The organism is Pyrodictium occultum (assembly GCF_001462395.1).
Classification (GTDB): domain Archaea; phylum Thermoproteota; class Thermoprotei_A; order Sulfolobales; family Pyrodictiaceae; genus Pyrodictium; species Pyrodictium occultum.
This window is the reverse complement of the sequence record NZ_LNTB01000001.1, coordinates 111,888-165,827: the sequence shown is the minus strand read 5'-3', so window position 1 is coordinate 165,827 and position 53,940 is coordinate 111,888. Positions and strand designations below refer to the sequence as shown.

71 protein-coding genes and 3 tRNA genes (2 of these 74 running past the window's edge) are annotated in these 53,940 nt (G+C 62.7%); 20 read left to right on the top strand and 54 right to left on the bottom strand.

From position 1 onward, the window contains the following. Positions 1–238, top strand: the 3' portion of a protein-coding gene (locus CF15_RS00965; RefSeq protein WP_058370128.1) for a cation-translocating P-type ATPase. 2,441 nt of this gene lie to the left of the window's left edge; the window shows 238 of its 2,679 coding nt (coding positions 2,442–2,679); its start codon lies off the left edge, out of view; its stop codon occupies positions 236–238. Here the strand turns inward: CF15_RS00965 and CF15_RS00960 are convergent. Beyond that, positions 235–537, bottom strand: a complete 303-nt coding sequence (locus CF15_RS00960) for a hypothetical protein (protein WP_058370127.1) — start codon at positions 535–537, stop codon at positions 235–237. The two genes, CF15_RS00965 and CF15_RS00960, sit on opposite strands and share 4 nt — an antisense overlap. Before the next feature lie 65 nt (positions 538–602). On the opposite strand from CF15_RS00960, the gene CF15_RS08720 reads away from it, so the two are divergent. Both CF15_RS08720 and CF15_RS00955 read left to right on the top strand, forming a co-directional pair. After that, positions 603–743: a hypothetical protein gene (locus CF15_RS08720; RefSeq protein ID WP_168371191.1), complete on the top strand. Its 141-nt coding sequence runs from the start codon at positions 603–605 to the stop codon at positions 741–743. A 57-nt stretch (positions 744–800) separates the two neighbouring features. Continuing rightward, entirely contained in the window at positions 801–1,469 is a 669-nt protein-coding gene (locus tag CF15_RS00955) for a TIGR00266 family protein (protein ID WP_058370126.1), read from the top strand. On the opposite strand, the gene CF15_RS00950 is transcribed toward CF15_RS00955, so the two are convergent. Beyond that, complete coding sequence (locus CF15_RS00950; protein WP_236698075.1) at positions 1,452–2,414, bottom strand: DNA glycosylase family protein; 963 nt, start codon at positions 2,412–2,414, stop codon at positions 1,452–1,454. The genes CF15_RS00955 and CF15_RS00950 overlap by 18 nt on opposite strands. Before the next feature lie 96 nt (positions 2,415–2,510). Between CF15_RS00950 and CF15_RS00945 the strand changes: the two genes are divergently transcribed. After that, positions 2,511–2,975, top strand: a complete 465-nt coding sequence (locus CF15_RS00945; protein WP_058370125.1) for a small multi-drug export protein — start codon at positions 2,511–2,513, stop codon at positions 2,973–2,975. A 29-nt stretch (positions 2,976–3,004) separates the two neighbouring features. Continuing rightward, a complete protein-coding gene (locus tag CF15_RS00940; RefSeq protein WP_236698074.1) occupies positions 3,005–4,204 on the top strand; it encodes a class I SAM-dependent rRNA methyltransferase in 1,200 nt (399 codons plus the stop codon). On the opposite strand, the gene CF15_RS08715 is transcribed toward CF15_RS00940, so the two are convergent. Beyond that, the gene (locus CF15_RS08715; RefSeq protein ID WP_168371190.1) at positions 4,201–4,341 is read right to left on the bottom strand and encodes a hypothetical protein; all 141 of its coding nucleotides are present in this window, start codon (positions 4,339–4,341) and stop codon (positions 4,201–4,203) included. The genes CF15_RS00940 and CF15_RS08715 overlap by 4 nt on opposite strands. A 125-nt stretch (positions 4,342–4,466) precedes the next feature. Here CF15_RS08715 and CF15_RS00935 point away from each other — a divergent pair, with 125 nt between their 5' ends. Then, the gene (locus CF15_RS00935; protein WP_058370124.1) at positions 4,467–6,029 is read left to right on the top strand and encodes an ATP-binding protein; all 1,563 of its coding nucleotides are present in this window, start codon (positions 4,467–4,469) and stop codon (positions 6,027–6,029) included. On the opposite strand, the gene CF15_RS00930 is transcribed toward CF15_RS00935, so the two are convergent. Then, on the bottom strand, positions 6,026–7,246 hold the full coding sequence (locus CF15_RS00930) for a DNA double-strand break repair nuclease NurA (RefSeq protein ID WP_058370123.1): 1,221 nt from the start codon (positions 7,244–7,246) through the stop codon (positions 6,026–6,028). The genes CF15_RS00935 and CF15_RS00930 overlap by 4 nt on opposite strands. A gap of 107 nt (positions 7,247–7,353) precedes the next feature. Between CF15_RS00930 and CF15_RS00925 the strand changes: the two genes are divergently transcribed. Then, positions 7,354–8,466 (top strand): hypothetical protein, encoded by a 1,113-nt coding sequence (locus tag CF15_RS00925; protein WP_058370122.1) that lies wholly within the window; start codon positions 7,354–7,356, stop codon positions 8,464–8,466. 24 nt (positions 8,467–8,490) lie between these two features. Next, positions 8,491–8,664: a 50S ribosomal protein L40e gene (locus tag CF15_RS00920; RefSeq protein ID WP_058370121.1), complete on the top strand. Its 174-nt coding sequence runs from the start codon at positions 8,491–8,493 to the stop codon at positions 8,662–8,664. Here the strand turns inward: CF15_RS00920 and CF15_RS00915 are convergent. From CF15_RS00915 to psmA, 13 genes are all read right to left on the bottom strand, one after another. Further along, positions 8,661–8,870: a hypothetical protein gene (locus CF15_RS00915; protein WP_058370120.1), complete on the bottom strand. Its 210-nt coding sequence runs from the start codon at positions 8,868–8,870 to the stop codon at positions 8,661–8,663. The genes CF15_RS00920 and CF15_RS00915 overlap by 4 nt on opposite strands. After that, on the bottom strand, positions 8,848–9,075 hold the full coding sequence (locus CF15_RS00910) for a hypothetical protein (RefSeq protein WP_058370119.1): 228 nt from the start codon (positions 9,073–9,075) through the stop codon (positions 8,848–8,850). Before CF15_RS00910 ends, CF15_RS00915 begins: the two co-directional genes overlap by 23 nt. Positions 9,076–9,090: 15 nt before the next feature. Further along, on the bottom strand, positions 9,091–10,158 hold the full coding sequence (locus CF15_RS00905; protein WP_058370118.1) for a DHH family phosphoesterase: 1,068 nt from the start codon (positions 10,156–10,158) through the stop codon (positions 9,091–9,093). Beyond that, the gene (locus tag CF15_RS00900; RefSeq protein WP_058370117.1) at positions 10,073–10,414 is read right to left on the bottom strand and encodes a hypothetical protein; all 342 of its coding nucleotides are present in this window, start codon (positions 10,412–10,414) and stop codon (positions 10,073–10,075) included. The genes CF15_RS00905 and CF15_RS00900 overlap by 86 nt, the downstream gene beginning before the upstream one ends. Positions 10,415–10,549: 135 nt before the next feature. Next, on the bottom strand, positions 10,550–10,927 hold the full coding sequence (locus CF15_RS00895) for a prefoldin subunit beta (RefSeq protein ID WP_058370116.1): 378 nt from the start codon (positions 10,925–10,927) through the stop codon (positions 10,550–10,552). A 2-nt stretch (positions 10,928–10,929) separates the two neighbouring features. After that, the gene (locus tag CF15_RS00890; RefSeq protein ID WP_058370115.1) at positions 10,930–11,175 is read right to left on the bottom strand and encodes a KEOPS complex subunit Pcc1; all 246 of its coding nucleotides are present in this window, start codon (positions 11,173–11,175) and stop codon (positions 10,930–10,932) included. Continuing rightward, complete coding sequence (locus CF15_RS00885; protein ID WP_236698072.1) at positions 11,117–11,770, bottom strand: Brix domain-containing protein; 654 nt, start codon at positions 11,768–11,770, stop codon at positions 11,117–11,119. The genes CF15_RS00890 and CF15_RS00885 overlap by 59 nt, the downstream gene beginning before the upstream one ends. Positions 11,771–11,885: 115 nt before the next feature. Continuing rightward, the gene (locus CF15_RS00880) at positions 11,886–12,152 is read right to left on the bottom strand and encodes a 50S ribosomal protein L37ae (protein WP_058371313.1); all 267 of its coding nucleotides are present in this window, start codon (positions 12,150–12,152) and stop codon (positions 11,886–11,888) included. 74 nt (positions 12,153–12,226) lie between these two features. Then, positions 12,227–13,174, bottom strand: coding sequence for an exosome complex protein Rrp42 (gene rrp42, locus CF15_RS00875; protein ID WP_236698071.1), 948 nt, complete (start codon positions 13,172–13,174; stop codon positions 12,227–12,229). A 23-nt stretch (positions 13,175–13,197) separates the two neighbouring features. Then, positions 13,198–13,968 (bottom strand): exosome complex exonuclease Rrp41, encoded by a 771-nt coding sequence (gene rrp41, locus CF15_RS00870; protein ID WP_058370113.1) that lies wholly within the window; start codon positions 13,966–13,968, stop codon positions 13,198–13,200. Between the two features lie 3 nt (positions 13,969–13,971). Beyond that, complete coding sequence (gene rrp4 / locus CF15_RS00865; protein WP_236698070.1) at positions 13,972–14,658, bottom strand: exosome complex RNA-binding protein Rrp4; 687 nt, start codon at positions 14,656–14,658, stop codon at positions 13,972–13,974. 37 nt (positions 14,659–14,695) lie between these two features. Further along, entirely contained in the window at positions 14,696–15,412 is a 717-nt protein-coding gene (locus tag CF15_RS00860) for a ribosome assembly factor SBDS (protein ID WP_058370111.1), read from the bottom strand. A 5-nt stretch (positions 15,413–15,417) separates the two neighbouring features. Continuing rightward, positions 15,418–16,149, bottom strand: a complete 732-nt coding sequence (gene psmA / locus CF15_RS00855) for an archaeal proteasome endopeptidase complex subunit alpha (protein WP_058370110.1) — start codon at positions 16,147–16,149, stop codon at positions 15,418–15,420. Positions 16,150–16,626: 477 nt separating this feature from the next. Here psmA and CF15_RS08710 point away from each other — a divergent pair, with 477 nt between their 5' ends. After that, positions 16,627–17,259 carry a helix-turn-helix domain-containing protein gene (locus CF15_RS08710; protein WP_168371189.1) on the top strand — a complete coding sequence of 211 codons (633 nt, stop codon included), beginning with the start codon at positions 16,627–16,629 and terminating at the stop codon, positions 17,257–17,259. On the opposite strand, the gene CF15_RS00845 is transcribed toward CF15_RS08710, so the two are convergent. Together CF15_RS00845 and CF15_RS00840 are read right to left on the bottom strand one after the other, a co-directional pair. Beyond that, the gene (locus CF15_RS00845; RefSeq protein ID WP_058370108.1) at positions 17,228–18,394 is read right to left on the bottom strand and encodes a tRNA sulfurtransferase; all 1,167 of its coding nucleotides are present in this window, start codon (positions 18,392–18,394) and stop codon (positions 17,228–17,230) included. The two genes, CF15_RS08710 and CF15_RS00845, sit on opposite strands and share 32 nt — an antisense overlap. Positions 18,395–18,481: 87 nt before the next feature. Continuing rightward, positions 18,482–19,225: a HesA/MoeB/ThiF family protein gene (locus CF15_RS00840; protein WP_236698068.1), complete on the bottom strand. Its 744-nt coding sequence runs from the start codon at positions 19,223–19,225 to the stop codon at positions 18,482–18,484. Between the two features lie 254 nt (positions 19,226–19,479). Here CF15_RS00840 and CF15_RS00835 point away from each other — a divergent pair, with 254 nt between their 5' ends. After that, positions 19,480–20,172 carry a creatininase family protein gene (locus tag CF15_RS00835; protein WP_058370107.1) on the top strand — a complete coding sequence of 231 codons (693 nt, stop codon included), beginning with the start codon at positions 19,480–19,482 and terminating at the stop codon, positions 20,170–20,172. Here CF15_RS00835 and CF15_RS00830 read toward each other — a convergent pair. The 12 genes from CF15_RS00830 to ndk all read right to left on the bottom strand — a co-directional run bounded on the left by CF15_RS00830 (position 20,108) and on the right by ndk (position 28,964). Further along, positions 20,108–21,274, bottom strand: coding sequence for an amidohydrolase family protein (locus tag CF15_RS00830; protein ID WP_083494394.1), 1,167 nt, complete (start codon positions 21,272–21,274; stop codon positions 20,108–20,110). The genes CF15_RS00835 and CF15_RS00830 overlap by 65 nt on opposite strands. Further along, positions 21,234–21,701: a 6,7-dimethyl-8-ribityllumazine synthase gene (gene ribH, locus CF15_RS00825; RefSeq protein ID WP_083494577.1), complete on the bottom strand. Its 468-nt coding sequence runs from the start codon at positions 21,699–21,701 to the stop codon at positions 21,234–21,236. Before ribH ends, CF15_RS00830 begins: the two co-directional genes overlap by 41 nt. Before the next feature lie 59 nt (positions 21,702–21,760). After that, positions 21,761–22,228 carry a riboflavin synthase gene (gene ribC, locus CF15_RS00820; protein ID WP_058370105.1) on the bottom strand — a complete coding sequence of 156 codons (468 nt, stop codon included), beginning with the start codon at positions 22,226–22,228 and terminating at the stop codon, positions 21,761–21,763. Further along, complete coding sequence (locus tag CF15_RS00815; protein WP_168371187.1) at positions 22,185–22,898, bottom strand: 3,4-dihydroxy-2-butanone-4-phosphate synthase; 714 nt, start codon at positions 22,896–22,898, stop codon at positions 22,185–22,187. The genes ribC and CF15_RS00815 overlap by 44 nt, the downstream gene beginning before the upstream one ends. Before the next feature lie 53 nt (positions 22,899–22,951). After that, entirely contained in the window at positions 22,952–23,689 is a 738-nt protein-coding gene (locus CF15_RS00810) for a GTP cyclohydrolase IIa (protein ID WP_058370104.1), read from the bottom strand. Positions 23,690–23,695: 6 nt separating this feature from the next. Continuing rightward, positions 23,696–24,469, bottom strand: coding sequence for a dihydrofolate reductase family protein (locus tag CF15_RS00805; RefSeq protein ID WP_058370103.1), 774 nt, complete (start codon positions 24,467–24,469; stop codon positions 23,696–23,698). Beyond that, positions 24,466–25,017 carry an Rpp14/Pop5 family protein gene (locus tag CF15_RS00800; RefSeq protein ID WP_058370102.1) on the bottom strand — a complete coding sequence of 184 codons (552 nt, stop codon included), beginning with the start codon at positions 25,015–25,017 and terminating at the stop codon, positions 24,466–24,468. The genes CF15_RS00805 and CF15_RS00800 overlap by 4 nt, the downstream gene beginning before the upstream one ends. Before the next feature lie 3 nt (positions 25,018–25,020). Next, positions 25,021–25,686 (bottom strand): RNase P subunit p30 family protein, encoded by a 666-nt coding sequence (locus tag CF15_RS00795; protein WP_058370101.1) that lies wholly within the window; start codon positions 25,684–25,686, stop codon positions 25,021–25,023. Further along, a complete protein-coding gene (locus CF15_RS00790; protein ID WP_070807796.1) occupies positions 25,683–26,132 on the bottom strand; it encodes an RNA-binding domain-containing protein in 450 nt (149 codons plus the stop codon). The genes CF15_RS00795 and CF15_RS00790 overlap by 4 nt, the downstream gene beginning before the upstream one ends. Positions 26,133–26,319: 187 nt before the next feature. Next, positions 26,320–27,000, bottom strand: coding sequence for a 50S ribosomal protein L15e (locus CF15_RS00785; RefSeq protein ID WP_058370099.1), 681 nt, complete (start codon positions 26,998–27,000; stop codon positions 26,320–26,322). A gap of 171 nt (positions 27,001–27,171) precedes the next feature. Beyond that, positions 27,172–28,401, bottom strand: coding sequence for a redox-regulated ATPase YchF (locus tag CF15_RS00780; RefSeq protein WP_058370098.1), 1,230 nt, complete (start codon positions 28,399–28,401; stop codon positions 27,172–27,174). Between the two features lie 134 nt (positions 28,402–28,535). Continuing rightward, positions 28,536–28,964, bottom strand: a complete 429-nt coding sequence (gene ndk / locus CF15_RS00775; RefSeq protein WP_058370097.1) for a nucleoside-diphosphate kinase — start codon at positions 28,962–28,964, stop codon at positions 28,536–28,538. Between the two features lie 110 nt (positions 28,965–29,074). Between ndk and CF15_RS00770 the strand changes: the two genes are divergently transcribed. Both CF15_RS00770 and CF15_RS00765 read left to right on the top strand, forming a co-directional pair. Then, a complete protein-coding gene (locus CF15_RS00770; protein WP_168371186.1) occupies positions 29,075–29,956 on the top strand; it encodes an NAD(P)-dependent oxidoreductase in 882 nt (293 codons plus the stop codon). Between the two features lie 48 nt (positions 29,957–30,004). Continuing rightward, positions 30,005–30,874 carry an EamA family transporter gene (locus CF15_RS00765; RefSeq protein WP_058370095.1) on the top strand — a complete coding sequence of 290 codons (870 nt, stop codon included), beginning with the start codon at positions 30,005–30,007 and terminating at the stop codon, positions 30,872–30,874. Positions 30,875–30,922: 48 nt separating this feature from the next. Here the strand turns inward: CF15_RS00765 and CF15_RS00760 are convergent, their stop codons facing one another. Then, complete coding sequence (locus CF15_RS00760; protein ID WP_058370094.1) at positions 30,923–31,108, bottom strand: 50S ribosomal protein L24e; 186 nt, start codon at positions 31,106–31,108, stop codon at positions 30,923–30,925. Positions 31,109–31,161: 53 nt separating this feature from the next. Further along, complete coding sequence (locus CF15_RS00755; RefSeq protein ID WP_058370093.1) at positions 31,162–31,416, bottom strand: 30S ribosomal protein S28e; 255 nt, start codon at positions 31,414–31,416, stop codon at positions 31,162–31,164. A 52-nt stretch (positions 31,417–31,468) separates the two neighbouring features. Between CF15_RS00755 and CF15_RS00750 the strand changes: the two genes are divergently transcribed. Then, positions 31,469–32,254, top strand: a complete 786-nt coding sequence (locus CF15_RS00750) for a hypothetical protein (RefSeq protein WP_058370092.1) — start codon at positions 31,469–31,471, stop codon at positions 32,252–32,254. A gap of 86 nt (positions 32,255–32,340) precedes the next feature. Here the strand turns inward: CF15_RS00750 and rpl7ae are convergent, their stop codons facing one another. The 18 genes from rpl7ae to CF15_RS00660 form a co-directional block, all read right to left on the bottom strand. After that, positions 32,341–32,721 (bottom strand): 50S ribosomal protein L7Ae, encoded by a 381-nt coding sequence (gene rpl7ae / locus CF15_RS00745; RefSeq protein ID WP_058370091.1) that lies wholly within the window; start codon positions 32,719–32,721, stop codon positions 32,341–32,343. Positions 32,722–32,818: 97 nt separating this feature from the next. Then, positions 32,819–34,594, bottom strand: coding sequence for a glutamate--tRNA ligase (locus CF15_RS00740; RefSeq protein WP_236698066.1), 1,776 nt, complete (start codon positions 34,592–34,594; stop codon positions 32,819–32,821). Continuing rightward, positions 34,578–35,090: a DUF2118 domain-containing protein gene (locus CF15_RS00735; RefSeq protein ID WP_058370090.1), complete on the bottom strand. Its 513-nt coding sequence runs from the start codon at positions 35,088–35,090 to the stop codon at positions 34,578–34,580. The genes CF15_RS00740 and CF15_RS00735 overlap by 17 nt, the downstream gene beginning before the upstream one ends. A gap of 7 nt (positions 35,091–35,097) precedes the next feature. Next, positions 35,098–36,102, bottom strand: coding sequence for a polyprenyl synthetase family protein (locus CF15_RS00730; protein WP_058370089.1), 1,005 nt, complete (start codon positions 36,100–36,102; stop codon positions 35,098–35,100). Positions 36,103–36,152: 50 nt separating this feature from the next. Then, entirely contained in the window at positions 36,153–37,289 is a 1,137-nt protein-coding gene (gene fni / locus CF15_RS00725; RefSeq protein WP_058370088.1) for a type 2 isopentenyl-diphosphate Delta-isomerase, read from the bottom strand. A gap of 53 nt (positions 37,290–37,342) precedes the next feature. Continuing rightward, a complete protein-coding gene (locus CF15_RS00720; protein WP_083494392.1) occupies positions 37,343–38,125 on the bottom strand; it encodes an isopentenyl phosphate kinase in 783 nt (260 codons plus the stop codon). After that, on the bottom strand, positions 38,077–38,880 hold the full coding sequence (locus CF15_RS00715) for a hypothetical protein (protein ID WP_058370086.1): 804 nt from the start codon (positions 38,878–38,880) through the stop codon (positions 38,077–38,079). Before CF15_RS00715 ends, CF15_RS00720 begins: the two co-directional genes overlap by 49 nt. Before the next feature lie 60 nt (positions 38,881–38,940). Beyond that, positions 38,941–39,819: an AmmeMemoRadiSam system protein B gene (amrB, locus tag CF15_RS00710; protein WP_058370085.1), complete on the bottom strand. Its 879-nt coding sequence runs from the start codon at positions 39,817–39,819 to the stop codon at positions 38,941–38,943. Positions 39,820–39,980: 161 nt separating this feature from the next. Then, a complete protein-coding gene (gene rpsB, locus CF15_RS00705) occupies positions 39,981–40,625 on the bottom strand; it encodes a 30S ribosomal protein S2 (RefSeq protein WP_058370084.1) in 645 nt (214 codons plus the stop codon). Between the two features lie 69 nt (positions 40,626–40,694). Next, positions 40,695–40,895: a DNA-directed RNA polymerase subunit N gene (locus CF15_RS00700; protein ID WP_058370083.1), complete on the bottom strand. Its 201-nt coding sequence runs from the start codon at positions 40,893–40,895 to the stop codon at positions 40,695–40,697. A gap of 6 nt (positions 40,896–40,901) precedes the next feature. Continuing rightward, positions 40,902–41,321: a 30S ribosomal protein S9 gene (locus CF15_RS00695; RefSeq protein ID WP_058371308.1), complete on the bottom strand. Its 420-nt coding sequence runs from the start codon at positions 41,319–41,321 to the stop codon at positions 40,902–40,904. Between the two features lie 38 nt (positions 41,322–41,359). Continuing rightward, on the bottom strand, positions 41,360–41,842 hold the full coding sequence (locus CF15_RS00690) for a 50S ribosomal protein L13 (protein ID WP_058370082.1): 483 nt from the start codon (positions 41,840–41,842) through the stop codon (positions 41,360–41,362). Between the two features lie 47 nt (positions 41,843–41,889). Next, positions 41,890–42,252 carry a 50S ribosomal protein L18e gene (locus CF15_RS00685; protein ID WP_058371307.1) on the bottom strand — a complete coding sequence of 121 codons (363 nt, stop codon included), beginning with the start codon at positions 42,250–42,252 and terminating at the stop codon, positions 41,890–41,892. Between the two features lie 24 nt (positions 42,253–42,276). Next, positions 42,277–43,116, bottom strand: coding sequence for a DNA-directed RNA polymerase subunit D (locus CF15_RS00680; RefSeq protein WP_058370081.1), 840 nt, complete (start codon positions 43,114–43,116; stop codon positions 42,277–42,279). Positions 43,117–43,260: 144 nt separating this feature from the next. Continuing rightward, positions 43,261–43,662 carry a 30S ribosomal protein S11 gene (locus CF15_RS00675; RefSeq protein ID WP_058370080.1) on the bottom strand — a complete coding sequence of 134 codons (402 nt, stop codon included), beginning with the start codon at positions 43,660–43,662 and terminating at the stop codon, positions 43,261–43,263. A gap of 39 nt (positions 43,663–43,701) precedes the next feature. After that, positions 43,702–44,238, bottom strand: coding sequence for a 30S ribosomal protein S4 (locus CF15_RS00670; protein ID WP_058370079.1), 537 nt, complete (start codon positions 44,236–44,238; stop codon positions 43,702–43,704). 22 nt (positions 44,239–44,260) lie between these two features. Continuing rightward, positions 44,261–44,710: a 30S ribosomal protein S13 gene (locus CF15_RS00665; protein ID WP_058370078.1), complete on the bottom strand. Its 450-nt coding sequence runs from the start codon at positions 44,708–44,710 to the stop codon at positions 44,261–44,263. Positions 44,711–44,957: 247 nt separating this feature from the next. Further along, a tRNA-Phe gene (locus CF15_RS00660) sits at positions 44,958–45,032 on the bottom strand. Between the two features lie 191 nt (positions 45,033–45,223). Between CF15_RS00660 and CF15_RS00655 the strand changes: the two genes are divergently transcribed. From CF15_RS00655 to CF15_RS00625, 6 genes are all read left to right on the top strand, one after another. Further along, positions 45,224–45,302: transfer RNA gene (locus CF15_RS00655), tRNA-Gly, on the top strand. A 379-nt stretch (positions 45,303–45,681) separates the two neighbouring features. After that, complete coding sequence (locus CF15_RS00650) at positions 45,682–45,954, top strand: DUF4212 domain-containing protein (RefSeq protein WP_058370077.1); 273 nt, start codon at positions 45,682–45,684, stop codon at positions 45,952–45,954. Between the two features lie 13 nt (positions 45,955–45,967). Next, complete coding sequence (locus CF15_RS00645) at positions 45,968–47,719, top strand: sodium:solute symporter family protein (RefSeq protein ID WP_058370076.1); 1,752 nt, start codon at positions 45,968–45,970, stop codon at positions 47,717–47,719. Further along, positions 47,697–49,355, top strand: a complete 1,659-nt coding sequence (locus CF15_RS00635; protein WP_083494391.1) for a CBS domain-containing protein — start codon at positions 47,697–47,699, stop codon at positions 49,353–49,355. Before CF15_RS00645 ends, CF15_RS00635 begins: the two co-directional genes overlap by 23 nt. After that, a complete protein-coding gene (locus tag CF15_RS00630; protein WP_058370073.1) occupies positions 49,352–49,951 on the top strand; it encodes a 3'-5' exonuclease in 600 nt (199 codons plus the stop codon). Before CF15_RS00635 ends, CF15_RS00630 begins: the two co-directional genes overlap by 4 nt. Before the next feature lie 63 nt (positions 49,952–50,014). Next, complete coding sequence (locus CF15_RS00625) at positions 50,015–51,448, top strand: ATP-binding protein (protein ID WP_058370072.1); 1,434 nt, start codon at positions 50,015–50,017, stop codon at positions 51,446–51,448. Between the two features lies 1 nt (position 51,449). Here CF15_RS00625 and CF15_RS00620 read toward each other — a convergent pair. The 3 genes from CF15_RS00620 to CF15_RS00610 form a co-directional block, all read right to left on the bottom strand. Next, positions 51,450–51,537: transfer RNA gene (locus CF15_RS00620), tRNA-Leu, on the bottom strand. A 160-nt stretch (positions 51,538–51,697) separates the two neighbouring features. Continuing rightward, the gene (locus tag CF15_RS00615) at positions 51,698–51,991 is read right to left on the bottom strand and encodes an RNA polymerase (RefSeq protein ID WP_058370071.1); all 294 of its coding nucleotides are present in this window, start codon (positions 51,989–51,991) and stop codon (positions 51,698–51,700) included. A 99-nt stretch (positions 51,992–52,090) separates the two neighbouring features. After that, positions 52,091–53,641 (bottom strand): AMP phosphorylase, encoded by a 1,551-nt coding sequence (locus CF15_RS00610; protein ID WP_236698063.1) that lies wholly within the window; start codon positions 53,639–53,641, stop codon positions 52,091–52,093. Positions 53,642–53,770: 129 nt separating this feature from the next. On the opposite strand from CF15_RS00610, the gene CF15_RS00605 reads away from it, so the two are divergent. Next, positions 53,771–53,940 carry the 5' portion of a hypothetical protein gene (locus CF15_RS00605; protein WP_168371185.1) on the top strand. It continues 166 nt past the right edge of the window, so only the first 170 of its 336 coding nucleotides appear in the window; the start codon lies at positions 53,771–53,773; its stop codon lies off the right edge, out of view.

Here is a 53,940-nt window from a genome sequence, read left to right as displayed (position 1 = left end):
CCTCGCGCTCCGGAGGCTCAACACCCCCATATCGCTGGGCATGCTGGCCTCCAACAAGCAGTGGCTCCTAGGCTACCTGGCCGGGGCCGTGCTCGCCGCGCTGGCTGTGACCGCGCTGGCAGGGCTCTTCCACGCCGCGGGCCTCGGCCTCGGGGATGTGGCTGCGATCTACCTGCTAGCCCACCTGGTAGTGCTGGGGTACGAGGAGTCCAGGAAGAGGCTGGGGCTCCACGTCTAGCCGCCCTTCTCCATCCTCACCCGCGCCTCCAGCAAGCCCTGGTCCGCTATGACGAAGTAGGTCCAGCCCTGGGATATAGGCACGCCCTTCGCCTTCTCTACCAGTATCTCCCCGACCGCCACCCCGGCCTTGAGTGCCTCGCTGTGGTAGCCCACGACTATGAACACGTCGACCATGTGCTCCAGCACCGCCGCTATATCGGCGTGGAGCTGGGTCGGCGTATGGAGCGTCGCAACCACGGGCACTCTGCGGCGCTTAGCCAGGGAGACACGGAGCATGTTCACGAAGTCGTAGACCACTGTCGGCTCGTAGTAGAGGAGGAAGGGGGTTCAGGCTGTCCAGCACCACGAGGCCCCGGCCTCTCATGGAGCCGGAGTCGACCAGCCTCTGGAGAGCCGCCGCGACCATGCGGGTGTCGAGGCTCGGGAGCCTCTCGCCTAGCAGGGGTATGCCCAGCTCCACGTTGCCCCCGGGCAAGGGGGGCTGCAGCCTCCAGGCTGGTTAGATGCGATCGCCCGGAAGAGATATTAGGAGGAGCACGGCACCAGGCCCCCGGGGCTTCGTGGAGTGGTCTAAGGAGTATAGCCCCGCCTACACAGTCCTCAAGGTCCGCCTCGACCCCGGGGAGGAGCTCTGGAGCCAGCCCGGCGCAATGATGCTTATCCGGGGCAGCGTCGAGGTGGGCACCGAGAGCGGCGGCCTGGGCAGCGCGCTCCTCCGCAGGCTCGTGGGCGGGGAGAGCTTCTTCCTCAACCGGTTCCGCGCCGAGTCCCCCGCGGAGATCTGGCTGGTCCCGAACCTGCCCGGCGACATAGAGGCGCTGGAGCTGCGCGGCGACGAGTGGGTGGTGCAGGATACCAGCTACCTAGCCCACCACGGGGACCTGAAGGTCTCGGCCAGGTTCCGGGGCATCCGCGGCCTCGTCGCGGAGGGCGAGCTCTTCTGGCTCAGCGTCCGGGGCACCGGCACCCTCTGGGTGAACAGCTACGGCGCTATAGACAGGGTGGAGGTGCCGGCGGGCGAGAGGATTACGGTGGACAACTACCACTTCGTAGCCATGCCCGCCGACACGGAGTACAGGGTGAGGAAGCTGGGCGGCATGAAGACCCTATTCTTCGGCGGGGAGGGACTGGTGATAGAGGTTGAGGGGCCGGCGGTTCTCTACCTGCAGACCCGCACCCTGCCCCAGCTGGTGGCGGAGATCGCTAGGAGGCTACCTGGATCCAAGTAGAGGGGCCGAGGCCATGGGCGGGATGTACTTCCAGAGGGAGATGGGCGAGGGCTCGACCAGGCCCGGCCGGTTCTCGCCCCGGCGGAGCCTCTCGAGAGCCCTCCGCAGGGGCTCGGCGTCGAAGCCTATGGTGGCGTGGAGCGCTGCCAGCCCCCTCCACCTGCCGAAGCGTCTTGAGATCTCATCCGCCGCGACCTGCTCCGGCACCTTGTAGGCCTCTGCCGCCAGCCGCCGGAGCCACCGGTCCATGGGGAGGGCTGAGTAGTCCCTGCACGCCAGCAGCCGGACGAGCGCGTAGGAGTAGGGGCCTATCCCATGTATCTCCCGGAGCCTCTCGAGGCTGCTGCAATCCAGCTCATGGGCCCTGCTCTGGGCTAGCCGGTGCACCGTGTGAGCCCGGTAGCCCAGCCTGGCCTCATGGAGCACCTCGAGGCTGAGGCTGCTGGGCCGAGGCGTCTCGAGGTAGACGCCGTGAGGTGTGCGGAGCCTCCTGGAGGCCAGGAGGTGGAGCCTGTAGAGCATACCCCAGCCCTGCTTGAACCCCGCGTTCTGCTGGCAGACCGCTACGAGGGATGCGTACCAGACGCTGGTGCTTCTCATCCTCATGCCCGGCATGGTTTCCACGACCCCGCCCGCCAGGGGGTCCCCGCGGGCTAGCCGCTGGTACTCGCCAAGGTCCTCGCCCATCCCCATGATCCACTGTATCCTGCTTATCTCCTCCTCCCAGCACTTCTCGCCCCTCTCCGCGTAGACCTCCAGGAGTATGCGGTCCCCCTCCTCCCTCATAACCGCCACCGAGCCGGTGCACAGCTCCACCTTCACCAGCTCGCCGTCGAACATCCAGCCGAAGCTGTAGACCCTGCCGGTGTCGCGCAGGCTGTAGCCCTCGGGCCTCTTAAGCTCCAGGGTATAAGCCTTCTCCAGGACCAGCGACGCGCTCTCCAACCCCGAGCTGCTCCCCACACGTTAACGAATACCGGTGGCAGCTGGCTTGCATAAAAACATCCAGGGACCCCCCGGGGCGGCGGGGAGTAGGGCTCTTTGGATAGGACGGCGCTCATGCTGGCCCTGGCTGGGCTGCTACCCGGATTAGAGCCACGCTACGCCTTCCCCCTCCTAGCCGTGAGGCTCGGCCTTCTCCCCGCCCTAGCTGTGGCGGCCGCCGAGACGTTGGCACTGGCCTTGGCGCTCCCCCTGGTGGCCGAGAGGGCCTGGCTACTGCTCGTTAGGTGGGGCGGGCGCCTAGGCATCGCGTCGAGGGTGACCGCGAGGATCGAGAGGGCCAGGGAGAAGGCACGGAGGCTGGTATCGAGGTACGGTGTCCCAGGCCTAGCCGTCTTCGTAGCCATACCGCTCCCCGTAACCGGCATCTACACCGGCGCCGTGGTTGCCGCGCTCCTAGGCGTGCCCAGGGCGAAGGCCGGCGTAGCGCTGGCCGCCGGGGGCATGGCGGCACTGCTGCTGGTCGCCCTCCCCGCGCTAGGGGCAGGCCACCTAGCCGGGTGAGCAGCCAGGAGGCCGGGGGCACGGAGGCCTTGGCGGGGGAGCCGCTCTCGGCCGTGAGGGTCAGGGGCGAGGGAGCCAGGGCGGTGCGCGAGAGCGGGGCGCTGATGGTCTACCGGAAGTGGGTGGAGGCGCCCCGGGGCCTCGCCCCAGGCAGCCTCGTGGTCGTAGAGGGCCCTGGAGGCGATGTGCTGGGCTGCGGCTTCTACGACACCGCGGGCCCTGTAGCGCTCCGGCTAATCGAGACCGGGGGCTGCAGCTACGGGGGCAGCGAGGAGGCAGTATACTCCCTGGTGGAGCGGGCCTACCGGGCGAGGAGGAGGCTGGGGCTCGCCGGGGACCCGGAGGCCGGGTACCGGCTGGTGCACAGCGACGGCGACATGATGCCCGGGCTGATAGTCGACGTGTATGGTGACCTCGCGGTATATCAGTCAAGCAGCATAGTCTGGGACATCCACGGGCCCCTAGTGGCCAGGGCCGTGGCCGAGGTGGCTGGCGCCCGGCACGTCTATGAGAAGAGCGCGCAGAGGACGAGGCGGGACATAGGCCTGCCGCCGAGGGAGGGGCTCCGGCTGGGCGAGAAGACGAGAGCGGTTATACGCGAGGGGGAGGCCCGCTTCATAGTCGACGCCAGGATCGGGCAGAAGACCGGGTTCTTCCTCGACCAGAGGCTCAACAGGCTGGACTTCGGTAGGCTCGCGGAGGGGAGGGTGCTTGACCTCTTCAGCTACACCGGGGGCTTCGGCATCCAGGCCCTGGTGAACGGGGCCGAGAGAGCTGTTTTCGTGGAGGAGGATGAGAGGGCGCTGAGGCTGCTCCGGGAGAACCTGGAGCTGAACCGGGTGGCCGACCGGGCTGAGGTGGTGTGGGATAACGCGTGGAGCTTCCTTCGCAGGGCGGCCGCGGAGGGCCAGAGGTACGACTCTATCTCCGTGGACCCGCCGGCCTTCATACCCCACCCCGGGGCGAAGCGCCAGGGAGTGAGGGCGTATGAGAGGCTCTACAGCCTCTCGGCCAGGCTCGCGGCCGAGGGCTCGCTGCTCGTGCTGAGCAGCTGCAGCACCCACCTAGGCCGCGGCGAGTTCATGGCGGTGGCTGCGAGGGCCCTGGCGAGGGCCGGCGCTGGGTACCGGCCTCTAGGCGGCGTCAGGGGTATGCCGCCCGACCACCCGGTGCGGCCCTCCTCGCCGCACCTGGAGTACCTGAAAACCCTCTTCGTGCTCCTGGGCTAGGCCAGCTCGTCCATATAGAGGTAGTGGCTCTCACTGGGCGTGTAGAGGCCCGGGGCCGGCTGCTCATCCTCCACGAGGGCGGCCGCCGAGAAGAGGGCTAGCGCGGCCAGCGCCGCCACCAGGGCTGCCGGGGGCACGGCTGGTCCCACAGGTATCCCACCCTATAGGGCTAGAAGAGTTTTACGCCGCGCAGCCCACGGGCACGAAGGGCTACACCCTATCTAGTATTCCCCGACGGAGAAGCCCGTGGGGCAGAAGAGTCGTGCCTATACCCCTTCCACGGGTAGCGGAGGAGGTGGGCATAGTCCTCAGTGGCGCCAGCGCCTCCATAGCGCCCATAGTCCTGCGCCGCGACCGCGAGCTGAGGGTGCTCGAGGAGGACTTGGTGCTCCTAGCCGACCCCCGGCTCGAGGGCTACTACATGCTCGGCGTTGTGCGCTGGATAACCAGGTACGAGCCCTTCCTGCGCCGCAGCGTCCACAACATGTACGTGGAGCACCCGGACGCCCTTGACACGGAGACGGTGATGCCGTTCTCCAACGCCTATGTGGAGATATACGCAGGCATATGCGATGGAGGCCCCGTCTGCAACGGGAGCCACAGGGCTGTGAACAACGTGTACGCGCCTACCCCGGGCAGCAAGGTGTTCAAGCTGACCGATGCCGAGCCCTTGACAAGCTACCTCACAGTCTCGGACCCCATAACCGTCGGGGTGCACCGCTACAGCAGGTGGCGTATCCCCCTGGACAGCGCGTGGCTCAACTACCATGTAGGCGTCTTCGGGGCGACCGGTACCGGGAAGAGCAGGCTGATCCTCCGCCTAATAAGAGAGATTGTTGGGAAGGGCTACAGACTGATAGTGTTCGACCACAGCGGGGTCGACTACACGCCCTACGCCGGCGAGCTAGGCGCCACGGTGGTGAAGTCCTCCGAGATAAGGATAGAGCCCCAGATATTTGCATCAATAATAGCAAGGCTCACGGGGGTCCAGCACCAGCAGCGTGACGCGGTGGAGATAGCGTCACTATGCTACGCTATGAAGGTCTATAGTGAGAACGGGGGAGGCGAGCGGTACCAGAGCGAGGAGTGCAGCGAGATCCTGGGCCAGGGGAGGAAGGGCCTGGCACGCTACACCAGAGGCCCCAGGGCGGACGAGGATGAGCGGAAGAGCGCCAGGGAAGAATTCCTAGAGTTGCTGAACAACGTGGTGCACCACCTCAACATGCGCGCCTCGAGCGCAGTGAAGCTCCGGCTCCTGGTCCGCCTCACCGTGCCGGAGAGGCTGTTCGAAGGCCTGCGGAGCCGGCTCCGGGAGCCCTCCGATATAGTCGACATGGCTCTCCGGGACCGCCTAGTCATAGTGGATATGAGCGACGAGCAGGACATAGAGGTTAAGAGGGGGATCGTAGCCTCAATAGCCGAGGCGGCGTGGGAGAAGATAGCCGGGGAGAGGAAGGAGGTAAACCTGGGCCTCGTCGTGGACGAGGCGCAGAACTATGCCTGCGAGTACTGCGGCGAGGCAGGCCGCTCCCTGGAGACTATAGCCAGGGAGGGGAGGAAGTGGCGCTACTTCGTCATAGTGGCTAGCCAGCGCGTGGCGAGGGACATAAGGCCCGGGGTTCGAAGCAACCTGGGCACAGTGTTCTTCTCGAAGCTCCAGTCGACGGGCGACCTGCAGGAGCTGGCGGGCTACCTAGACCTGGGCAGGGTCACCGAGGCGAGCCTGGCGATGCTGGGGCGCCGCGAGTTCTACGTGGCCGGGCTTATGAACCCGCTGAGGAGGCCCCTACTGCTCCACATCGACAGCGTGGGCGGGGAGGACTAGCCCCGGCGTCGCCGGGGCTCGTAGACGTATCTTTTCTCCGGGTTCGTGTGGCTTAGGAGTACCAGGGCCCTGGTGCCGCCCACCTCCTCCAGCATCTCCGCCAGGTGGCTTATTATCCTCCTCCTGAGCAGCTCGAGCATCCTCGACTCGAGCCTCGTGTACTCGTCCACCAGGTCTATCGGGTAGGGGAGCCCCGTGGCAGGGTTTGTCAGCGTGTTGAGCATCGAGAGCAGCTTCTTGAGCCCCAGGCCGCCGTAGTCTAGCACCTCGACGCGGACCGCCTGGAGCCCCGGGCGGGGCAGGGAGGGCTTGTAGAAGGCCACCGTTACTCTCCCGTACTCGCTGCGCAGGCCCAGCCTCTCCTCGACTATACTCCGGTATTTCCCCGGGTCTAGGCCCTTCTCGGCAGCCACTATCTCGGCGTACCGGGGGAGGATCTCCTGGAACTGGCCTGCCACTAGGTACTCGCCGCGGCTCAGGAGGAGGCTCATCAGCGCCTTGTCGTTTATGCTGAGGCGGCGGCCGAGCCGGGCGCCCAGGAGCCGGGAGTAGCTCCGCTTAACCACTCCCACCAGGGTCAGCCGGAGGCTCCTAGCTCTCTCCAGGAGCCTCGCGACCTGCTCGTCTAGCCTGACTAGCAGCCTGCTCCTGGCCACGGTCTTCTGGCTCTTGAAGAGGAGGGGGTAGGGCACCAGCTCGCCGTCGAAGAGTATGACGCGGGCGTTCATAGAGCCGTCCTCCACGTAGCCGAGCACACGGTGGGCAACCGCCTTCTCGACTAGCTTGGCGTAGAGTGGCAGGATGCGCTGAGTATCCTCGGTGTCGACAAACCGGGCCTGGGCGTATACGTCGTGGCGCCTCACGCCCCTCGCCGCGAGGCCGCCGAAGCTCACGTAGCCGGCTACCACGGCTATGAGGCGGCCGCCGACGAGTTCCACGCCGCCGTCAATGGGGAATGTTGAGTCTATAGCGACGCCCGGCTCCGGCTGGGCCTCGCCTAGCCGGCCGCGGGGCAGCGAGCCGAGCTGCCGCGAGAGCCCCTCGTCGCTCGTGTACTCCTCCCTGAAGCCCAGTATCTTGCTGGCTATCTTCTCCGCTATGTAGCGGCTGGTCTCCAGCAGCATCTGCACCGCTGGTGTAAGCTCTATCTCTTCCTCATCCTCCTCCGGCGCCGGGCCGCCCGGCAGGGGCCCCGGTGCTCCGCCGGGCCAAGCCATTGCTCCCACTCGTCCCCTCTACTAGGACTCACACCCCACGTACTACCTTGAATACCCGCCGGGGGCCCTGGCGCGGCCCGAGGGGCAGACGAGGGCATGGGGCCGGGTTGAGGCGCACGCTGCTCATAGCAGTGCTCCAGCTGGTGCACATAGCGAGCTGGGCGGCCTACTACGCCCTTACGAGGGAGCTGTACAGCGGGGAGCCCGGGTTCCTAGTGAGGCTTGCGGCCGCCGAGACGCTTCCCACTGCCGTGGGGCTGCTCGGCGGAGCGGTTGCGGAGAGGAGGGGCTACCGTACCGCCCTCGCCCTGGGGCTCCTAGAGGGCCTCTTCCTGGCATCCGCGGGGGTCTTCATCCATAGGCCCCTGCTGCTCTGGGCCAGCGCCCTACTGGCTAGCCTCTTCTGGTCCATGGCCGGCCCCCAGGTGCTGGGCTACTCCCTAACCATTACCCGCGGGAGCGGCTCCCGGCTAGGGGTTGTACTGGCGGGTGGCACGCTGGGCTGGAGCCTTGGGGGCTCGGTCGCCCCCCTGGCGGCCAGGGTTCTGGGCCCCGGCCGGGTGGTCGCGGCCGGGGGAGCGGCCGTTGTGCTCGTCTACCTGGTCCTTGCCCTGCTCTCGGGGGGCACCCGGCCTGCCCGCAGAAGCGGGGAGGATGCCTCGCGCTCAACGCTGGCAGCCATGATGCTGCTCTCCAGCCTCGTGTTCACCGGGACAGAGGTAATAGGCTCGGTATACATGGCTAAGCTGAGTGTGGAGGCCGGCAACCTGGGCTACGCCGCGGCCAACGCGGCTACAGGGCTTATGGCTGCCGCCGCGCGTCCCCTGGCAGGCAGGGTCATCGATCGGGCTGGGAGCGGGCTGGTGCTGGCCGCGAGCCTGGCCGCCTACACCGTCTACACGCTCCTCCTCCACAGCCTCCACGGGCTCGGCTTCGTGGCCGTCTGGCTCATCCCGCTCTACCCGTTCCTGGACACCAGCCTCTACAAGCTGGCTGCAAGCCTCCTCGGAGACGCTATGGGCACCGCCGCCGTCATCTCGGGCTATAGCCTCGCAGGGGCAGTGCTCCTCGCCGCCTCCCAGAGGGGCCTGGGGGTCTGGGGCTACACGCTGCTGGCGGTCACGGCCTTCCAGCTAGCCCTTGCGCTGGCGGTCCTGCTGGCCGGGAGGGCTGGGGAGCTGAGGCTACTAGCCTCAGCCTTATTAAAGGGGGGGTGGTGAGGGGAGGCCCGGGGAGCGATAGCGATGGCCAACCCGCGGGACCCTGAGGTCGCGAAGATAGTCTACCAGCGTGTGCTCAACAAACTAGTGTGCAGGAAGTGCGGCGCCCTCAACCCACCTGGCGCTAAGAAGTGCAGGCGCTGCAAGAGCAAGAACCTGAGGCCCAAGAGGCTGCTTGCGGGCATAAAGAAGGGCTAGCCGCCTGGTTTCTCCCCCTCGCCGCCTGGCTCCTCCCTGGTTCTCTCGAGCACCCTCCTCGCGCCCTCGACTACATAGAGTATTGCCTCCCTCAGCTTCCGCGCGTTATCAACATAGTCCCCGGGGAGATCATAGACTACCGTTATGAAGCCCTCGTAGTCCAGCGCATACTTGTACGTGGTGCTAGTGAAGTTCTCCTCGAGCAACACCCGGAGCCCCCTCCCTGGTGGGCTCCACGTCTAGCGGGGCCGCGACCCGGACTACGCCGGTATCCCCCTCATAGCTCACCACCACCCCTATCCTTTCGCCCTCCCTCGCAGTATACTCCAGGACCAGGCTGCCCTCAACCCTGCTATAGGAAAGGCCCAAGGCTCTAACGTAGACCTCTAGGTCCGACATGCTGCGTACCATGCTCACAACCCCGGGCTAGGTTATGGGCTCGGGCTGTAGCCCGCGGCTCCTCAGTATATTCTCCACCAGTCTCACTGCCTCGCTGAGGGTGCGCTCTAGGCTGGCCCGCACCGAGGCGCCCGCTGCCTGGGCGTGGCCGCCTCCCCCGCCGCCCAGGCTCCTCCCCAGGGGCTCCATTATGTCGCGGCCCAGCTGTATGCCGAGCTTCTCCACCACGCCTCGCTTGGCCCTACCCACTACCCTGGTCTCCGAGCCCCTCTCGGACACGATTATCACCATGTCAGCCCCGAGGTCGAGAATAGCGCGTGCGACGCTAGACTCGTAGGCGCCGACATGGGTGAAGGCCACTATGTAGTCGCCCGCCCTGACTGCATGCATCCTCTTGGCCCCCTTTATCCTGGCTATCCTCTCCGGCAGCTCCATGGGGGGCGACTGTAGGGCCTGTAGCACCCTCTCGAGGCTGGCTCCTGCCTCGAGCATCTCCGCCGACACCCTGAGCGTGCGGGCACTCGAGAGTATGAAGTGCCTGGTATCGTAGACTATCCCGGAGAGGAGCAGCTCCAGGTGCTCCCTGCCCAGCTCCACGCCGAGCACGTGGACGGCCATGAGGTATACTAGCTCGGAGGTTGCGCGGGCCGAGGGGTCGTGTATGGCCAGGGCTGCGCGCTCGACAAGCTTGTTGGAGGAATGATGGTCTATAACCACCAGCATCACGTTGAGAGCAAAGTTGGCCAGGTCCCCCAGCTGCTCCGGCGAGGCTGTATCAACCACTACGGCCATCGCCGACTCGTCAGGCGCTTCGTCCTCCACGTCGCCGGGCTCCTTGCCTAGTATGGCCTGGACCACCCGCTTGCTAGCCTGGCTAAGCCCCTCGGGGAGCACTAGCCGGGCGTCGTAGCCGTGGCGGCGGAGGATCTCGCGCACTACATAGGCTGAGGCGAAGGCGTCGGGGTCAGCGTTACGGTGGGCTGTAACCACTATAGGTGTGCCGGCGGAGCTAGCCAGCTCCAGCATCTTCCTCGTCTTCTCCTTCAGCTGCTCTAGAGCGTAGCTGCTCGTAGAGCCATCGCCCCGCCTCGTCAATAGCCTCAGCCACCACCTCGTCATAGGATAAGGGGGCTATCAGCCTACCCGTGACACGTACATCGATGTAGACCTTTAAGCTCCTCCCGTTAGGGCTGAGCTCGCCCTCAACTATGACGTCCATCTCGTCTAGCCGGCGGCGCAGCCTCCGCTCAAGAGCCTCAGCTATGACCCTCTCCACGCCGGAGAGGAGCCTCTCGAGCTCCTCGGGGCTCAGCGGCTTCTTCTCGAGCCCTACGCTGACCACACGGGCCATGACGGCCGATATCCCCTGGACCGGTGCGTGTTCACCGCTGAGGGGCCTGCCGGCATGCCTCCACGGCTCCACCCCGGGGGAGGCGCGGGCGGGGACGGGCTCTGCGGTGCTTAAAAACCCGGGGCTGTGGAGGGGCTAGCCGCCGGCGCCGCCCTGCTTGCCTAGGGTTAGGTGGGCCTGCATCTGTTTTATCTCCCCAGCGAGCTTGTCCAGCTGCTTCTTAAGCTCGCCCTCCTGCTTCTTTAGCTTCTGGAGCCTCAGCTCCAGTATCTCGAGCCTATCCTTCAGCTCCTGGATGAGCTTCTCTCTGTCCACGCGCACGAGTATACCGGCCTTCATGCGGTAGACAGGGGCGCCCTCGCCCGCTTCCTCGAGGAGCTTGAGCACCTTCTGGGTCTCAGCTATCTCGCTCTCCACCGCGACGCGCTCCTGGGCTATCCTAGTGTACTGGGCCTGGAGGCTCTGTAGCCGGGCGAGCTTGTTCTCGATCTCCGGTGGCAGCCGCTGGGCCACAGCTATCCACCTACCGCTTCAACCGCTTCAAGAGCTGCGGCGGCGAGGCTAAGATAAGCGTTTACTAGCGTCCTAGCGGAGGATAGGTCGCGCGCCTCCAGGCATATCTCGAGCACGCTGGGCCCCGCCCGCACCACCACCCTGCCCCGGCCAGGGTCCGGGGGGTTGCGGGCCTCCGTCTCCAGCGACCTAGCCAGGGCTTTGGCCAGCTTCTCCGAGAGCCCCCTCAGCCTTATGCAGCCTGACACCCGTGTCATAGTCCACGACCCCCGCTATGCGGAGTAGGGGGCCGCAGGCACGGCCCGTGCTGCAGCGGAACTCCACCTCCGCCAGGCTGCGGCTACCCTCCCTGACAACGGCTACCACGTCGAACCTGGCAAGCGCCTCCTCGTAGTCTAGCGCTACGCGGGCCAGGAATGCCCTGGAGAGCAGGTCCGCCAGGCTGTGGAGGGCCTGGCCGGCGGAGGGGGCTACGTGGACCCCGAGGCTACGGGCCCCGTAGGCCCTTTGAGCTCCTGGGGTCTCCCGGGAGAGGCGCACGCCGCGGAGCAGGATCCGCGCCATGAGCCGCAGCTCCATCTCCGGGGGCTCTAGGGGCTGGTAGACGTTAACAGTGCCCGGGTTGCCCTTCCAGACGGAGACCACTATGACCCTCTTAGCGCCTCTCGCAGCGGCCTCGTAGTAGAGGTCGCGGAGCGTGGCCTTCCCCCTGGTGAGCCTCTCAGCCCCTGGCAGCACCGACACCAGGTCCTTCACGAAGCTCCTCACACGCTGGGTAGGCCGGTGGGATGTTGTCACGAGTATGAGGCTCCTGCCGCCGGGAGGGGTACCGGTGCGCGCCACGACGCTCCCCTTAGGAGATGCCACCCGTGCTGGAGGGGCGGATGAACCCTGTAGAGCCGCTGCCCAGGAGCGGAGGCCCCGCTAAAGCCCCGGGAGGCCGGGTGCCACGGGGCGGCTAGTCCTCGCGTATAATCACCTTGGGGAAGGTCTTGCTCAGCCCCGTCCTGGGCACGTAAGCGCCGCCCGCCCAGACGGCGCCGCACTTGGTGCAGGTCCACACGCCCACGCTTATCCTCTTAACGTGCCCCCGGGTGCCGCAGAAGGGGCACACGTGGTCTGCATAGCGGCGCTCCATGACGTCCTTCCAGCGCTTCCTCAGCGTGGAGCCGTAGCGCGGGCCGAACCTCCCCGCGATGCCTACAGCACGCGTCCGCCTAGCCACTGCCCAGCCACCCACCATGCCGCTGGCAAGCCCAGGGTTATAAGACTATAGAGGAGCGCCTAGGCCGCCCCTACTCACTCCTCGTACTCTTCACCGCCCTCCCCGCTCTCCTCAGCAACCTCCTGGACCTCAACAGGCTCCTCATGCTCCCTGTGCACTGCCGGCTGCGGCCTGGCTTCCCCGCCGCCCTGCTCGCCTAGCTCCCTCTCTAGCTTGGAGCGGTAGGGGAGCACCATATCCTCCAGGGCCTTCTGGTAGACGGGGGCCTTGTTGAGAGCTATAGAGGTGGCCGTGAGCACCTCACGGTATGACAGGTCTCCCATGCCCGTCTTCTGCATGCCGGCTATCCTGCCGTCCTCGCTCACCGCCACCACGAGCCTTGTATCAGCCACCTGCTCCTCCTCATAGGTTGGGTCAACCAGCAGCTTCCCGGCGATCTTGGCAATGGTTACCGTGACCACCCTATGGTTTATGGGGACCAGGCCAGTGAACCTGCTGCGGTCCACACGGTATCCATCTTCGGTCTTCACCGCCGCCGGGAGCCTAGCGGAGAGAAGCGCGGCCATAGCGGCCAGCATTGATGCGTCGAACAGGTTACCGTCGTGGTTCAGCACGTATATGTCTACGTAGAGCCTCCAGACATGCTTGCCGGGCTCCAACACGAGCTTGTCGAGAGCCACCGCCTTTATCTCGCGGAGGCTCCGGTCCACAACACGAGCCAGCTCTATCGCATTCTCATCCGGCGGCCCCGGCTCGAAGGTCGGAGACGCCAGCGGCACGAACTCTGCATGGACCACCAGCACGCCCTCATTAGGCGTATCGGGGAACGGCGCCACTATATCGGTCTTAACACCGGCAAGCACCACTGTCTGCCCAAGCTTCACCAGCGCCGAGCCCTCTGCACGCTCCACGTAGCCGGGCACTATCTCTATCTTCCTTACCTCGTCCAGCTTACGGCCGTCGAGCCGGACGCCGCGGGAGAGAAGCGTCTCCATAGTGTAGCGCTTTAGCTTAGGCACCACCGGCTGCGCAGATGGGGTCACGCTCACTGCCCACCGCCCTCCTGGACCGCCTCGGCATACTTCCTACGGAGAGCCTCCTTCTGAAGCTTGTATATTGCATGGATGCCCTTACGGGCAAGCTCCATTGCCTTCACAAACTCCTCATGAGTGAGGACGCCATTGAGCTGGAGGAGCAGGACCTTATCCAGGTTGGGTGCCATGGCCACAGGCATGTCTGCCTCGGCGTAGTTGTCCTCTATCTCGTCTATATCCAGCACCAGCACCCCGTCAACCTTACCCACGGCGACACCGGCTACGAGATCACGCATAGCTATACCCGCGTCGGCGAGAGCGAGGCTGGCAGCCGTTATCGCAGCCGTCCTCGTGCCCCCGTCGGACTGGAGAACCTCCATGTAGACGTCTATAGCTGTGCGCGGGAACAGCTCCGTAATGACTACGGCCTCGAGCGCTTCGCGTATAACCTTGGAGAGCTCTACCTCCCTGCGGGTCGGCGCAGGTATCTTACGCTCCTCGGTAGAGAACGGCGCCATATGGTACCTGCAGCGGATAATAGCCCTGTCGGGAAGCGCCATGTGGCGCGGATGCGCCTCCCTCGGCCCGTAGACCGCTGCGAGCACGCGTGTGCCGCCATACTCCACCAGGGCGGAGCCGTCAGCATTGCCTAGCACGCCGACCTCCATCCTTATCGACCTCAGCTGCTCGGCCAGCCTGCCGTCATGCCGGACGGGCACCCGCTGCCCATCCCGCTCCTCCCAGCGTATGAGGACGGGTCTCTCGCCTCCACCACCAGCCATGGCCTATACACCCCTACGGGCTCTTTCACTGCGTATAAACTCCCGGACCCTCTCGGTCAGCCCGCTTGTATGGGCCTCCGCCTCAATCTTCTTTATAGAGAGAATAACTATCTCCTCCAGGTCCTTGTTAGGGCAGTTAACAAGTATACGGCCATTCTGGCCAACGACTATCTCGCAGCCAGACTCCCTCATAAGCATGTTTACCATTGAGCCCTTCCTGCCGATAACGCGGGGAATCCTGCTGGGCTTAATCTCAACAATGGAGCCCTCCACCACGCGGCCCAAGCCCTTCCCCTTAATGGTTAGGAGCGGGTCCCTGGCACGGTCAAAGGCCACAACCTTAGCCACTATATAGTCGCCGACATCGAGGTACCTCTCCAGGCTGTCCACGGCAGGGTTAAAAGGCCTATCTAGAACCTCCTGCACCGTCAAGATGCCCTTGTAGGGGGATGCTATGTCGACCTCCCAGTGGGTCAGCCCAATATCCTTGACCAGACCTATGACTATGTCGCCGGGCCTCGGTATATAGGCGCCCTCTAGCGGGATTATCCCTATCTTGTACTTCCCGTCCTCGAGCTGCTGCACAGACACCAAGCCGGCTATTGTGGCGTAGTAGGTGTTGCCCTCGCGCTCAATATATATGGAGTCTACTATCACATCATTTCCCTCAGCCAGTACGTCACCGGGCAAAACTATCGACTTGGGTTGAACATATATGCGCGCCACGCTACACCACGCTCACTACCTTGACATCAACGTTACCACGGGTGAGCTTGTTTAGCTTGTCCATAACCTCCTGCTGCAGCCCAGCCGGGATCTCCAGCTCGGCCACGAGGCTGCCGTCACTGCGCCAGTCCATATGTTTTACCTCTCCAAGCTTGGAGAGAGAGCCGGCCACACGGCCCGAGTACTCTGGAGGCACTACGATGCGCAGCAGCGCCTTGGCTATCTTGATCGGGATTATCCGGCTTATGGCGCGCACTATCTGCTGAGCCTGCTCCTCGACGCTCTTAAACGGGTCTACGCCGACCCTCGCCTGCTCCATAGCGGCTTCTATCCTAGCAGGGGGTATGGGGAGCTTCGTCTGCGGGTCAATGGCGTTGCGCGCGATGTAGTTTATGATCTGGCGGCGCTTAGCCTCTATGAGCCTCCTGCGCTGCTCCGCCGTGAGCTGCAGCTCGCCCCGCTTAACTATCTCCGCAGCTATCTTCACGACATCGTCTGTCCCGAAAACCTTGCGGAGAAGATCGGGGGAGGCTCGGAGGCCGCGGCGGAGATCGGTGTAGACGGCGTCGCTTATAACGAGCTCCTCAAGGTTTACCTGCCTACCCTGCTTATACTCGAAGGCTAGCTCAGGGTTTACGAGGACCTCAAAACGCTTGCCGCCGACTTCAAGCCTCGCGACGACTGGTTCGTGCTCGCCCTTGCTGCCCCGGCGCGTCATAGCGGCTAGGCACCGAGTTTTTCTAGGAACTTCTGGAGCTCCTCTTTAGACAGTTTTCTGAATTTCCGCGTCTTGGCCTCTACTACGCCGACCTCCAGGGTCTCGGTGGACGGCTTGCCCTCCATCACGGTTGTGACCGCCTTCATGCCGAGCAGTATCGCCTCCTCCAGGCTCATATCGTCGCGGTACTCCTTCTGGAGCACCTCCACTGCCTGGCTACCGCCCTGGCCCAGGCCGTGGGCCTTGTAGCTTATGTACTGGCCGCTCGGCTCGGCTACGTAGAGCTTGGGCCCGGCCTCGTCCACGCCGGCTATCATAAGTGTCACTCCGAAGGGGCGCACGCCGCCGTGCTGGGTGTAGACCTGCATCAGGTCGCACACCTGACGGGTCAGGTACTCGACGGGTATGGGCTCACCGTAGACGAACTTGTACTGGACGGCTAGCAGCCGGGCGTAGTCTATCAGCACGCGCCCGTCGCTCCCGAAGCCAACGAAGCCTGCGCCTATGTGCTCGTCGACCATGTACACCTTCTCCAGCTGCCCTATATCTATGAGGGGGCTTGTCTTCCTCTTCTCAGCAACTATCACCACGCCCTCCGCGGTCCTCACGCCCACCATCGTCCAGCCGCGCTTGGCAGCCTCCATAGCATATTCTACCTGGAAGAGGCGGCCGTCAGGCGAGAACATTGACGTGGAACGGTCGTATCCCATCATCGCTGGCGGCGCAGGGAAGGACATACCTGCATCGACCCTCCAGGCCCTTGGGGCAGCATGTCTACACATAAAAAGCCTTATCTGGCACGAAATAGCTGGCCGAGATACGCTTGGGCCGGTGAAGACGAGTCCGAAAACCGAGCAGCCTAGAGGCGCTGGCTGATGCGGAGTCTTCTCGCCCCAGAGGCCCCGCGCGGCGCTGTTTATACCCAGAGGGGCACGTTATCATACTCCCGGGCCTCTCGGGTGCCGCCGGGCCCCTGACTGCCCCGCAGGCCCTCTGGGGCCTCTGGGGTGAGGGGGCTCTGCGCGCCGGAACACCCATACCATGCAGCTCCTCACGCTCGGCCTAGGCCTCCAGCCGCGCGCAGGCCCTCCGGGGGCGGTGATGACCGCGTCCTTCGTGAAGAGCGCTGCGATGACCTTGAGGCCCCATTGCTGAGCATGGGCTGCGCGGGGGCCAGGGGGTATGGCTGGCAGGGGCTCCGGCGCCGCGGGCGGGTGCTGCGTGCGCTGAGGAGGCTGGCCTCTAGGAGAGGCTGCGCTACGCTGGCGGAGCTGGCGGCGGAGACGAGGCTGGCCCCGAGCGAGGTTGAGGAGGCGCTGACGGAGCTTGAGGAGAGGAGGCTAGTAGTGGTGTCGGGGAGCCGTGTCTGCTACACGGGTGGCGGCTGGGAGGAGGCTGAGACGGGTAGGGAGCTGCGCAGGGTCCTGGAGGCACTGGCCTCCAGGAGGAGTATCATTGCCTCGGTGAGACGGGCTGTGCTTGGCCCGTTCCACGTGGTTATAGCCTCTAGGAGGGACGGTATAGTCTACGTCATCCTCCCCGTGGAGGGTAGAGAGCCGCCGGAGAGGCTGGTGGCCTGGGCGAGGAGGCTCGCGAGGCTGCTGCGCCGGGAGGCAGAGGAGGGCTGCCAGGATCTCCCCGGAATCGGGGTCGAACCGAGGCTCCTGGTGCCCGTGCTCGCCTCCGACTATGGGGCGCCGAGGATTATTGAGGGCGTGGCCTACAGGCCTGCAGCCAAGCTGCTGGAGCTGGCCGCGGAGCCGGAGACGCTCCTCTCGGACCCCATGGCCAGGTTCTACGAGTGCAGGCGCAGGGCTAGACGAGGGGAATCTCAATATATTGCCTAGTGCTCTGCTCCACCACGCTCTCAACCTTGGCGTACTCCTCTGCGAGCTTCCTGGGGCTGCCCCGGGTGGTGGCCGGGCCGCTGGCTAGGCGGCAGTACTCCCTCGTCCTGGACGCTTCCTCATAGACCCCTATCCGCCTCGTAAGATCCACTATCTCCTCCTTGTCCAGGCCGGCGAGGGGCCGGATAAGCGGGACCCGTAGGGGCCTGGCGCGGGCGAGGGCGCTGAGGTTCTTCAGCGTCTGGCTCGAGACCTGGCCCACGCTCTCCCCCGTGTAGAGGGCGTCGTACCCCAGCTCCAGGGCCATCTTCTCCGCGGCCACGTACATGGCTAGCCTGAGGACGAGCTGGGCGTAGCTACGCTCGACGAGGCCCGCTATAGCCCTGGTGACGGGGCGGAAGTCGATGGCGTAGAGCCTTGGCCGGTAGCCGTAGAGCCAGGAGCCGGCGAGCCGGTAGCCCACACGGAGCGCGTCGCCGAGCGAGGCGGGGCTGGCGAGCACATAGTGGAGCAGGTCCACCTCCGCGCCCCTCTTAGCGGCCATCCAGGCCGCCACGGGGGAGTCGAGGCCGCCGGAGAAGAGGGCGAGTACCCTCCCCTCAACACCCACGGGGAGGCCTCCGGGGCCCCTCCGCGTCTCCCGGTAGACGTAGGCTCTCCTGCCCCGGATCTCTACATGGACCTCCACTTCGGGGTTCTCCAGGTCTACGCCGGCGGAGAGCGGGTAGAGGGCGGCGCCTATCACCCTGGCAGCCTCGAGGCTTGTGAAGCCCTCAGCCCCGCTCCTCCTGGCGCGGACGGCGAACTTCTTCCCGCGCACCCAGTCCCCGGCTATCTCCCTGACACGCTCAGCCAAGTCCTCGAGCACCTTATACTCTACCACGTGAGCCACCGTAGCCCAATGGACCCCGAAGACCCTGGTAAGCGTATCCACAGCCTTCTCTAACTCTCCGTCGCTGCAGCCGGAGACGTAGAGGCGGGCGGCGTGTATCCACACCCTCCTACAGCCGACGCCGCTCCTGGAGAAGGCATCCAGTATGTTCCTTATGAGCCTCTGCTCGAACCTAGGCCTAGTCCTCTCGGACTTGAGGACTATCTCGCCTGAGACGCTGGCGAGAACAACCCTATCCTCCATGGCGCGGTCCCGGAGGCGGCCGGCTCCGACAAGGCAGGCTGTCCAGATTTAGACCATTAATAGTTAGGCCATTAATAGCCGCGGGGGCTAGCAGCTGCAGCCTGCACGCTGCTTAAGATGAACCCTCATTAAATCCATGTTGTATGCGTCTATTATTATCATGCGCCCCTTGCTGACCTCTCCCACACCGGTGATCAATTTCATAAGCTCGGTCACGGCTATTGAGCCGACGAGCGCGACCACGGGGCCCACTGCAGGTATCTTGGCCGGAGTCTTGAGGGAGGGGGGCAGGAGGCAGCGGAGGCAAGGGGTCTCGCCGGGGACAACAACTATGACCTGGCCCTGGAGCCCGTAGACCCCCGCGTGTACAAAGGGCTTACCTCTCCGGTAGGCGGCCCTATCGAGTATGAACCTTGCCTCCCAGTTGTCGAGGCCGTCTATAACGTAGTCGGCCTCGGAGACGAGTCCATCCACGTTGTCCTCGGTTATACGCTCGGATACAGCTACTATCTCGACATTGGGGTTGAAGCGTCTAAGCTTCTCGGCGGCGGCTATGGCCTTTGGCCTACCTAGGTCATCCACCGTGTAGAGCACCTGACGGTTGAGGTTGGACTCGTCCACCACATCGCCGTCCACAAGGACTAGCTTCCCTACACCGAGCGCCGCCAGGTAGAGGGCCTCGAAGGAGCCCAGGCCGCCTACCCCAGCCACCAGCACGCTAGCCTTCTTCAACCTCTCCTGGCCCTCGACCCCGAATATCGGTATCTGCCGCTCGTAGCGGAGAAGCTCGGAGGGCGAAAGCAGTGAATTGCTCCTACCCTCGACGTCCACAGCGCATCTCTCCCCCAGAGCGATGCTTAGGGGCGTGCAGCTGGAGCCGGGAGCCTCACTACTGGGCACAGGTAATGGGGGTATTAAGGAGCGGCGCAGCCGGCTCACCCTACGTCGCAGCGGTCGGATCGTCGTGAGATCTTCATCCGGGTGGGCCGCTCTGTCTGGGACGGCGTCCTCATCCCGCAGCCCCTGCTGGCGGCGGGCAATCGTTAATTCTAGTTACGCCCGGTGGCCGGGGCAGGGCAAGGCTCTTGGCAGCGCTGCTGGAGCTTCTCGGGCCCGGGGAGCGGGTGGAGCTAGTGGTACAGCCGATAGCGTCTATCGAGAACCATGGGGTGCTGCCGCTGGGCTCGGACCTGCTGATAGCCAGGTGCGTGGCTGAGAGGCTGAGGCTCCCCCGGGGGGCGGCTGTAGCCCCTCCAATACCGTACTCGACAGCAATGGAGCATGAGGGGTTCCGCGTATCCCTATCGCCCGAGACATTCATACGCTACCTCGTCGAGGCTGGCTCCTCTATCCTCCAGGGCGCCCGCAGCCTCGTGTTCGCTGTGTTCCACGGAGGCGCCTTCCACGCCGCCTACCTGGCTGCCAGGGTGCTCCGGGGCCGCGGCCATGACGCCTACCTCTTCAACTTCTGGGATACAGTCTCCAGGGCCCTCGGCAGGGAGGCGTTGATCCACGCGGACTGTGTGGAAGCGAGCATCCTCCTAGCCTGTGGCCACTCCAAGGGCGTCAAGCCGGTAGAGGAGCTGGGGGAGGAGTGCCTCCGTAGCTCGCCTGGGTTCCAGCCCTGGGTGGCTAGGGACGTCCCCGGCATCTACCCGGCTGAGCCCGTCCCGGCCTCGAGGAGGCTTGGGGAGAGGCTGCTCGGAGAAGCGGTCACCCGGCTAGAAGAGCTTGTAGAATCGATACTGGGGCGCCGGAGAGCCTCTTCACCAGGGTGACCCGGAGCGAGCCGCTCCACTGGGCCTCGGGGAGCGCAGCCGCCAGGAGCCTGTCTGCGGGGGCGCCTTCCTCCACCGCCGCCGCCTCCAGGCCGAGGAGCCTAGCACAGTCCAGGGTGGCTGCCCGAAGGAGTGTCTCGGCCAGGGCCTCGGCGCTGCTTCTGCCGGGCGAGTGGGCGGCTATGTACGCGAACGCCATCTCCTCCGCAACCCTAGGGGGTACCCAGGCGGCGTTATCGGTGCCGAGCGCCACCATGGTCTCCCTGGCCAGGGCCGGGATGAGGCTTAGCGCCGGGAGCCGGCCCAGGTGGTACATGTTGGAACGGGGGCAGAAGACCAAGCCTATCCCGGCCCTGGCCAGCTCCGTCAGCTCCTCGGGGCTCAGGTAAGTGAGATGGATGGCTGCGGAGGGCCGGGTCTCGAGGACCAGCTCGTAGTCCCTGGAACGGTAGAGCTCAGGTGTCTCGGATACGTGCACGTGCACGTGGCCGCCTATGCGCCTCGCCTCGCCGGCGAGCTGTTTAAGCTCCCAGGGGGCGAGGTCGAGGGCCGTGTCCAGCCCGACGCCTCCCACCTCGCGGAGGAGCCGGCTGTAGGCCTCCAGGCTCTTCGACTCCGGCTGGGCCAGTATCCTGGCCGAGGAGCCGGGCGCGGACATTATCTTCCTGACCAGCTCTACGCCCCTCGCCCCCAGCTCGGCGTAGACGCCGGCGTACAGCGCCCCCTCCGATGCAGCGCGGGCGGCGACCGTGGAGGCCCTCTCAGCTATCTCCTCGTCGCCTAGGCTGGAAAGGAGCCGGTACTTCAGCCCCGTGGGCAGCTCCACCAGCTCGTTGAGAGGCAGCGTCTCCCCGGCCTCGGCTATAGAGGCGTCGAGTATGTGGAGATGAGCGTTGCAGAGCGCTGGGAGGACGACAACCCCCGGGAGCAGCCGTCTCGAGGGGCTGCAGCCCTTCCCCAGGCCTCTTACCACGCCCTCGTCGTCCAGGTCTATGCATGGCCTGCTCACTGGCTCGAGCTCGCCGCCGGCTAGGGCGGCCAGCACCTCCACCTGCACACTCTTACTCGATGTAGACCGTCTCCCCCTCGTACTGGGCCTCATCAAGCGCCCTAAGCCTCCTCACTAGCTTGACGGCGGCCTCCACTGAGCGGCGCGCATAGTCGTCGACGCGCTCAAGCGCCTGCATCCTGTTCATCCCGGGGCCGGAGATTCCGAGGGTGACAGGCTTCCCATACTTCTCCGCGAGGTCCATGAGCTTCCTGGCTATCTGATGCGCTATAACCTCGTCGTGCTTGGTGGCGCCGGTTATTATGGCGCCGAGGGCCACGACAGCGTCTACATCGTCCTTGCGAAGCAGCTTCTCAACCAGGAGGGGCATATCGTAGGCGCCCGGCGCCCTAGCCACATAGGTTACCGTGGCCCCGAGGAACTTGGCGTGGCTGAGCGCGCGCTGGAGCATAAGGTAGGTGACATCGTGGTTGAACTCGGACACCACTATAGCCAGCCTCACTCCCTCCCCCGCAGCCACTCTCAAGACACCCCGAGGCTAGGCGCTACGCCCGAGGATTTTAAGGAGGAGCCCAGGGGTTACCATGTTATCGGGCCTGCGTCTGGATAGCCCTGCCTCCTCCCCGTCCCGGCGCGCTCGGTGAGAACGTCGGGGCGGTAGAGGAGCAGGTAGAGGTTCTCCGCATGCTTCCGCGCCCGGTCAACGGCTATCCGGTATAGCTCCTCCTCGCTCTCGGCCTCGTCCTCGTGGACGGTTACATCTATTATATGCTTCTCGAGCTCGAGCTGGACAAGCTGCATGGCCAGGCTGTAGACCCCGTAGCTTATCTTATCGTTAAGCGTCCTGCCCACCCAGCCGAAAACCATGCCTGCATCACAGTCCTCCTTCTTCATCAGCCTCTTGATCTCTACTGGTATGTCCTTAATACCCGGCACGGTGCGGCGCACTATCCTGGCGCCCGGCATCAGGTTTAGGAGCACGTCTATAGCGTGCCTAGCCATGTCAACCCTGGCAAAGGTTGTATCTACAATACAGATCTTCACCAAGCCTCTCCACCAGGTCTATTATCTCGCTACCCTCGACCAGGGGGATCCCCTTTTCCCTGGCGAGTCTCCCTGCCTCCTCAACGCTGAGGACATCCCCCTTTGAAAGCATCTCCACCACTACGACTGAAGGCGTCATCCCAGCCAGCATTGCCAGGTGGAGGGAGAGCTCCGTATGCCCCCTTCTCTCGCGGAGCCTACGGCCCAGGAGTATGGGCACGTGGCCGGGCGCCACGAAGTTCTCCAGGAAGTAGCGGCGGGCCTCCCCCACCCTGCCATCCACAATCATCGAGAGCACCCGGTCCAGCTCCCTTATAGTGGTGGCTCGGTCGCGGTCCCGTATACCGGTCCTCGCGCGCACGCTGTTAACCCATATGGAGAAGGCTGGCTGGTCGCCGTACCCCAGGGTGCGGCTGGCCAGCGGCGCCAGCTCCGGTATACTTGCTATGATCTCGTAGCCGTAGCGCAGCCCGAGGAGCCTGCCGGCCTGGAGCGGCATGGCGTAGCAGATGAGGCCTCCCGCTAGCATCCGCATCTCGTAGATGTGGTCCACTGTAACCCTTGAGGCATGTATAACGTAGTCTACCTCGTTCTCGCGGGCCTCGTCATCGTGGACTAGCACTGGGAGGCCCCTGCGGAGAGCCTCGAGAGCCTCATCCAGGCTGCCCGCCAAGACCCTGCATGCACCCCGCGGAGAGCCTTCTAGGGCGCGTGGGCTCCCTGGAGTTAGCAGCGGCCCGGGCTCCTGAGCGCTGGCTTTTCCCCGGGCCCGATTATGTAGAGGCTGAGGTCCCTCCTACTCCTTATCACGGATAACGCGTGGGCGGCGCGGGCGAGCGCTTCCCTAGGCGACGCGGCGACGCCGACACCGAGCTTGTAGCCTCCGCCATCTATGAGCCTCTGGACAAGCTCCAGGGCTTCTTCAAGCTCCTCCGCTGGTGCAAAAACTACCAGGTTGTCGCCGCCCAGATAGCCCGGTATGTAGCCCCTGGGCAGAGCCTTCTCCACGAGCCGGGCGTGAAGCTTCGCAACCTCGGCGAACGGGGTTATGAAGCCCTTGCGGAGTCTCTCCGAGCTGACACCGTTCATGTCTATATGTATCGCTGCCACTTCCGAGCCGGGCTCCTCCGGCTCCCCGTCAAAGACTACACCCGGCTCGAGAGGGGGCATGCTCCAGCCGGGGCGGCTGGTGCTGGTAACCCTAATGGCCACGGGGACCGGGGACTCTCGGGACATGGCCTTGTATAGGCTCTCCACCGCCCTGAGGGGCACACCGTTCAGCAGCGCGATCATTATATCGTGGCTGGCCGGGATGACGTGGCCTCCATGCAGGGCTGCAGCCTCCACGGCGGCCCGGTATATGGCGGCCTGCCTCCCCTGGATGGCCCACTCTCTGTCATAGCCTAGGCTCTCGGTCCACTCCCTGTACCCTAGCAGCGCTATCACACCGACCAGCAGCGGCATTCCCGTTCACCACTCGTAGAGCTGCTCAGCCCTCGTTGTAAGCCCTCTAAGCTTCTGGGAGAGGCAGGGTTCTATGTAGGGCCCGGAGGCAGGGGGGCAGCAGGTAGACTCCACCCGGTAGGCTGCATGGACGCAGTTGCCGCAGGGGCATTTCTCCATGCATACTAGCCTCAGCCTGGGGGACTCGCTGGTTGTGGCGAAGCCCCGGGCCTCTGGATCGTCGACCACGCTCCTCCCCGCGGCGAATACGTAGGGGGTGTAGGTTACCCTAAGCTCGTCCACGAGGCCCTCCCTTAGCATGCTATAGTTGAGCACTCCCCCGCCCTCGACAAGCAGCCGGCGGACACCGTACACTGTCACAAGTATCCTCATGGCCTCCCCGAGGTCAATGACGCCGTCATCCCCGACTAGGTGGACGCGGGCCCCACGGGACTCTAGGCGCCTAATCTTCTCAGGGTCACGGGTGGCCGTGAACACTATGACCGGCGGCCCCGGCTCCCGGAGGAGGCGTAGATCCTCGTGGATCCGAAGCCGCCCGTCAACCACCACCCGGTAGTACCGGTCGCTGCGGGGCTCGAGCCTCTTCCTGAGAGAGGGGTTATCTAGCAGAACGGTGGACGCCCCCACCATCACCGCCTCGGCGGCGCCGCGGAGCAAGCGGAGCCTCGTCAAGTCGTAGCTGCAGCTCAGCATGCTGTAGCCTGTTGAGGATGCTATCCTCCCGTCGACGGTGGCTGTCGAGAATATAACCGTGTATGGCCGTGCACCCACAGCCCTCATACCTGCCTCCGCTTGTCAGCTGCAAGAGCCTGCTTAGCCCTCTTTATAGTGCCGCTAGTCCTCACGGGGATTATCACCGCGCGTCGGCCCCCAACGCGCCTCACGAGCCCGAGAGCGGCCAGCACCAGGTACTTGGTGTCATGAGATGCTCTGAGCACCCCGGCGGCTCTCTCGGGGTCGTAGTAGACTAGCTGGAGCCGCGAGAGGGCAACTGTTAGCTGGCCTGCCAGCCTCTCTACGGCCCTCTTCACCGCTTGCTCGACCTCCTCGGGCGAGGGGGGCTCATCGCCCTCGTAGACTATGTAGAAGGCTATGTAGCGGCGCCGCCTCTTCCTACGCAACCTCTCCAGGAACTCCTCGGCCTCCATGCTCTGGAGCGCGTAGCTGGCAGCCTTCAGCACCCTGTCCATCTCCCTGGATACAGCCTTCAGCCTCTCCTCAAGCATCCTATACCGGTCCTCAAGGCGCCTCCTCCAGAGGCTACACCATGCCGCGAGCCCTGCCACCAAGGCGGCGAGAGCCGCTGGAGCGGCGAGGGAGGGGTCCAAGGCCTACGCAGCCCCGCTGGCGTCGAGGCGCCTAGCCTTAGCGTTCACAACAGCGGCCGGGTATCCGGTTACCGCGAGCCTGGCCACAAGCTCTGGCAGCCCAAAGGCTGCCAGGAGAGCCTGCACCACGCGGGGGTGCCACATCTCCCACCGGGTCCTAGCACAGCTAGTGACGGTGAAGGGGGCCTCGTAGGCTGCGGCCCTCCTAGCTATGATCATGGAGCCGCGGAGCCCGCCGCGGGGGTCACCGCCATGGAGGAGGAGGTGGAGCTGGATCTCCACCGCTGCGCCTCCCTCGCGGAGGAGATGCGCCTGGCTCTTATCCATGTACCTGGCCATGCCCGGCGGCAGCACTACTAGGGCAATACGAGGATGCCTGGCCGCCAGCCGTGCCGCCTCAGCAGTCCTGGGCTTCACCGCCACAAGGTCAAAGCTCTGAGCAAGCCTCCTGACTAGGCCCACCGCCTTGCTCCAAGACTCGGCCTCTACCGTGGCGCGGGTGAGAGCCTCGATACCCTCCTCCCGGAAGATCCTGGCGTATTCCCTGGCGTGCTCAGGGTCCCCCGCCTCTACAGCGACGACCCTATACCCCATGACGCCTGCCATAGATGCCATCTCCGCCGCGTCTTTAGAGCTGCGCGGCCTTAGGCATAGGTCTATGTACTTCAAGCCTTAAGCCCCAGCTCCTCTAGGGCTTTGAGAGCCTTCTCTGGGCTCGGAGAGCCGCGGAGCGTTATCACCACGTGGACCACGTCGTCGCCGTCGTGGAGCCTCAGCTCGCCCAGGAAGGCGTCCTGCTTGCTGAACCTTAGGTAGAATTTCCCCTGCCTCTGGTCGTAGCGGTTCTCCAGCATCATTGCCAGTATTCTCCTGCTCTGCTCATCAAGCCTCCTGGCTAGGCCCCGGACAAACTCCTCCGCGTCCCTTCCCTCGATTCTCGCCACGATCCTTGTTATCGGGTTGTTGTAGTGGCCCTCCACTGTACGGGTCTCGAGCTTCACCCTGCCTCTGAGGCCTTCAGGAACAATATTGAGCACTGCCTGCTCAACTCTCTCCACATCCTCCGTGGCATGGGCATGGGCTGCTATCTCTACTCTGATAACCCTTGTAGGCATACCCATCTGCTTCTACGCCTCCAAGCGGCCAGGGCCCGTGGCTAGAGCGCTAAGCTGCCTGCCGGGATCCTCCAGGCACCAGCCCTGTAGGGGTAAAATCCCTCAGTAACCCGGGAGAGGCCGGCAGAGGGAAAGTGCGGGAGAGAGGCTAGCGCACGCAAAAACCTGCAGCAGCCCGCGTAGGAGGCTACTGGAGGTCGCCGCGGTGGTACTTCTCGCGTATCTCGTCGGGGGCAATGAGCCTGGCGCCGCGGTGGGCCTCGTGGCGCTTCTTGAGCCTGCGCTCCTTCTGCTTCTTCTTCCACTTGTACTTGTGGGTGCCGCGTAGCCCGCGTGTCTTCCGGAGCCCGCGCATCTTCTTGCCAGCACTGGTGAGGCCGCGGAAGGCGCGGCCACGGTGCTGCTTCTCACATATCCATCCCAGGTCCTTGTCCCTGCAGACGGCGGGGTGGCTACGGTCTACAAGTATGACCTCATACCACTTGTACTTGCCATCCTCCGCCACGTAGTAGCTATTGAGAACCTCCATGTTGGGATACTTCCTGGCCGCACGCTCCTCCGCGATGAGCCTCGTAGACTTGGCTGGGGCGTAACCGTAGACACCCATCCTCTTGGGGCGGCGGCCCTTATTGGGCCTAGGCCTGTTAAGCCCGCCCTTGCGGACGCGGACCCTGACCACTATGATGCCCTGCTTGGCCTTGTAGCCGAGGCTCCTTGCCCGGTCGAGCCTGGTAGGCTTCTCTATCCTTACCACGCTGGGCTGCCTGCGCCACTCCATTAGGCGGCGCCTCCATAGCTCGGCCAGCTCCGGTACCTCGTAGCGCTGCTTCCACGTCTCGCGGAGGTAGTGGTAGAGGCCGCGGGCCATCGCCTATCCCTTCCCGTCCTTAATAGCCCAGAGAGTGGCTAGGCCGTATACCCTGTTAAAAACACTACAGCCCCGCTGCCCTAGAGGGGGTGAGGACCTGCCCGCATGGCCGAGCCGGCCCGGGGGCGCCGGGGCCGGGGTGGCGAAAGGGTACGCCCCGTCCGACCCTTCCTAGCCCCTCTTGGCGGCCGCCGCCACGATCTTTATCACATCGTTATCCTGGAGCACGTAGTCCTCCCCTACACGGATCTTAGTCTTGACATTGATAGCGTAGAGGAATGTCCTCCCCAAGTCGGTGTGGATCATGTAAGCTAGCTCCCTGGCAGTGGTGCCGCGGGGGACGAGGTAGGCGTCGGGGAGTATTCTCCCACGGGAATCGCTATACTTGTTAGCATCCTCAACAGGGTACACGACAATCATGTCTAGCAGCTCCAGGAACGCCCTGTTTATAGCGTCCTGGACCCCGGTGGAGCCCCATTTGCGGAGAACCCTCTCCCGGATATACTCGAGCGCCTTGAGCTGCTTCTCCGAGAGCCTGGACTCGTCGACTATATGGAAATCGCTGTCGCCCGGAACATACTCTATGAGACCGGCGCGGGCGGCCCGGCGGAGAGCCAGCTCCGCCGCCGCGCTGGTAGGCACCACTATGTAGTCTCTCAGCTCGCTTCTCATCCTCCTTATGTTGTCCTCCGCCTCCGGTATATCAGCCTTGTTAGCCGCTATAAGCATTGGCTTAGACCTCCTCACAGCTGTTGCAAATCTGCGCAGGTCCTCCCTCGTCCAGGAGGTTAGCTTCTTCCCCTCAAGCCCGCTGGTCTTCAGGGCTTTCTCGACGTGGCTTCTCCCTATACTGAGGCCGCTCAACCTCTGAGCGAGCGCCTCTACAACGCTGACACCCGTGGTCGAGACCTTCATAGCGAAGCGGTCCCAGCCATCGAGTAGTATACCGTATATCCACTCGTCCAGCTCCCTCTCTAGCCAGCGCACCTCCTCGACGGGGTCGTAGGTGCCTGGAGGCACGGGGTTCCCTGCGGCATCGGTGGAGCCCGAAGCGTCTACCACAAGTATTATCGCGTCAGCCCTCCTTATCGCATCGAGGAACCTGTTGCCCAGGCCCTTGCCCTGGTGAGCCCCGGGGATGAGGCCTGGTATGTCTATGAGCTTTACCGGGATGAAGCGCCACCCGTTGATGCAATAGCCGGTGGCAGGCTCGCAGCGCGGCAGGCCGAGTTCTACGTGGACGCAGCGTTTCCTCACGTAGCCCACGCCTGTGCTCGGCTCTAGGGTGACGAAGGGCCTGTTGCCTATATCCACTGTGGCCAGCGTGGCGGCTGCGAAGAAGGTTGACTTGCCCACGTTTGTCTTCCCTACTATGCCCGCCTGCCTCTCCGGTGGAGGCATGGCCTCCCGCTGCACCCTCAGGGCGACGTGGCCGCTAGAGTCTAAATTGATGTTCCGGCTCCCCAGGGAGCCCTGAGAGGAGCAAACTGAGCCGGCGGCATAGATAGAGCTGCGGGGTAAATAGGGCTGGGGGTCTAGTAGTCGCCTACTATCTCCTCGTCGCTGAAGAACACTTTGTACTCGCGTTCGAAGGATTCCCTGCTATCGCTGGCATGGATCACGTTGGCTCCTATGTCGAGGGCGAAGTCCCCACGTATGGTGCCTGGCGGAGCCTTCCTGCCGTCGGTGGGCCCTATCATAAGCCTCACAACCTCAACAGCGCTGTCGCCCTCGAGTATCATAGCCACCACAGGGCCGCTTGTTATGAAGTCCACGAGCTCCTCGAAGAACGGCTTGCCCCTGTGTACCTCGTAGAGCTTCTCCGCCTCCTCCCTGGTGAGCCACTTCATCTTCAGCGCCTTTATCTTGAGGCCCTTCCTCTCGAACCTGGATATTATCTCCCCGACTAGGCCCCTCTTGACGCCGTCAGGCTTTATCATTACGAAGGTGCGCTCCACCGCCAAGGCTGGGCGCCTCCGCCAGCTGCCCTGCTCGTTCATGCAGGGTGGCGGTGGCCGCCAGGGGCTATAAGAAGGACGCTCCTAGCCCACGCAGCTCCTCCCCGGGGCCGGCCGTGACCGGCTGCATAGCTGTCCTTGGCACTGGACGCCTAGGCTCGGCTATCGCGAGAAGGCTCGCCTCCAGGGGCCACCGGCTGGTACTGTGGAACCGTACCCCCGGCAGGGCCCAGGCGCTGGCCGGGGAGATAGGGGCCCGGGTCGCGTCCTCCCCCAGGGAGGCCGCCGAGCAGTGCAGCTACGTGCACATAGTGGTCTCCGACGACGAGGCCTCGCTCCAGGTGCTAGCCGGGGAGAGGGGTGTGGCCAGCGGCCCCCTGGACGGGAGGATCGTGTATAACCACACCACCGTCACACCCGGGCACAGTCTCGCGGCGGAGAGCCTGGTCTCGAGGACCGGGGGCGTCTACGCCGAGGCGCCGGTGGCCGGCGGCCCCCGCAACGCGTTGGAGGGGAGGCTGGTTGTACTCTGCGGCTCCCGCTCCAGCGAGGCTTGCGGCGCGCCACACCTCCACGATCTCGGCGAGGTGGTGTACCTCGGGGAGCCTCCCCGGGCCTCGGCCGCCAAGCTCGCCTTCAACCTCTCCTTCCTCTCCATAGTGGCCGGGCTCGGCGAGGCCTTCGCCCTCGCAGAGGCCTACGGGGTGGGCGCGGAGGTCCTCGTCAGGGAGGTGCTCGGAAGGACCTGGCTGAAGACCATTATTGAGAGGTACGGGGAGAGACTCTGGCCCCGCGGCGAGGCCAGCTTCACCGCCAAGCTGGCCGGGAAGGATGCCAGGTACGCCTTCGAAGCTCTCTCCGCAGCAGGCCTGCCCGGCGGCGTAGCCGCGGCGGTTGCAGATCACTACGCGCTTATGGACATGATGGGCTACGGCGAGGAGGACTACCCGTCGATAGCGGGGTTCCTGGCCAGGCTGGCTAGAAGGGGGCAGGGCTAGCACGGCGCCTATACCCGGGCCCTGGGGCTGCACAGCGGTGCTAGGCCCATGGAGGCGGCAGGGCTAGCAGCGATAGCTGTGACCGTCGCCGCCTGGAGCCTGGCCCCGGTAATAGTGAGCAGGGCTGCCGCCAAGCTAGGCCACATCGACCCACTAGCCTTCAACGGGTGGCGCATGCTCATAGCAGCTGCGGCCACTATACCTCCCGCTTATATATACGAGCGTTTTCCCTTGAAGACGCCCTGGCTCGACCCCATGTTCGAGCTAGGCGTGTGGCTTGGAGGGGTAGTCGCCACAGTGCTGGGCGATAGCCTCTTCGTCTACAGCGTGAGCGGGGTAGGGGCTAGCGTAGCGATGCCCGTATCCTACCTCTTCGTCATATGGACCGGGGCTTACGACTACCTCCGGGGGGTCGCGGGGCCCCAGGTCCTGCTGGCGGCCGTGCTGGCCGTCGCAGGGGTGTGGATCGTCTCTACAAGCGAGGGCGGGAGGACGGGTGGCTCGAGGAACAGGCGGCTGGCAGCCCTTGCAGCCGCTGTGGCTACCTCGCTAGTCTGGGGCGGAAGCATGTACGCCTACCAGGTTGCCCTCTCGAGAGCTGGCTACCTCAGCGTGGCCAGCGCCCGCGCCGTGTTCACTACACTGGTCCTCCTGCCCCCCATGCTCTCCTGGCGCGGGGCCGGGAGGGTGGCGGGGGAGATCGTGCTGAGCTCTCTGCTAGGCTACGTGGTTGGCGCGCTAGCCTTCCTGGAGGCCTTGACGCTTATGCCGGCGAGCCTCGTCGCCCTAGGCATAGCTATGACGCCGGTGGCCAGCCAGGCTCTAGCAGCGCCTCTAGCCAGCGAGAGGGTGGAGAGGCGGCTGCTCCTGGGGGGAGCGCTCGTGGCCGCAGCCCTAGCGATAGCCGGCATGAAGTGACATGAACGGCGAGGAGCCCCGTCACGGGCGGGGAAAAACCCGGGATGGCTAGTGGCGGAGCCTAGTATAGCGCCTAGTCCACTTGAGCCGGCGGGGATCGCGGCCCATCCTCCAGAGCTTGAAGCACTTACTGCTGCAGAACCAGAACACAGTGCCATCATTCCTCACGTACATTAGGCCAGTGCCCGGCTCTATCTCGCGGCCACAGTATGTGCAGGTGTGGACGGCCGGCATGCCATTGAACACCTCCAGGGACCTGGGCTGGCTTGGCCCCTGCTTCTCATCTACTACCTCCTTCTCCTTCCTAGCCTCCTGGCCTCGCGCTCGGTCTCGCGGAGTATGACTATGTCGCCTAGCCTCACCGGGCCTAGCACGTTGCGGGTCAGCACGCGGCCCTTGTCACGGCCCTCGAGGACCCTCACGCGTACCTGTATTACCTCGCCGTGCACGCCGGTACGGCCTATGATCTGTATGACCTCCGCCGGGAATCCTATCTCCTCTATAATGTTGAAGTCCCTGCTCTTGTCACTGCGCTGGCTCAACCTGGGCTACCCCGCGGAGCCCCCGTGAGTGGATACCGGGCTATAAAACAAGATGCCCTCCTCCAAGGGGCCCGCGGCCTGGAGGGGCTGCGCAGTGGCGCGCGAGGCGGTGGAGGCCCTCCTCTCCAGAATCCCTCGTGCCGCCTCCAGCAGGCTGCTGGAAGGGGCTAGCCCTCACGCTATCCTAGCAGCGTTCTACGCCGCCAGGCTCTGCAGGCTGGAAGGCTGCAGTGAGGAGACAGCAGCTGCTGCAGCGCTGGCCTACAAGAAGGGGGCCGAAGAAGTGCTTAAGGCGGGTTTGCCACAGCACATAGCCCATCACGTCCGCGGGGCTGTCGAGGAGGCAGAGGAGGCTTACCTGCGCTCTCCTAGCTCGCAGTACGCAATGATCATCCTAGATGCGGACGCGCTTGCCCATATAGGCGCGTTCACTCTATTCAATATATCGACGGGATATGCAGCCTCTCTCGAAGCCCTGCTTCAGGCTGCTTTGGAGTCGCTGAGCTATGCCGTGGCGTCAGACTACATACTCTACACCCGCGCGGCCAAGAGGCTGGCCTCCAGCATGAAGCCCCACACCCTGGCCTACTTCAACTGGGTCGCCGAGGAACTCACCAGCCTCGGCATGAAGGCGAGAGTGAGAATAGAATCCACCATTGGGGGGACAGTGGCCTACCTGGATCTCGAGACCTGCCCCTGCGGCGGGGAGACGGTGAAGGATAAGGTCGTGAAGCCTCTGGCCAACTGCACAAAGTACATCATAGGGTTCAGCTGCAGCGGGTGCGGCTTCAGCGCCAGGGCCGAGACATGTATACCGGAGACCACCAGGGCCAGGTAGGGATGCGCCCTCTGCACCAGGGAGCTGCTGAGGGGCCTGGAGGAGAAAACCGCTGCAGGCTACGGCCCGAGGGAGGGCCAGGGGGCTTAGCTGGCCTTGGCCTTCAGCTCGTTAACCGCCTTGATTATCTCGTCCACGAGGCTCTTGGCCTCACCAGGGTCTATTATGCAGGCGCTGGCGGCGGCAACCTCTATCCCAGCGGCCTCGCCCAGCCTCTTCTTGCTGGGAACGTAGATGTAGGGTATCTTCTTTTCCTCACAGAGGAGTGGGAGGTGTGCCACTATCTCCGGCGGGTCAACGTCCTCGGCTATCAGCACCAGCTTGGCTAGGCCGCGCTCGACACACTTGGTGGTCTCGTTGGTGCCCTTCTTTATCTTGCCGGTCTTCCTGGCTATCTCGAGAGCCTGGTAGGCTTTCTCGGCTAGCTCCTCGGGTACCTCGAACCTCACGTAGAAGGGCTTGCTCATGGCTCATCCTCCTCCCGTGCCGGTCGTCGCCGGCTCCGCTTCCAGGCCACCGCCTCGTCTCGGGTTTACAAAACTAGCGGGGATGCCGCAAGGGGGGCTACTCGTGGGCAAATATAGCTACTATTTTCCTTGCAGAGCCGTCCTCCGTCTCAAGCGCGTCGACGCGGGCAAAGCCCATGCGGACAAGCTGCACTACCTCCCCAGGCCTCAGCTCCGCCGCCGCTGCCTCGACGAGGCCGCGGCGCTGCACCAGGTCAAGCCCCTCGGGGACTAGCAGCTCCAGCTGGAGTGCAGCGTCTCCGGGAACCCACTGGATTATTGGAGCCTGGTGCTTCCTGGCCTCCTCGAGGCCCATGCTATGGAACCTGGCCACCACGCGGCTCTCCGATGCATCCACAACCTCGATGTTAAAGGCCTCCATCAGCCTCACTACTCTTCCCGGCTCCAGTAGACCTCGGTCGCTCCGCGACACATATATGGTCGTGGATGGACCCTTCACCAGTATCCTCCTCGATCCCAGCTTGCCGGATGGGTGGTAGGGTATCTCGAGCCAGCGCTCCTCCCAGGGTATATCATTTACAACGAGGGGCAGCGGGGGTATGGCCGCCATGATCCTGCGGGCTGCCGGGTCCACTATAGCCCGGTTGACGGCGGCTAGGTTAGCGTAGCTGATGCTCGCATCCGTGTACTTGACGCCTACGTCGAGTATAACCCTCCTTATGGCCTCGGCTGTTATGCCGCGCCTCCGGAGCCCCGCTATAGTGGCGAACCTGGGGTCGTCAAGACCGGCTCCTATACCCTGGTCGAGAAGCCTCTTAAGTGTAGACTTGCTCATTATGAAGCCTTCCAGCTTCAGCCTACCAAAGTGAATGACGTTCGGGTACTTCCAGCCCATGTAGCCGTATATGTATTTCTGCTTGATAGTGTTCTGCATATGCTCCTTGGCCCTCAGTATGTGAGTGACACCCATCATGTGGTCATCTACTGCCGCTGCCAGGTTGTAAGTGGGCCACACAACGTAGCGGTCCCCCACGAGGGGGTGAGGGTGGCGGCTAGTATCTATAATGCGGAGGGCTACCCAGTCTCTCACGCTGGGGTCTGGATGGCGTGGGTCCGTCTTAATCCTGACCACAGCCTCGCCCTCGGAGAGCCAGCCCTCCAGCATCCTGTCCCATAGCTCTAGGTTCTCCTCCGGCGCCCTCAGCCTGGGAGGATACTCCGCCAGCTTACCAGCGTCACGGTACCGGCGAAACTCCTCCGCGGGCCTATCATCGACGTAGGCGTGGCCCTTCTCAAGCAGCTGCCTGGCAACCTGGTAGTATATCGGGATGCGCAGGCTCTGTATGTATTCCTCGTCCCACCTGACGCCGAGCCACTTGAGATCCTGCTTTATGAGCTCGTAGGCCTCCGGGAGCGGTGTCTTGGTCCTTGGATCTGTATCCTCGAAGCGGAGAATCATCCTGCCCTTGTACATGACCTTGTACTCGTAGCTCAGTATTGCTGGTCTAGCGTTGCCCAAGTGTATTATGAAGTCCGGGTTAGGGGCGAAGCGTGTTACAACCTTACCCTCCTCGGCGCCGGGGAGCGGTGGCAGGCCCCTCTCCTGCTCTCTCGGCTTCGCAAGCCTCTCCTTAACCCAGCTATAGTGTTCCTCCAGCAGCCTTTTCTGCTCCTCGAGAGGCAGCTTATTTACCTCTGCAACTATCTCGCGGACTATGCCGGCTATCTCCCTAGCGTGAGCCCTCAAGTCGGGCCGTTCAGCCATAATCTTGCCCATTACCGGGCCTACTGCCGCTCTCCCCCCATGCTCTACCGCGTTGAGCAGCGCGTACGCCCTCGCCAGCTCGCGCACCTCGTCAGGATTGTACGTCAATCTCCTTCACCACCTCCTCGGGGGCTACCAGCACTATGTTCTTATCAGGCCCTGCCTCAGGGGAAGAGTAGATATAGACGACGACACCCTTCACGTGGCTGCGAATACGGCGTACCTCCAGCTTCCTAGTGGCTATGAAGCCCAGGGTGCTCTGCACACCGACCCTACTGCCCTCGCATACCTCGAGAACTACACGCATACCCTCCAAGGGTATAGGCTCCACGGGGCTGCCTGCCTCGACTAGCAGGCCTCTCCGGTACTCCCGGGGGAGCACCACTATGAAGCTCCTCCTGGACTTCTTGGCCACCAGGTCCACTATACTCTCCAGCTCCACGCCGTAGATGGCCTTGCCGAAGCACCTCTCGCCCTCCGGGCAGCCCCTGGAGCGCTGAGCTACACCGTTCCTCAGCACAAGGTAGTCGCTGGACTCGAGCCCCTCGATAAAGAGCTGGGGTATAAGGTAGGGGTACTTGTGGCAGCTATCGTCCCCCGGCACGCCGACACTACCTCGTTCTGGAGACGGCGAAGCTTGCGAGCTCCTCAAGCATCTCCCGGTACTCGTTTTGGGGGAGCACGCGGAGCGCTGATAGAGCTTGCTCGCTATAGCGGCTTGCTAGCTTCTCCGCATAGTCTATGGCGCCGCTCTCCCGTATGAGCCTGGCAGCCTCCTCCAGCTCCTTCCTCGTGGCCTCGTTGTTCCCGAGCACGGAGAAGAGCTTCTCCCTCGCCTCCCCCTCGAGGCGGGAGAGGGCATAGATTATGGGGAGGGTCTTCTTGCCCTTCCTTATATCGCTTCCAACGGGCTTACCCAGCTCTTTCTCGTCGCCTATAATGCCCAGTATATCGTCTCTTATCTGGAACGCTATGCCAAGACTCTTGCCGTAGCTCGCGAGGGAGGCGAGGATATCCTCGTTGTCTGTCGCCACAAGCCCGCCGAGGACCGCCGAGGCCTCGAAGAGGGCGCCAGTCTTCTTGTGTATCATCTTCAGGTAGTCCTCTACATCTACCTCCTCCTCTTCCTCAAACATTATGTCCATGGCCTGGCCCTCCGCTATCGTTGACGAGGCCCTGGCTAGCACCTGGACGGCTCTCGCCACTCGTTCGGCCGGGACCCCTCTGCCACGGGCGTCTATGAGCGTCTCGAAGGCCTTAGCGTAGAGGAGGTCGCCCGCAGTTATCGCTAGCGGCTCCCCCCACAGCTTGTGGACTGTGGGCACCCCGCGGCGGAACTCGTCCCGGTCCATTATATCGTCGTGGATGAGGGTAAAGTTATGCACTAGCTCTACCGAGGCTGCGAAGGGTAGAGCCTTCTCAGCCTCTTCCCCCAGAGCCTCGGCGACAGCCACCACTATTACTGGGCGTAGCCTCTTCCCGCCGGCTCGTATCAGGTGGAGTGCCGCGTTGTATAGGTCCTCCGGCTCGCCGTAGACCCGGGCGTATATGTAGCCGTCGACCAGGCTTGCTACCCTAGCTATGTAGTTTCTAAGCCTCTCGGACAGCTGGGGCAAGGCATTCGACCTCGCCTAGCATCCTCTAACCGGGGCCTCGCGGCAGCGGACTACACGGGGGAGCAGCCGCTGCCAGGCTTGTACAGTAGCCGGGTGCCATTAAGGTATAGCTGAACATCCACGCCCCGGGACTCGAGGATGCTGCGCAGCCCTGGTTTAAGGATGAGGCTCGTGCTGCGCAGCTCCTCTAGGCTGCGTGACCCGGTGAGGAACATGGCTGCGCGGATCTCGGCCACTATTCTTTCTAGGAGTGCCTTCACCCCCTGCTCGCCGCCCCGAGCGTAGGCGTTTATCACGGGGAGGGCTACGCCGGCCAGGTCGGCGCCGAGCGCTATGGCCTTGGCCGCGTCGAGCCCCGAGCGTATGCCCCCGCTAGCTATTATGCAGGCGTCGGGGGCGGCCCACCTGGCCTCCACCACTGCCTGCGCGGTGGGTATGCCGAAGCTGGAGAAGGACTCCGCCGCCTCAGCTAGGATCTCGTCACCCTTGGCCCGGGCGCGGTAGCTCTCCACCCTGACCCAGCTTGTGCCGCCTGCGCCCGAGACGTCTATTATCCTTACGCCGGCTGAGCGGAGGAGCATGGCAGCCTCCATGCCGATGCCGTGGCCCGTCTCCTTGACTATGACTGGCTTGTCCAGCTTCTCTACAAGCTCTCTTATCTTCTCCACCGCTCCCAGGTAGTCGGTATCGCCCTCCGGCTGGAAGGCCTCCTGAGCAGCGTTTAGGTGTATTGCTATAGCATCAGCGTCCAGCATCTCTATAGCCTTCCTGGCCTCTCCCACGCCATACCCCTTCACCAGCTGCGGCACACCTATGTTAGCCACTATCACCGCGGAGGGGGCGCACCTACGAGCTATGGAGAAGGTTTCCGCGAGACCCGGGTCCTCTATGGCGGCCCTCTGGCTCCCAACCCCCATGGCTAGGCCTAGCTCCTCAACCGCCCTGGCTATGGCGCAGTTGATCCGCGTAGCCGCGGCGTGGCCTCCGGTCATGCCCGTTACCATTAGCGGTGCTGAGAGCTTCTTACCCAGGAACCTTAAGCCCATGTCTATGCCGTCTAACGATGCCTCGGGTAGAGCCTTGTAGACTATCTCTACCTCCTCTAGCAGGGTGGTTACGCCGTGCTCTACAATGCTGTCTACCGTGACCCTTATATGGTCGAGCTTCCTGGGCGATGTAGCCGTCAACGACACCCCACCCGTGCACCAGCCCTTGAAGAGGCCTCGGGGCCCGCGGGGTGCTAGAGGATTATGCGTGTGCCTACACCGCGCCCAGTGAGGGCGCTGTAGATCCTGCCGGGGCGGAGCCCGTTCACCACGAGCACCTCGTGTAGCCCCGGGCAGCGGTTGGCCTTCACCGCCTTGATCTTCCTCCTAAGGCCGCCCGTTACATCCACCTTGTCCCCAGGCTCCCTCAGTGTCAGGCCCTCAAGCTCCTCCAGACGGGCCTCTTCGACAAGCCTTCCTCCAGGGTCCAGGATACCGTCTACATCAGTGACATATATCAGCTGTGGGCTGCCGAGGCGGCAGGCCATCTCCACAGCCAGCTCGTCGCCGGATACTATGCACCACCCCCCGCTGCAGGCGTATACGTCGCCGTACACGATAGGTGTTATGCCTACGGCCATGTCACGCTCTATGCCGGCCCAGTTGCACCGGGGGACTAGGCCCTCGGGGCTGCAGAAGCTGTGAGGAGGGTAGATGAGCGGGTTAACCCCCTTGGAGGAGAGGATATCCGCTACCCCCATAGCAAGCTCAAGCATGTACATGGCTACCAGCGAGAGAGCCTCCGCCGCGGGGGCGCCGAGGTTTTGAGCATTATGGGCCGTGATGTGCCCATAACTGCCGCCGCCCAGGACTATCCCGAGGCGTGTCCCCTCGTCTAGCGCCCTTGCCACCTCCTCGGCCACGCGGTCTACCACTCGGTAGTTTAGCCTGAAGCTCTTCTTGTCGGTGAGCACGCTGCCGCCTATCTTTACAACACGAACTCCACTGGGTCGCCCACGCCGGCCCCCGGCCTGCATACCCCATATACCCTCTGAAGCGATGGAGTCCACTTGCACTCTGCCCTGGGTGTCTCTGCGCCGTAGAGGAGGTAGAATACAGCGTTATCCACGCGCTGCACCAGCCGGAAAACGTCTGTATCGCCCTCCCGGAGCCTCTTAGCAGCCTCTACAACCGCTAGCCCGCTGAGCCTGGTGACAGCTGAGCCTATAGGATCCTCCAGGACCTCCTTAGCCTCCTCGCCTATATCCTCCTCCCCCACCAGCTCCAGTTCAAGCCTAGCCCCGGTTGAGAGCCCTAGCGGCTCCTCCCCTCTACGGTAAACAAGGCTCCTACCAGTCGTCAGCGCCTCCCGGAGCCCATCCAGGTAGTCGAGCAGCACCCCGGCCTCCTCGTCCACGCTGCTCGCCGACTCGAGCACCTCCCGCTGGTCTAGCTCGTAGCCGGCGGCCTCCGCCACGGCCTTGACGACCGCCAGGCTTGTAGCGGCGTAGACGGATGCAGCCGGGGGGTAGGAGAGGGGGCTCTCCACCTCCACAACTACCTTTAGCGGCTGCTCAAGCCTCGCCGAGAGGGTGTCCACAAAGGACTTGACTGCGAGCTCGTAGCGCCAGCCGAGCTGGAGCCCTCTGACAGAGGCGGAGGAAACCTCTGCCTCGTCGATGTCAACGTCTATGTAGACGAGGGGGTTGGGCGAAACCAGGATTATGTAGGGGTTCTCCCTCCCCGGCAGCGGGACGCCTGCGAAAACGAGCGCTAGCGGGAACTCGTACAAACCCTCCTGCCTCCCCCGCTCCCGGCAGCGACGCGTCCCCGGGAGGGCTAGTAAAGAGGACTAGTAAACCTGTATGGCGGCGTAGCCTACGACACTGCTCTTATCCCCGGCTACGTCGCCGCTGGTGGCGTAGCGGAGCAGCCTGGCCGTGCCGGCCCCCTTTCCACGGGCATAGTACAGCATAGCCATCACAGCGCCCGGGCCGCACATCGTTATATTATACTTCGTTATGGTCTCGTAGAGCTTCACGGGGTCGAGCTCGAGTATAGCATCTATAGCCAGCTTGTCCTTCGACGAGGCGACGTCGTGCGGCTCGTAGTGCGTGAAGTCGCTACTAGCCAGGACTACAATATCACGGCCAGTCTTCTCCACAGCCTCTAGTATCGCCCTTCCAAGGTCCTCAGAGACCCTGGGCGTCTGCTCATACACCACTATGGGCACTATGCGGAACCGGTTGCCGAAGAGGTACTGGAGGAAAGGCACCTGGACCTCGACGCTGTGCTCCTCGCGGTGCGCTAGCTCGTCGGGCGCAGCGTAGCTGCTAGCCTCTATTATGGCCCTGGCCAGCTCGGCGTCAACCTCTACCTCGCCAAGAGGAGTAACCCAGACGCCACCCGGATACACCGAGACTATCTCGCCGAGCCCCGTGTGGTTAGGCCCAATTATCACGTAGGTCTCGGCAGGACCCTCCAGAGCCAGCTGGTAGTAGGCATGCGCGGCCACAGGGCCGCTATACATGTAGCCTGCGTGAGGCACTACGAAGCCCTTGCTCACCGGCTTCCTCTCACTACTTACCTCGGGGAGTTTGCGCGGGCCTAGTGGGTGGCGGAAGGCCCACTCTATCTGGGCCTTCAGCGCCTTGGGGTCGGCCTCGTAGAATAGCCCCGCCACGGCGGGGAGCCTCTTTCCGCCTGCAACCCGGCTCGTGTAGGCGGCCATCACCGTCACCCCTCATAGAGGCTATGCGCGCCTAGAGGGGGTATCTGTGCAGCCCCTACGTTATGGTAGGGTTTTCGGGAGCTGGATAACTCTGCCGCAGAACAACGCTGAGCTTAGAGGGAAATAGATCTAGGCGCTGAGGGAGGGCAGGTGGGTAAGCCCTAGCGCCGGCGCACCTTGAACTCAAAGGCCTCCGGAGGCTCCGGCAGGTCCTGGCCGGGCTGGAGCTTACCCTGCTCCCTTAGTATCTCCCTGGCGAGTATCCAGTAGGTTAGAGCCAGGCTCCTCCTACCCTTGTTGTTAACCGGTATCACGAGGTCGATATTCTCGACTCTGTTATCGGTGTCGGCCAGAGCGACTACAGGTATACCCATCCTCGCCGCTTCGTCCACAGCCTGGCTGTCAGCGCGTGGATCGCTTACCACTATCACCTCAGGCTCTATGTACCACTCTAGGCTCGGGTTGGTAAAGGTGCCCGGAAGAATCCTCCCCGTGAGCGCCTTGCAGCCTATGTAGGTGCAGAACTTCTGCACCGGCCTCTGCCCGTACTGCCTCACAGAGACAGCCACTATCTTTGAGGGGTCAAAGCGCGCGAGGAACTTAGCAGCCACCCAGAGCCTCTCGTCGGTCTTCCTTATATCGAGTATGTAGAGGCCGTCGGGCCTAACGCGGTAGACGAACCTCCTCATGTATGCTGTGCAGATATGCGTGCCGATGTGCATGCCTGCTGAGAGGTAGCGCTCCAGCGGTACTAGCAGCTCGACTGTCCTACCAGTACCCTGCTGCCTGCCCGCCTCCTGGCTCATAACCACGCACCCGGCGGGGGTCCATCCGGAAGGAGCAATATAGGCGTGGCGGCTCGCCCCCTAAAGGAGCTAGAGCACACGCTTAAACCTGCGCACCTCGTATATGGCAGGCACATGGGTTAGCAGGGTCTTCCTGCAACAGTACCTCCTGACGCCAAGATCGTCTAGAACCTTGGTGGGATCCTCGCCAGCCTCAACCCGCTTACGGAACTCCTCCCAGTACTGGGCGAGCGGGGCTCCGCAGGTAAAACAGCGTATAGGGGTAATCATGGGGCGTCACCTGTAGCTCTTCTGCCAGCGCCTCCTCGCGCTCCTCCTCATGGGCTTCTCTGGCTCCGTCTGCCTCGGGTCGCCGGCCAGCATGGACCGGTCGTACTCCTCGTAGATCTTGCGCAGCTCCTCGCTCCCGGTATAGGCTACGAGCCCCCTTGCTATAGCCATGCGGACTGCGTCGGCCTGACTCATGTAACCGCCGCCACGAACTGTTACACGTATATCAACACTGTTGGCTATCTCCTCACCCGCAAGGAGCAGCGGCTCCATCATCTTCCAGCGGGCCATCTCTATAGGCCAAATCTCCACCGGGACCCCATTGACCCAGACCCTGCCCTTCCCAGGCTTGATCACGGCCCTAGCTATGCTGGTCTTCCTCTTGCCCGTCGATACGACTATACGTATTGGCTTCTCAGCCTGCAGGTGGGCGCCCAGGAGCCTCGGCGCCCGGGACTCGCTGCTCAAGGCCTAGGAGCCACCCCCTTCCATCCCAGCCTCTGGGCCAGCTCTCCTACTCGTATAAACTTGTGACCAAGCCTTCTCGCATCGGCGAAGGCGAACCTCACGAACTGCCTGCCCTTCAGCTCCTCCGGCACACCTATGTAGACGCGGAGACGGCGGGCAGCCTCACGCCCTTTCTGCTTGCTCCTAGGCAGCATCCCGAGCACAGCCTTGCGCACTATCGCTATCGGGCTCCGCGGCCTATGGGGAGCCCACTTGTAGGGGTTGACGTGGACCTTTATCTCCCACCAGAGCTTGTAGCTGCGTATAACCATGAGCGGGTCGCCGCTTACAACCGCCTTCTCAGCGTTGACTATGTAGACGCGGTAGCCTTCCAGCAGCCTCTTCGCGGCCTCTGCAGCCAGCCTACCGAGTATCTGGTTGGCAGCATCTATGTAGAGCACCCTCTCCGGGGGCTTGGGCGCAGCCACCCTAACCGCCATTGTGGAGTCCCCTCGCAGCCCTTCGACAGGCCGGGAACATAAATAGGCTATACTATGATTCTTACCCGGCTGCCTCGGGGGTTCTCCTCGAGCAGCTGGAGTATGTGCAGAACCCTGCCGCCGGCGGCGCGTATCTTCTCCACAGCCTGGCTGCTGAAGCCTAGGGCTGCCACGGTCACGGGATGATCTATGCTGCCGGCGCCCAGAACCTTCCCTGGAACCACTACTACGTCACCAGCCTTGGTATAGCGGTTTATCTTGCTTATGTTGACCTCTACACGGAGGCGACGGGGCCTGTCAATAAGCTCCGCCACATACCTCCATATGGGCGCGTTATTCCGGTGGGCGGCGCTCCTCAGCGCACGTATAGTCTTTCTTACCAGTATGTTTGTCGGTCCGGTCCTCTTCACGGCCTGCACCGGCGTTCACCCGTGCTAGCTCCTCTCCCGGCGTAGCCGCGCTATCTCTGAGAGCAGATTTTCAGCCTTCCTCGCAATGGCATCTGCTGCCTCGCGAAGGATCTCCTCGGGCTCGAGCGCACCCGTAGACTCTATCTTTAGGAGGAATGTATTCTCGTCGAAGCGCAGCTGTACGGCTTCCCCACACTTCTTGGTGGCGCACCAGTAGAGGGCAGAAGCGTTTATATCATCGACTATCCTTATCTCGCCCTTACCGGTCTTCCTCATCTGCTCCACTATCTGGGGGTAGGCAGCCTCTATACACTCGAGGCACTCATTGCTAGCCTTCTCCAAATCGAAGACCAGCACCGGCAGGTACTTATGCGCAGCCACGCTCACCGGCATCCACTTCGCATGCTCCTTGCCATAGCCTAGTCTAGCATAGGCCTGGAGCCTGAGCCTCTGGTCAGGCGCCATCACAACTATGGGCATGTTGTCGTAGACCGGCTTCACGCCTGGATCGCTGGTCTCCAGGTCTCCACTGTATACTATCCGCTCCTCCTTGGGGCCCGTCTCGGCCTCCAGGCGGAGAACCACGTAGCAGTCGGGGTCGCCCAGCTTGGCGTCCCTGCACTCCTCGGGCCGCTTGTACTTCTGCAGGGCCTCGCTGCTCGTGAGAGGTATGAGTCCGAGCCGGTGCGCTATCATCTCGTCATATAGCACAGTATTGTTGTCAAACACCTCTACAATGTCGACAGCCATCACGGGTACCTCGGTGAAGCATGCACGCCTTATAGCATTGATTAGGGGGAGCGGCGCGTCTCTAACCATAACCCTAAGCCGGTTACCCGCCTTCTCCAGCACACATACCTCCATGGTCTTTACCTCTCGTAGCAGCCCGGAGCACGGCGCCGATGGAGCCGGGGAGAGAAAACCGCCCCAGGCCCTAAAGCGGGACAGGCTCGCGAGGGCTCTCCGAGCCAGAATAACACGGAAAGGGGAGATGGGGGTGCCGCGTTCTTAGACGCGGCGGCCTCTCCTGCCTCCAGGCCTACGGGTGGTGTCGTGAGGTATTGGGGTCACATCCTCTATCCTGCCTATGATGAAGCCTGCCCTGGCGAGCGCTCGTATGGCGGCCTGCGCCCCAGGCCCAGGCGTCTTTGGCCCGTGGCCCCCGGGGGCACGCACCTTTATGTGGAGCGCCGCTATGCCCTTCTCCATCGCCTGCTGCGCAGCCCTGCTGGCGGCCAGCATTGCGGCGTAGGGGCTCGGCTTCTCCCTGTCAGCCTTTACCACCATGCCACCACTGGCCCTGGCTACTGTCTCCGCCCCGGTGAGGTCCGTGATGTGTATTATCGTGTTGTTGTAGCTGGAGTATATGTGTGCAACACCCCACTTTATCTCACGAGCTGAGAACGCCATTCCAGAACCACCCTCCACCGCCGCTGGCTATATCCACGGCTATTCGGAGCCAGGGGCCTCCTCTGATTGAGCGCCCTCCTCCGCAGCCCGCTTGGCGAGGGGGCTGGTAGGTGTGTAGCTTATAAGCTCCTCCTCGTCTCTCTTGACGAGGTAGCCAGGGCTCCTTATCCTACGGCCTGCTATGGCTATGTGGCCATGTACTATAAGCTGGCGCGCCTCATGTATTGAGCGTGCGAGCCCCTTCTTATATACTATGGTCTGGAGCCTCCTCTCGAGGAAGTGCTCCGCCGTAAGTCCGAGCACGTCGTCAAGCGTAGCGTTCTCAGGCAGCACGCCCAGCTCGTGGAGGCGGGATAGGAGGGCCTTCTCCTCCTTCTCGCGAACCTCCGGCGGCAGGGCCAGAAGACCGCGTGCGCGGTGCCTGAAGTACCTAGCTAGCGTCTCTAGCTTCCACAGCTCCCTCTTGTTACGGAGCCCATACTTGCCCATCAGCTCTATCTCGCGGACCAGGCGCTCCTTGATCCAGGGGTGTTTAGGCCCCATCCACTTCTTACGCGGCTTCTTCGGGTCACCCATCGCCACCACCCCGAGTTTAACACTACTTGCGCCTCTTCACGCCAACGGTCATGCCTATGCGGCCGGTGGTAGCGGTCCTCTGGCCGCGCACCTTGAGGCCGAGGGCGTGGCGTATACCCCTCCAGCTTCTAATCCTCTTCTCACGCTCTATATCCCTCCTCACATAGTATATTAGATCAGCGCCTACTAAGTGTAGATCCTTGCCTGTCTCGTAGTCCTTACGGCGGTTCAGCATCCAGGAAGGTATACCCACCGCGGTGGGATTGGCTATAGCGTTCTCTATCTTCTCTATCTCCGCGTCTGTGAGGAAGCCTATCCTCTTGTTCGGATCTATGCCCAGGAGCCGGCAGAGAGCGAGGGCAAAGTTAACACCAACACCCTTGATCAACGAGAGCCCATAAACAGTCTTAATATCGCCCGGTATGTCCGTGCCGGCTATTCTAACAATGTACCTATACTGCTGCTCGCTCAGGCCAGCTCACCTCAGTCCACGCGATACCTGCTCCCCAGGCGCCCCGGCCAGAGTGAGCCCCTCTATAAGTAGCACTGCCCTGGGACCCCGAGGGGCAGGCAAGAGGCTTGCAAGAAGCCTCAGCCGCCACGGTACCACGTCAACGCCCCTCCTCGAGGGGCTCGCATGGGCAAGTCCTCATCACCGGGCCTCTCTAGACGCTGGGAAGCGAGAAGCAGAGGGGAGCATGCGGACCGGGCGGCACCGATGGTGCCGCCGCGGGGATTCGAACCCCGGACCGCCCGGTCTTCAGCCGGGCGCTCTCCCGCTGAGCTACGGCGGCACCATGTCTAGGGGGCACGCCGCCAGGGACTCTTAAGGCTAACCACTAATGGTTCAAGCGAGGAGGGTCTCAGCTTTTCCGGCTCTCTTCATCCCCGTCTTCGGGGGTCAAGAGACCCTCTTCTCAGCACAGGCCCCCGGCATCAAGGGATATAATCCGCCGGCCTTTTAGGGACAACATCGGCATGGAGCGCGGCGGTCGTCTAGCCTGGACTAGGACGCCGGCCTTCCAAGCCGGCGATCCCGGGTTCAAATCCCGGCCGCCGCACCAACCCTCAAAGCCGCAGCCGTAACCCTGGCTTCAACCGTATTATGGCGCAGATGCCCGCCACGGCCTGGTTTACAGCTGTTCCCTGACGCCGTTCCTGCGTTACTCCATAATATACGTTGCCTAATCACGCTATCCTGATCCCTATCACGCTGCGACACCGGAATCAAGCGGATGTAATTGTTCGCCTCGGCCAGGATGTATCGATACTACGTTGATGCCCGGCCCGGTCTTCATCCTGCTTCTTCTGTTTCCTTGTGAGCTTAGCATATATCCGCATACATAATTCTACATGTTCTATAACTCTTTATACTTTTACAACTGGAGTAATTAGTTTTAAATACTTCTACCGAGAGTACGTCGGGAGCCGGTGCGAGGTGACTTGTCAGCACTAGCTAGAGTCGACTATGAGAGGTACAAGAGGGCGTTTATGCTAGCGACGCTGGTCTTCTTCCTGGTATGGCTGGCAATAGCCTTCGGCCTACATCTGCCTGCTAAGAGCCTCTACGCGCCCCCAGGTAGCCCTGCAAGGATCAATGGCGCGCCGCTGAACTGGTGGATGATACAGGTAAGCATAGCGCTTGGCGTTGTCCTAGCCTTCGCCTATGCTTTTACCATAAACAAGCTCGACGAGAAGTATGGTATAGAGGCCTAGGGGGTGGGCGTGGATGGATGTACTCGCGGTATCCTTCCTAACGGCCACCATAATAGCTTATATCCTAATAGCTTATAGGGCCCGCGCCACTAGCACGGAGGAGTTCTACGTAGCGGCCCGCAGGGTCTCGCCGCTCCGCAACGGCATGGCTACTGCCGCTGACTGGATGAGCGGTGCTAGCTTCATATCAATGGCGGGCGCCGTGGCTATTCTAGGCTACGATGCCAGCGTCTTCCTGATAGGCTGGAGCCTTAGCTACGTGCTGCTTGCCATGCTTGTGGCACCGTTCCTGCGCAGCTACGGCAAGTACACCATACCGGACTTCTTCGAGGACCGCTACTACAGTAAGACTGCCAGGCTATTCGCTGTCATAATGCTCTACGTAGTGTCGCTGACCTACCTGACCGGCCAGCTGCTGGGCGTAGGTATAGTGCTGTCCAGGGCCTTCGGAGTCGACGCCACCATAATGACTCTGATAGCGCCTCTGCTAGTGATACTCTACAGCAGCCTCGGCGGAATGAAGAGCATTACCTGGACCCAGGTGGCGCAGTACATCGCGCTGATAACTGCCTACTGGATCCCGATAGTGCTCATAAGCCACCTATGGCATCCAATACCCCATATAGCCTACGGGCAGCACGTGGAGAAGGTTGACGAGATAGTCGAGCAGCTAAAGGGGCATGCATGGACCGAGCCGTTCTGGCGCCCCTATGCCAGCGGTACTGGGCAGCTCAACTGGGTGCTCAGCACACTGGCGCTGATGCTTGGCACCATGGGGCTGCCGCACGTGCTGATGAGGTTCTACACTGTGCCCAGCGTGAGGGATGCACGTAAGAGCGTGGCTTGGAGCCTGCTATTCATCAGCCTGCTATACCTCACAGCCCCGGTGTACGCCGCGCTGGCGGGTGAGAAGGAGTACCAGCTGACCGCGCTGGTTAAGAGCATGGATGGCCAGCCGTTTGATGCTGTGAAGCAGAAGCTTATGAGCATCAGCTGGGTTAGGAAGTGGATGGAGGCTGGGCTAATAAAGCTTGTAGATGAGAATGGTGATGGCGTGTTCGAGTACGGTAAGGACGTGTTCAGCATCCATAAGGACATAGCTGTGCTAGGCCTACCCGACATGTACGGCCTAGGGCCCGTAATAGCCTCGATAATACTGGTGGGCGGTATCTCCGCCGCGCTATCCACGGCTGACGGTCTGATACTGGCCATGACCACTGCTGCCACGCGTGACATCTACAAGTCGATAATCAACCCGAGGGCTAGCGAGAAGAAGGAGCTGATGATAGCAAGGATATCAATGGTGAGCATAGCGTTCATATCTGGCCTGCTAGCGTACCTGATGGCTGCCAACCCCGTGATAAAGGCCTATATAGCCAAGACTGTGGCATGGGCCTTCGCCTTCGCTGCCTCAACGCTGACTCCCGCGATGCTGCTGGGCCTGCACTGGAAGAGGGCCACCAAGGAGGGTGCTATCGCCGGCATGCTTGCGGGGCTGATAGTTGCTGTGCCGTACGTCGTGGGCGTGTCGCTGGGCTACATGAGTCCCGTAAGCATAGCGGGCCAGAAGATAGGCACTATAGCATGGGGCGTTATCGGCTTCCTAGTAAACTTGATAGTGAACATAGTGGTGTCGCTGGCCACCAGTGAGCCTCCGAGGCAGGTGCAGGAGCTGGTGGAGCGCATACGCGTACCGGTCCGTACAGAGAGCGCTGCCACCGTTGCTGCTAGGGGTGCCACCGATGAGGAGGCGCGTGCCGCGTGATCTCCTAGTTTTTTTGCACTCTAAGGTGTTTCCCCACTCTCCTCCCAGCCTTCTCGAGAACATGCTTGCCTGTAGCCGTGTCATGCTTCTCCGTGAGGGCGAGGAGGCGCGGGAGCCTGGGCTCTACATAGTTTATAGCGGCCTGCTATCTGTTGGGCAGCAGGAGTTTGAGCCGGGTGACTACGTTGTCTCGGAGGGTGGTGTAAAGGCTGTACGAGAGTCCGTGGTGATTTACGCCGATACCGAATGTGCTCGCGCGGTTCTTGCTCTCAGCGATGAGGAGTCGTGTTCGGTTAGTGACCTTGTGTATCGCAGCCCGGTGACGGTTAGCCCCGAGACTCCGGTAGTTGAAGCGGTCGGCATAATGCACCGTGAGGGTGTCTCCTCGATAGTCGTTGTTGATGGTGAGCGGAGGCCTTTGGGCATATTCACTGATACTGATCTTCGCCGGCTGGTTGCGCTTCACATGGATTTATCGAGGCCCGTGTCCGAGTATATGACGCCTAACCCGCTCTCCGTGAGGACCTCAGCTACATGCATGGAGGCTGCCTATCTCATGATGCGGAGGTATGTGAAGCACCTAGTCGTGGTTGACGATGATGGCAGGGTGAAGGGGGTCGTCAGTGTACGTGATATAGCCTACGCGGAGGCCCTAGGGCCCCTCTATATGCTCCGGCGCATACGTAGCGCCTCCAGCGTGGAGGAGCTCGCCGAGCGGTATCACGAGCTTGTCCGTGTACTCCGCCGGGAGGCTCGCCGCCTCCGCCCGGGAGAAGGCAGGGAGGCTGCGCATCTCGTGCGTATGGCGAGCCTAGCCCTTAGAGGCGTTATGGAGAAGGCTGCTGATCTAGCAGCTAGGAGGCTTGGCATCGGACAGAGTGGAGTTGCCTACCTTACTCTAGGCAGTAATGGGAGGCTTGAGCAGTTTCTCGCGAGCGATAGGGATACCATGCTGGTCTACTGGGGCCTAGGGGAGGGCCGTGCACGTGCATTTGCCGAGGAGGTGGAGTCTATCCTCGATAAGGCGGGCTTCCCCGGCTGTAGGCAGGGCTATACTGCTCGGCGCCTCCTATACTCTGGAGACGCCCTGGCCGAGGCTATAGGCTCTATGGCTGCTAACCCCCGGGATGAAAACCTCGTCATGCTCAGCATGATGTATGACGCCGCGAACGTCTGGGGAAGGGAGGGTGCGGCCGAGTGGGTTCGAAGGAGTATAGCCGAGAGCCTCCGGGGATCCAGCAGCTACATCCTGGAAGTGCTCCCCGCTTATAGGCCCAGGCTGGGGCTGGCTGGCAGGCTTCCACGCGAGCTAGACCTCAAGGCTCACGGGCTCGCGCCAGTGGTCTACGCGGTCAAGGCGTTCGCCATGGCTGAGGGGGTTTGGAAGCCGGTTAACACGCTTGATAGGCTACGTGAACTGGCAGCTATTGGCGTGGTTCCGGGGGACCTGGCGGCCGACGTGGCTGAGGCATACGAGCTACTGCTCTCCTTTACCTTGTGGATCCAGGCGGTCCATGGCGGGACTAGGGTAGAGACGGGCGAGCTGAGCGGCCTGGAGCGCTCGATTCTCCGCTCCGTCCTACGCACAGTCCAGCGGTTTGTGGACTATGCCAGGAGCCGGGGTATGGGGCCGTGAGGGGCCGGGGCTACGCCGCGGTTGATGTAGAGGCCACCTGCCTCGACCCTAATAACTGCAGGCTGGTCTCGGTGGCAGTGGTGCCTTTCGACGGCCATACTCTGGACCTCTCGGGGGTCGTGTACTACTCCGAGCCGCCTCGCACCGTTGGCGCCTCGGCGCTGGTGCATGGGGTCACGGGCTCCTGCCGCGCCGAAGGCTGGTTTGAGGACGTGCTTAGGGCGGTGAGGGGCAGAGTCCTAGTGGTATACGGGCGTCATGACGTAGAGTTCCTGGCTGCCGAGGCCAGGCGTAGGAGAGTTGGCGCCGAAGAGCTCTGCTACGTCGACGTGCTCTCGTGGCTGCTGAGCGTACCGAGTATTAGGGGCAGGGCAGTGGAGGCGGGGCGTCTCACCCTTGAGGATGCGCTCTCTGCAACGCTTGGCCTGCACATGCCCCCACGGAGATTCCACGATCCTGTGAGCGACGCTGTACACGCCGCGCTGCTATTCATACATCTTAGGAGGGAGTTTGGGAGGCCGCCCGTCCGGTGCATGCCGAGGGCCAGGAGGCCTAGGCTGCGCTGGCTATTCAAAATGCTCGGCCGGGGCTCCTAGGCAGTTTCGCTGAAGCGTATCCCGGGCCCACGCCGCGCACGCGGAGGTTCTGACGGGCGTCTATTGCAGGCGCTGGAGCAGATCCGCAGGCTGCTCAGCCGGGCCAGCATCCTAGAAGTGGCCGGGGTCCGGGAGCAGTTTGTAGACTACATGGACGTGTTCTACAAGCGCCTGCTAGGCGCGGGCGGCCGCTACGTTTTCGAGTGCCGCTCGGGCTCATGCAGCTCGAGGATAGAGCTGCCGGCACGCGAGTACCAGGCCGCGGTCACGGCTCCAGGGCTTCTGCTAAGCGAGCCGGGAAGCCAGAAGGGGGATGAGGGGTACACACTGCTACCGCCTCCCCGCGGCAATGAAATACTCTGGTGCAATGGGTACCCCGGAGGGGCGGAGGCTGGAGGCCTGGTCCTAGGCTACTGTGCCGGCTCCCCCCTGGTGCTTGACGAGGAGGCTCTCCTGCGCCACGTGCTCGTTGTGGGGGCGACGGGCTCCGGTAAGAGCCACACCGCTGCAAGGATAGCTGCATGCAGCAGCAGGATAGGCTTCAAGCCGGTTATACTCGACTGGCATGGAGAGTACGAGCAGCTACTCCGGGAGCAGGGCGTAGATGAATACAACGTTTTCTCCCACCCCAGGCTGCCCCCCGTGGCCTTCACGAGCCCCAGCATCCCCCTCGAGTCCTCCATCTCAGTGCTGGAAAGCGTGCTGGAGCTTAGCCCCTTCCAGTCGAGCATACTGGCCGCGTTCCTAGCCCTGGCAGCCAGCCAGAGCGTTAACACGGCTAAAGGACTACTCGACGCCCTAACCAGCCAGCTCGAGCCAGGTGTCATTGAGGAGATCCAGGGTATTCTTGAATCGGGGAACACTGTGCACGAGCTGCTACGGGCCATATCCTCTGTAGTAGCCAGGAAACGGGATGAAATGACGAAGGCAGAGAGGGAGATATGGCTAGCCCTCCTGAGGAGATTAAACCTGATAACAACCAGCGGGTATGCAGACCTATTCACGATAAGGGGCACAAGGAGGTTTGAAGCCATAGCGAATCTCAAGGACCCAATGCCGACAGTAATCCGGCTCGACTCTATACGCTCAACACGCATAAGGAAGATGTACGCCATATATCTTCTCCAAATGCTCTACACCCTCGCCACCTCTGGACAGCCAGCCAGGATCCTCATAGTTGTGGAGGAGGCTCACAATCTGCTAAACAACAATGTAGTCCCCGAGCTGCTAGCTGAAACACGCAAATACGGTATAGGCTTCGTAATGGTTGTCCACACCCCACGCCTGCTCCCCGAGCTGAGCGAGGCTAACTTCAATACGATAGTGGCACATAGAATAGTCTCGGTAAACGATAGGCTTCTCGTTGCACGTGCAATAGGCCTTGAGGACGACTCGCTGCTCTCAAGCCTGGAAGAAGGTACCGCGATAGTGAGGAAGCATGGAGCCCCGACGCCCGTACCAGTTGAGGTGGACGTGCAGGCTCCCTGTACCCACTAACTGGTGCGGGGGGTGGGATTTGAACCCACGCAGGCCTACGCCAGCGGGTCTTAAGCCCGCCCCCTTTGACCTGGCTCGGGCACCCCCGCGCCCAGCAAGCTCCGTGTAGCGAATACTATGTCAACAGGATGTGCCAGATATTCTTTGTTAATGTTAGTCAACGAGGATACCGCTCATAGCAACCGAGGATCGCGAAAAACAATGCGTAATGGCTTGGGCGCTTAGAGTGAGGAGGCACGGGATCCAGCGCTACTCCTCGCCTTCAAGCTCCTCCTGGAGTAGCTCCTGAAGCACCTCCTTGTACTCATCACGCTCCTGCTCCCACTCCTCAAGCGACTTGGGGGGCTTGCGCTTGGCCTCGCTCACCTTTAATGTTGTTATAGTGCGCTCCTCCTTCGGGGTAGCGCCGACTATGGTATAGTCCCTCAGCTGGCTGCTCTCCACGGTCATAGTATAGCCGCACCTTGTACAGCGTAGCACCACCTTGCCATCTTCACGCTTAACTGGTATCATTAGTCCGCCACAGCGGGGACAGAATTGCATAGCTTTACCTCCATCCACCGCTCTACATTAACAAGACCTTGCCGGCGCTGCCTCACAACATAAGCTCTCTATATATGCTTATCCGTCCCCCGGAACTGTTCAGGGGAAAAGCTTGACCACTACCCCCTCTATTATTACCGCCTCATGCTCCTCAACCACCCTCAGCGCCTCATGTAGCCGCGCATCGCTGGAAGAATATATAGTGAGCAAGGGGTCGCCCTTCTTCACCCTATACCCCGTCTTAACATGAAGCCTTATGCCAGCCGACTTGTCATCCGGCGCGCCGGCAGCCCTAGCCGCGAGAGTTATGGCAACATTATCTATCGTCGACACCACCCCGTCCCGCGGCGCCCTTAGCGTTATCTGCTTACGCCCCAGGCGTATGTCCTCAGGCTTAATGTCGGGGTCGCCCTGCTGAATATCTAGTATCTCTCTAAATTTCCTGTAGGCTGCCCCGCTTCTAAGCGATTCACATGCCAGGCTATAGCCGCCGCCACGTGGGGCCACGCCGCCCAGCTCAAGCACAAGACCGGCCAGGCTGCACGCCTTTTCCACAAGGCTCAGGGGGCCATCACCCTTGATGAGGGTTTCAAGCGCTTCACGAGCCTCCAGGGCTGGGCCGACGCCATAGCCTATAGGCTCGTTGCCGTAGGTTATTGCTACCCTCATGTTTATCCCGAGCCTGCCCGCCTGCGAGAGGAACAGGGAGGCCATGGACGTGGCGTCCTTCTCGTTCTCGACCTTGGCTCCACGGCCCACAGGTATGTCTATAACAAGCCTTGAAACGCTCATGGCAAGCTTCTTGGCCAAGATGCTGGCAACCATCTGTGTTGGAGGGTCTATGCCGAGTCTCCTCTCAACCCGTATGAATATGTCGTCGGCGGGCGCGAGGTTGAGGGCACCGCCCCACACTATGAGCCCGCGAGCCTTGAGGGCCATTTCATGTATCTCTTCTGGGGTGAATGTCACCCTTGCAAGCACTTCCATTGTATCCGCTGTGCCGGCTGGGCTTGTTATGGCTCGGCTGCTCGTCTTGGGTATGAGCAGCCCTCGGGAAGCCACTATAGGCACCACTAGGAGCGCAACCTTGCTATTGCCCGGGACGCCGCCTATGCTGTGCTCATCGTACACGGGCTCGCCGAAGGCTACGACATCGCCGGTGTCAACCATTGCCCGTATTAGGTAGACGAGCTCATCCTCGGTAATCCTGTAATGCATCTGGCTCACTAGGAACGCTGCTATCTGCGCGTCATCGTAGAGCCCGGCCACAATGTCGCCTATGAGCTGCTTGTAGTCATTTGCATCGAGGCGCTTACCTTCAAGTCTACGCTCGAAGGCATCAAAGCTGGCAGGGAACTCGAGGGGGTATATCTCAGCGGCTCTGCACTCGCCCAGCCTCTCGAGAGCCTGGCGGGTAAGCGCCAGTGAGCCGGGCTCAACCCGGGTACTATGGAGCGCTACCACACCAAGGCTCCGGCCACCGCACACCACAACTGCGCGGGAGCCTGCGGGGATACCCAGGTTCTCAGCATCCTTAGGGTTGAGGAGAGCAGCGGAATCACCAATATCTATGTCGGCCTCTTCTACGTGGAAACCACCATTACGGCTAGCCATAGCAGGCCACCAGTAGAGTCTGAAGAGACGCCGCATTCCAGGGGACACGAGCCCAGGGTTAGATACGCTTAGGCAGGTACCAGTGGCCGCAGATGCAGCTTCAATGCTAACAGTTAGCTCTTAAGCGGCATTGGTGCACGGGCACGCGTCGGCGGAGCCTCCGCCATGTGCAAGAAACCGTTATTGATAATATTCACGCTACACGGGTCAGCACTGAGGCTGAAGGCCCACTATCATCCGAAGGGCTGTATGAGGGCTAGGCAGAGCCACGTAGATCTTCCATGCAGCATAGAGCCGCTCTGCAGCCTGGCAGCCAAACGGGGAATGAAGCTCGC

Bases quoted from the DNA above. Each gene is read 5' to 3' on its own strand.
- CF15_RS00860 (WP_058370111.1), bottom strand. From the start codon at position 15,412: ATGACGCGCCGGGGCAGCAAGGGCGAGCACGAACCAGTCGTCGCGAGG.
- CF15_RS00670 (WP_058370079.1), bottom strand. From the start codon at position 44,238: ATGGGTGACCCGAAGAAGCCGCGTAAGAAGTGGATGGGGCCTAAACAC.
- CF15_RS00610 (WP_236698063.1), bottom strand. From the start codon at position 53,641: ATGCGGCGTCTCTTCAGACTCTACTGGTGGCCTGCTATGGCTAGCCGT.
- CF15_RS00765 (WP_058370095.1), top strand. From the start codon at position 30,005: ATGGAGGCGGCAGGGCTAGCAGCGATAGCTGTGACCGTCGCCGCCTGG.
- CF15_RS00785 (WP_058370099.1), bottom strand. From the start codon at position 27,000: ATGGCCCGCGGCCTCTACCACTACCTCCGCGAGACGTGGAAGCAGCGC.
- CF15_RS00805 (WP_058370103.1), bottom strand. From the start codon at position 24,469: ATGAGGGCTGTGGGTGCACGGCCATACACGGTTATATTCTCGACAGCC.
- CF15_RS00645 (WP_058370076.1), top strand. From the start codon at position 45,968: ATGGATGTACTCGCGGTATCCTTCCTAACGGCCACCATAATAGCTTAT.
- CF15_RS00615 (WP_058370071.1), bottom strand. From the start codon at position 51,991: ATGCAATTCTGTCCCCGCTGTGGCGGACTAATGATACCAGTTAAGCGT.
- CF15_RS00790 (WP_070807796.1), bottom strand. From the start codon at position 26,132: ATGCCTACAAGGGTTATCAGAGTAGAGATAGCAGCCCATGCCCATGCC.
- CF15_RS00700 (WP_058370083.1), bottom strand. From the start codon at position 40,895: ATGATTACCCCTATACGCTGTTTTACCTGCGGAGCCCCGCTCGCCCAG.
- CF15_RS00900 (WP_058370117.1), bottom strand. From the start codon at position 10,414: ATGGCCCGTGTGGTCAGCGTAGGGCTCGAGAAGAAGCCGCTGAGCCCC.
- CF15_RS00750 (WP_058370092.1), top strand. From the start codon at position 31,469: ATGCCCTCCTCCAAGGGGCCCGCGGCCTGGAGGGGCTGCGCAGTGGCG.
- CF15_RS00920 (WP_058370121.1), top strand. From the start codon at position 8,491: ATGGCCAACCCGCGGGACCCTGAGGTCGCGAAGATAGTCTACCAGCGT.
- CF15_RS00810 (WP_058370104.1), bottom strand. From the start codon at position 23,689: ATGCCGCTGCTGGTCGGTGTGATAGCGCTGCTAGGGTACAGGGAGTGG.
- CF15_RS00930 (WP_058370123.1), bottom strand. From the start codon at position 7,246: ATGGCTTGGCCCGGCGGAGCACCGGGGCCCCTGCCGGGCGGCCCGGCG.
- CF15_RS00635 (WP_083494391.1), top strand. From the start codon at position 47,697: ATGAGGAGGCGCGTGCCGCGTGATCTCCTAGTTTTTTTGCACTCTAAG.
- CF15_RS00780 (WP_058370098.1), bottom strand. From the start codon at position 28,401: ATGCCTCCACCGGAGAGGCAGGCGGGCATAGTAGGGAAGACAAACGTG.
- CF15_RS08720 (WP_168371191.1), top strand. From the start codon at position 603: ATGGAGCCGGAGTCGACCAGCCTCTGGAGAGCCGCCGCGACCATGCGG.
- CF15_RS00675 (WP_058370080.1), bottom strand. From the start codon at position 43,662: ATGGCGTTCTCAGCTCGTGAGATAAAGTGGGGTGTTGCACACATATAC.
- CF15_RS00760 (WP_058370094.1), bottom strand. From the start codon at position 31,108: ATGCCGGCCGTCCACACCTGCACATACTGTGGCCGCGAGATAGAGCCG.
- CF15_RS00680 (WP_058370081.1), bottom strand. From the start codon at position 43,116: ATGGAGGTATGTGTGCTGGAGAAGGCGGGTAACCGGCTTAGGGTTATG.
- CF15_RS00845 (WP_058370108.1), bottom strand. From the start codon at position 18,394: ATGGAGGATAGGGTTGTTCTCGCCAGCGTCTCAGGCGAGATAGTCCTC.
- psmA (WP_058370110.1), bottom strand. From the start codon at position 16,149: ATGTCCTTCCCTGCGCCGCCAGCGATGATGGGATACGACCGTTCCACG.
- rpl7ae (WP_058370091.1), bottom strand. From the start codon at position 32,721: ATGAGCAAGCCCTTCTACGTGAGGTTCGAGGTACCCGAGGAGCTAGCC.
- CF15_RS00720 (WP_083494392.1), bottom strand. From the start codon at position 38,125: ATGCAGGCCGGGGGCCGGCGTGGGCGACCCAGTGGAGTTCGTGTTGTA.
- rrp41 (WP_058370113.1), bottom strand. From the start codon at position 13,968: ATGGCTGGTGGTGGAGGCGAGAGACCCGTCCTCATACGCTGGGAGGAG.
- CF15_RS00690 (WP_058370082.1), bottom strand. From the start codon at position 41,842: ATGGCGGTTAGGGTGGCTGCGCCCAAGCCCCCGGAGAGGGTGCTCTAC.
- CF15_RS00910 (WP_058370119.1), bottom strand. From the start codon at position 9,075: ATGGTACGCAGCATGTCGGACCTAGAGGTCTACGTTAGAGCCTTGGGC.
- rpsB (WP_058370084.1), bottom strand. From the start codon at position 40,625: ATGAGCCAGGAGGCGGGCAGGCAGCAGGGTACTGGTAGGACAGTCGAG.
- amrB (WP_058370085.1), bottom strand. From the start codon at position 39,819: ATGGCCGCCTACACGAGCCGGGTTGCAGGCGGAAAGAGGCTCCCCGCC.
- CF15_RS00830 (WP_083494394.1), bottom strand. From the start codon at position 21,274: ATGAGGCCCAGTACGAGGGGGAGACGGTCTACATCGAGTAAGAGTGTG.